The organism is Paenibacillus sp. S-12 (assembly GCF_030363895.1).
Taxonomy (GTDB): domain Bacteria; phylum Bacillota; class Bacilli; order Paenibacillales; family Paenibacillaceae; genus Paenibacillus_B; species Paenibacillus_B alvei.
Window position 1 is genome coordinate 57,672 of sequence record NZ_JASIUF010000022.1, and the last position, 57,671, is coordinate 115,342.

Annotated in this window: 46 protein-coding genes, 1 riboswitch and 1 other annotated feature (2 of these 48 cut by a window edge); of the genes, 14 read left to right on the forward strand and 32 right to left on the reverse strand. The window is 47.8% G+C overall.

The window, feature by feature from the left end; all coding sequences use genetic code 11:
- Positions 1-398: the beginning of a cardiolipin synthase gene (gene cls, locus NO352_RS20300; protein ID WP_268599077.1), read on the reverse strand. The gene continues 1,114 nt to the left of window position 1, outside the view; 398 of the gene's 1,512 nt are visible here — the first part of the coding sequence; its start codon is at positions 396-398; its stop codon lies beyond the left edge, outside the window.
- A 259-nt stretch (positions 399-657) separates the two neighbouring features.
- Between cls and NO352_RS20305 the strand changes: the two genes are divergently transcribed.
- The gene (locus NO352_RS20305) at positions 658-1,242 is read left to right on the forward strand and encodes a TetR/AcrR family transcriptional regulator (protein ID WP_005544905.1); all 585 of its coding nucleotides are present in this window, start codon (positions 658-660) and stop codon (positions 1,240-1,242) included.
- A 99-nt stretch (positions 1,243-1,341) separates the two neighbouring features.
- Here the strand turns inward: NO352_RS20305 and NO352_RS20310 are convergent, their stop codons facing one another.
- Positions 1,342-2,022: a TorD/DmsD family molecular chaperone gene (locus tag NO352_RS20310; RefSeq protein WP_163979950.1), complete on the reverse strand. Its 681-nt coding sequence runs from the start codon at positions 2,020-2,022 to the stop codon at positions 1,342-1,344.
- A 538-nt stretch (positions 2,023-2,560) separates the two neighbouring features.
- Between NO352_RS20310 and NO352_RS20315 the strand changes: the two genes are divergently transcribed.
- Both NO352_RS20315 and NO352_RS20320 read left to right on the forward strand, forming a co-directional pair.
- Positions 2,561-3,517, forward strand: a complete 957-nt coding sequence (locus NO352_RS20315) for an AraC family transcriptional regulator (protein WP_289356644.1) — start codon at positions 2,561-2,563, stop codon at positions 3,515-3,517.
- Between the two features lie 211 nt (positions 3,518-3,728).
- Positions 3,729-6,296, forward strand: a complete 2,568-nt coding sequence (locus NO352_RS20320; protein WP_289356645.1) for a glycoside hydrolase family 38 N-terminal domain-containing protein — start codon at positions 3,729-3,731, stop codon at positions 6,294-6,296.
- A gap of 274 nt (positions 6,297-6,570) precedes the next feature.
- Here NO352_RS20320 and budA read toward each other — a convergent pair whose 3' ends face one another.
- A complete protein-coding gene (budA, locus tag NO352_RS20325) occupies positions 6,571-7,371 on the reverse strand; it encodes an acetolactate decarboxylase (RefSeq protein WP_005544913.1) in 801 nt (266 codons plus the stop codon).
- A gap of 55 nt (positions 7,372-7,426) precedes the next feature.
- Positions 7,427-9,076: an acetolactate synthase AlsS gene (alsS, locus tag NO352_RS20330; protein ID WP_051135101.1), complete on the reverse strand. Its 1,650-nt coding sequence runs from the start codon at positions 9,074-9,076 to the stop codon at positions 7,427-7,429.
- A 318-nt stretch (positions 9,077-9,394) separates the two neighbouring features.
- Between alsS and NO352_RS20335 the strand changes: the two genes are divergently transcribed.
- Positions 9,395-10,486: a M24 family metallopeptidase gene (locus tag NO352_RS20335; RefSeq protein WP_289356646.1), complete on the forward strand. Its 1,092-nt coding sequence runs from the start codon at positions 9,395-9,397 to the stop codon at positions 10,484-10,486.
- 182 nt (positions 10,487-10,668) lie between these two features.
- Here the strand turns inward: NO352_RS20335 and NO352_RS20340 are convergent, their stop codons facing one another.
- From NO352_RS20340 to NO352_RS20385, 10 genes are all read right to left on the reverse strand, one after another.
- The gene (locus NO352_RS20340) at positions 10,669-11,304 is read right to left on the reverse strand and encodes an ArsR/SmtB family transcription factor (RefSeq protein ID WP_005544918.1); all 636 of its coding nucleotides are present in this window, start codon (positions 11,302-11,304) and stop codon (positions 10,669-10,671) included.
- 13 nt (positions 11,305-11,317) lie between these two features.
- Positions 11,318-12,625 carry an MFS transporter gene (locus NO352_RS20345; protein ID WP_289356647.1) on the reverse strand — a complete coding sequence of 436 codons (1,308 nt, stop codon included), beginning with the start codon at positions 12,623-12,625 and terminating at the stop codon, positions 11,318-11,320.
- A gap of 176 nt (positions 12,626-12,801) precedes the next feature.
- On the reverse strand, positions 12,802-15,519 hold the full coding sequence (locus tag NO352_RS20350) for an alpha-mannosidase (protein ID WP_289356648.1): 2,718 nt from the start codon (positions 15,517-15,519) through the stop codon (positions 12,802-12,804).
- 51 nt (positions 15,520-15,570) lie between these two features.
- Positions 15,571-16,851, reverse strand: coding sequence for a glycoside hydrolase family 125 protein (locus NO352_RS20355; protein WP_289356649.1), 1,281 nt, complete (start codon positions 16,849-16,851; stop codon positions 15,571-15,573).
- A 464-nt stretch (positions 16,852-17,315) separates the two neighbouring features.
- Positions 17,316-18,800, reverse strand: a complete 1,485-nt coding sequence (locus NO352_RS20360; RefSeq protein WP_268620965.1) for an ABC transporter substrate-binding protein — start codon at positions 18,798-18,800, stop codon at positions 17,316-17,318.
- 103 nt (positions 18,801-18,903) lie between these two features.
- Positions 18,904-19,827, reverse strand: coding sequence for a carbohydrate ABC transporter permease (locus NO352_RS20365; RefSeq protein WP_040735609.1), 924 nt, complete (start codon positions 19,825-19,827; stop codon positions 18,904-18,906).
- Between the two features lie 11 nt (positions 19,828-19,838).
- Positions 19,839-20,777 carry an ABC transporter permease gene (locus tag NO352_RS20370; protein ID WP_163979942.1) on the reverse strand — a complete coding sequence of 313 codons (939 nt, stop codon included), beginning with the start codon at positions 20,775-20,777 and terminating at the stop codon, positions 19,839-19,841.
- Positions 20,778-20,926: 149 nt separating this feature from the next.
- Positions 20,927-22,498 carry a response regulator transcription factor gene (locus tag NO352_RS20375; protein WP_171416101.1) on the reverse strand — a complete coding sequence of 524 codons (1,572 nt, stop codon included), beginning with the start codon at positions 22,496-22,498 and terminating at the stop codon, positions 20,927-20,929.
- Between the two features lie 79 nt (positions 22,499-22,577).
- Entirely contained in the window at positions 22,578-24,548 is a 1,971-nt protein-coding gene (locus NO352_RS20380; RefSeq protein WP_268620964.1) for a sensor histidine kinase, read from the reverse strand.
- A 328-nt stretch (positions 24,549-24,876) separates the two neighbouring features.
- Entirely contained in the window at positions 24,877-25,305 is a 429-nt protein-coding gene (locus NO352_RS20385; RefSeq protein ID WP_289356650.1) for an OsmC family protein, read from the reverse strand.
- A gap of 305 nt (positions 25,306-25,610) precedes the next feature.
- Here NO352_RS20385 and NO352_RS20390 point away from each other — a divergent pair, with 305 nt between their 5' ends.
- The 3 genes from NO352_RS20390 (at position 25,611) to NO352_RS20400 (ending at position 28,979) form a co-directional block, all read left to right on the forward strand.
- Positions 25,611-26,486: a C40 family peptidase gene (locus tag NO352_RS20390; protein ID WP_171416096.1), complete on the forward strand. Its 876-nt coding sequence runs from the start codon at positions 25,611-25,613 to the stop codon at positions 26,484-26,486.
- Positions 26,487-26,900: 414 nt separating this feature from the next.
- Entirely contained in the window at positions 26,901-27,746 is an 846-nt protein-coding gene (locus NO352_RS20395) for a sugar phosphate isomerase/epimerase family protein (protein WP_289356651.1), read from the forward strand.
- A gap of 108 nt (positions 27,747-27,854) precedes the next feature.
- On the forward strand, positions 27,855-28,979 hold the full coding sequence (locus tag NO352_RS20400; RefSeq protein ID WP_289356652.1) for a Gfo/Idh/MocA family protein: 1,125 nt from the start codon (positions 27,855-27,857) through the stop codon (positions 28,977-28,979).
- A gap of 200 nt (positions 28,980-29,179) precedes the next feature.
- Here NO352_RS20400 and NO352_RS20405 read toward each other — a convergent pair whose 3' ends face one another.
- The 4 genes from NO352_RS20405 to NO352_RS20420 all read right to left on the reverse strand — a co-directional run bounded on the left by NO352_RS20405 (position 29,180) and on the right by NO352_RS20420 (position 34,632).
- Positions 29,180-29,518: a DsrE family protein gene (locus NO352_RS20405; protein WP_005544944.1), complete on the reverse strand. Its 339-nt coding sequence runs from the start codon at positions 29,516-29,518 to the stop codon at positions 29,180-29,182.
- Positions 29,519-29,640: 122 nt separating this feature from the next.
- Positions 29,641-31,308, reverse strand: a complete 1,668-nt coding sequence (locus tag NO352_RS20410; protein ID WP_289356653.1) for a glutamine--tRNA ligase/YqeY domain fusion protein — start codon at positions 31,306-31,308, stop codon at positions 29,641-29,643.
- A 143-nt stretch (positions 31,309-31,451) separates the two neighbouring features.
- The gene (ilvA, locus tag NO352_RS20415) at positions 31,452-32,717 is read right to left on the reverse strand and encodes a threonine ammonia-lyase IlvA (RefSeq protein WP_005544949.1); all 1,266 of its coding nucleotides are present in this window, start codon (positions 32,715-32,717) and stop codon (positions 31,452-31,454) included.
- 142 nt (positions 32,718-32,859) lie between these two features.
- Positions 32,860-33,175: a binding site (T-box leader), on the reverse strand.
- Positions 33,176-33,348: 173 nt separating this feature from the next.
- Entirely contained in the window at positions 33,349-34,632 is a 1,284-nt protein-coding gene (locus tag NO352_RS20420) for an MFS transporter (RefSeq protein ID WP_289356654.1), read from the reverse strand.
- Positions 34,633-34,891: 259 nt separating this feature from the next.
- Here NO352_RS20420 and NO352_RS20425 point away from each other — a divergent pair, with 259 nt between their 5' ends.
- On the forward strand, positions 34,892-36,250 hold the full coding sequence (locus NO352_RS20425; protein WP_005544953.1) for a Na+/H+ antiporter family protein: 1,359 nt from the start codon (positions 34,892-34,894) through the stop codon (positions 36,248-36,250).
- A 134-nt stretch (positions 36,251-36,384) separates the two neighbouring features.
- Here NO352_RS20425 and NO352_RS20430 read toward each other — a convergent pair whose 3' ends face one another.
- The 8 genes from NO352_RS20430 to NO352_RS20465 form a co-directional block, all read right to left on the reverse strand.
- Positions 36,385-37,185 (reverse strand): TatD family hydrolase, encoded by an 801-nt coding sequence (locus NO352_RS20430; protein ID WP_005544955.1) that lies wholly within the window; start codon positions 37,183-37,185, stop codon positions 36,385-36,387.
- Positions 37,186-37,274: 89 nt separating this feature from the next.
- Complete coding sequence (locus NO352_RS20435) at positions 37,275-38,816, reverse strand: MDR family MFS transporter (protein ID WP_289356655.1); 1,542 nt, start codon at positions 38,814-38,816, stop codon at positions 37,275-37,277.
- A 269-nt stretch (positions 38,817-39,085) separates the two neighbouring features.
- A complete protein-coding gene (locus NO352_RS20440; protein WP_005544959.1) occupies positions 39,086-39,940 on the reverse strand; it encodes an ABC transporter ATP-binding protein in 855 nt (284 codons plus the stop codon).
- A gap of 15 nt (positions 39,941-39,955) precedes the next feature.
- Positions 39,956-40,723, reverse strand: coding sequence for an ABC transporter permease (locus NO352_RS20445; protein WP_005544962.1), 768 nt, complete (start codon positions 40,721-40,723; stop codon positions 39,956-39,958).
- Positions 40,720-41,013, reverse strand: coding sequence for a thiamine-binding protein (locus NO352_RS20450; RefSeq protein ID WP_005544963.1), 294 nt, complete (start codon positions 41,011-41,013; stop codon positions 40,720-40,722). The genes NO352_RS20445 and NO352_RS20450 overlap by 4 nt, the downstream gene beginning before the upstream one ends.
- A 105-nt stretch (positions 41,014-41,118) precedes the next feature.
- Positions 41,119-42,183, reverse strand: coding sequence for an ABC transporter substrate-binding protein (locus NO352_RS20455; RefSeq protein ID WP_289356656.1), 1,065 nt, complete (start codon positions 42,181-42,183; stop codon positions 41,119-41,121).
- A 29-nt stretch (positions 42,184-42,212) separates the two neighbouring features.
- A complete protein-coding gene (locus tag NO352_RS20460) occupies positions 42,213-42,470 on the reverse strand; it encodes a hypothetical protein (protein WP_262866491.1) in 258 nt (85 codons plus the stop codon).
- A gap of 72 nt (positions 42,471-42,542) precedes the next feature.
- Positions 42,543-42,656: riboswitch (TPP riboswitch) on the reverse strand.
- A gap of 365 nt (positions 42,657-43,021) precedes the next feature.
- On the reverse strand, positions 43,022-43,732 hold the full coding sequence (locus tag NO352_RS20465; RefSeq protein WP_005544966.1) for a queuosine precursor transporter: 711 nt from the start codon (positions 43,730-43,732) through the stop codon (positions 43,022-43,024).
- Between the two features lie 440 nt (positions 43,733-44,172).
- On the opposite strand from NO352_RS20465, the gene NO352_RS20470 reads away from it, so the two are divergent.
- From NO352_RS20470 to NO352_RS20495, 6 genes are all read left to right on the forward strand, one after another.
- Positions 44,173-44,682, forward strand: a complete 510-nt coding sequence (locus NO352_RS20470) for an FMN-binding protein (RefSeq protein ID WP_005544970.1) — start codon at positions 44,173-44,175, stop codon at positions 44,680-44,682.
- Positions 44,683-44,840: 158 nt separating this feature from the next.
- Positions 44,841-46,712, forward strand: coding sequence for an FAD-dependent oxidoreductase (locus tag NO352_RS20475; protein ID WP_005544972.1), 1,872 nt, complete (start codon positions 44,841-44,843; stop codon positions 46,710-46,712).
- A gap of 97 nt (positions 46,713-46,809) precedes the next feature.
- Positions 46,810-47,262, forward strand: coding sequence for a hypothetical protein (locus tag NO352_RS20480; protein WP_005544974.1), 453 nt, complete (start codon positions 46,810-46,812; stop codon positions 47,260-47,262).
- Positions 47,249-48,244 carry a polyprenyl synthetase family protein gene (locus NO352_RS20485; protein ID WP_268599066.1) on the forward strand — a complete coding sequence of 332 codons (996 nt, stop codon included), beginning with the start codon at positions 47,249-47,251 and terminating at the stop codon, positions 48,242-48,244. The genes NO352_RS20480 and NO352_RS20485 overlap by 14 nt, the downstream gene beginning before the upstream one ends.
- Before the next feature lie 435 nt (positions 48,245-48,679).
- Positions 48,680-49,207, forward strand: coding sequence for a hypothetical protein (locus tag NO352_RS20490; RefSeq protein ID WP_005544977.1), 528 nt, complete (start codon positions 48,680-48,682; stop codon positions 49,205-49,207).
- 433 nt (positions 49,208-49,640) lie between these two features.
- Positions 49,641-51,131 carry a peptide MFS transporter gene (locus tag NO352_RS20495; protein ID WP_262866492.1) on the forward strand — a complete coding sequence of 497 codons (1,491 nt, stop codon included), beginning with the start codon at positions 49,641-49,643 and terminating at the stop codon, positions 51,129-51,131.
- Between the two features lie 347 nt (positions 51,132-51,478).
- Here NO352_RS20495 and NO352_RS20500 read toward each other — a convergent pair whose 3' ends face one another.
- The 6 genes from NO352_RS20500 to NO352_RS20525 all read right to left on the reverse strand — a co-directional run.
- Positions 51,479-51,757: a hypothetical protein gene (locus tag NO352_RS20500; RefSeq protein WP_005544979.1), complete on the reverse strand. Its 279-nt coding sequence runs from the start codon at positions 51,755-51,757 to the stop codon at positions 51,479-51,481.
- Between the two features lie 114 nt (positions 51,758-51,871).
- Entirely contained in the window at positions 51,872-52,486 is a 615-nt protein-coding gene (locus tag NO352_RS20505; RefSeq protein ID WP_289356657.1) for a hypothetical protein, read from the reverse strand.
- Between the two features lie 229 nt (positions 52,487-52,715).
- Positions 52,716-53,588 carry a UbiA-like polyprenyltransferase gene (locus NO352_RS20510; protein WP_040735612.1) on the reverse strand — a complete coding sequence of 291 codons (873 nt, stop codon included), beginning with the start codon at positions 53,586-53,588 and terminating at the stop codon, positions 52,716-52,718.
- Between the two features lie 136 nt (positions 53,589-53,724).
- Positions 53,725-55,017 (reverse strand): aspartate aminotransferase family protein, encoded by a 1,293-nt coding sequence (locus NO352_RS20515; protein WP_483311855.1) that lies wholly within the window; start codon positions 55,015-55,017, stop codon positions 53,725-53,727.
- 188 nt (positions 55,018-55,205) lie between these two features.
- The gene (locus tag NO352_RS20520) at positions 55,206-57,179 is read right to left on the reverse strand and encodes a peptidase U32 family protein (RefSeq protein ID WP_289356659.1); all 1,974 of its coding nucleotides are present in this window, start codon (positions 57,177-57,179) and stop codon (positions 55,206-55,208) included.
- 228 nt (positions 57,180-57,407) lie between these two features.
- On the reverse strand, positions 57,408-57,671 hold the 3' end of the coding sequence (locus NO352_RS20525) for an energy-coupling factor transporter transmembrane component T family protein (RefSeq protein WP_005544991.1). 528 nt of this gene lie beyond the right edge of the window; only the last 264 of its 792 coding nucleotides appear in the window; its start codon lies off the right edge, out of view; its stop codon occupies positions 57,408-57,410.

Here is a 57,671-nt window from a genome sequence, read left to right on the forward strand (position 1 = left end):
CTCAGACGGCTCGTCAGCCGCAGCAGCTGGCGTTCATCAGGATTAAAGGTGGAAAAGACCTGCTCCCTGCGTGTCAGCGATTCATTATCAATGAAGGCATACGCCTGTCGGTCTTGAACAGCCTTGCGGGCATAGCGGCGGCGTTTGCGATAGTTTTGGCCGAATAGCATATAAAAAATAAATCCGACAACTGGAACGAGTGCCAGCACGAGTATCCAGGCAACCGTACTGGAAGGATGCCGATTCTCCATAAAAATAATGACGGCAAGCGTAATGACCGCGAATGTCGTCATAATGCTTAGCGATGTCGCAATGGTATGACCGAACGTATCGTTCACATACAGCCCAAGCGTCATCAATAAGATAATAAATAACCCAACCTGCAGCGCTCTCCTCATCCGCACTTTCCCCCATTTTCTATATTTCTGTATCTTCACACTTCGTTTCTATATATTCACTACGTACTTGCCGACCGTATGTATCATCTGTAAGCTTTTTTATGCAATTTGTTCGATAGGAAGAACGATCCATATTGAAATACTATACCCGAAATCCCCCTATTCAAATATGTCATTGACAACGATTTCAACCCTGTGACATAATTTGTCGAACGAACGATAGGTAGTTATGGAACAGCGAAGAATGGAGGGTTTCCCTTTGACTGCCAACCGCATTCAACTTATCGCTCTATCCCATTTTGCCAAATATGGCTATGCCGGAACGTCCATGTCCCATATTGCTGAGGAAGTCGGCATTAAGAAACCATCCATCTATGCGCATTATAAGAGCAAGGAGGATCTGTTCCTGCACGTTCTGCAATCTGTATTTGTCGACGAGCTGAACTGGATTACAGACTTCTTCCATAAGCACGAGCAACTGCCGTTGTATGACCAATTGAAGCTGCTGCTCAAATCATACCGTCATCGCTATAACCAGTATGATGTACTCAAGTTCATGCTTCGAGTCGCCTTTTTCCCGCCGCCATCGCTTCGAGAGCCTGTTCTTGAACGCATGCATGCCTTTGTCGAGAAGCTGGAAAAAGGACTCGTCCCCCGTATGGCACAAGCGCTTCGCTCGCAAGAAATTTGCGGCGTACATCCTGAACAGGCGGCCAAGGCGTTCATTTCCATATTGGACGGGCTTTTCGTACAGTTGCTGTATGGCGGAATTGATCGGTTTGAAAGTAATTTGGAGGCCGCGTGGACGATTTATTGGCGGGGCATTACATGTAGGCCCATATAGAGAAGAAAGGGACCTTTGTATAGAAAGGTCCCTTGTCATGTACATTGCATCGCGTTTTCGTTCTATTTTACTGCACCGGTTCGAGTACAGAATGTACAATTATGCAATCTCCATCTGTTCTGCCCATGCGGCTTCTTTGGCGATGAACTCGCTTAGCAGCAGTCCAATTGCCTTATAGATTGGATGTTCGGCATGCTGTGCTAAGTCCTCTGCAAAGCGTGGCGCCCAGTTCTTCAGATGCTCCAGCACAAATGTGCGCTGGCCATTCATATAGCGCTCGTAACGCTCCTTCGAGGCTACATTGTTCATCATCTTCTCGATAAGAACAGCCATGAATTCCAATTCGATCGCAATATGGTCGTCAGGCTCTCCGTTCATCTTTTTGAAATATAAGCTGAATTCAGCATACATTTGCCGCACATCATGAGCGTAAGACCTTGGCAGCATTTGCTCGCTCGCACGATACATCGTCTCGCAAGGCGCTACAGGCAGCTGGCCTGAAGAGCCAAACAAGCGCAAATATTCATCTCGCAGCGATGAGTATACGGCGTACATTTCGTTAATCGACATGTTCTTGAGCAAACTGCACAGCTTTTGGGCTCCTTCGGAAGCGGATGACAGCACCTTGAGCTTCTGTCCGTTCCGCCATGCCATAATGACATCTAGTGTTGGAACCTCGCCCAGGAAATCAGCCAGCAATTGATAAGCCGCCTTGCGTGTCTCCATTCGTTCCACGGTATCACCACTCCACTGTTCCAGCTGTTCTGCCGTTAACAACATCGTCCGTCCCCTCCATATGTTGATTTCCAGCCTTCATCCATATTGTCCCATAACCGGACGATCAATTGCTGTGACGAATTGTGAACAACATAGGGATGAAAGCGCTATATGTGACACTTATGTGAATTCGAACTCAATTGCCCGGCAAATTGATACGATTCAACTGCATACATACCGTATTCGTAACACCATTTATTTAAACACTAAAATACTGGTAAATTTTATTCTAACAAAGGCGCTAGTAAAGAGACAGCTCCAATTGTTGCCTGACTTTACAATCAAATTGTGATGAAAATGACAAAGAACATAAAGAGGATATTCGATAAAAAAGCATTATAGGCATCTAGAAAAGGGCTTCATTATCGCTCGTATTGTCACATCCTTCCTATGTTTTACTCATCTTCCTGCTGGGGTTCGATATCGAAAGAGAAGCACATAGCCTGAATACGCAGCTGGAAAATACAAAGCCCAAAATGAGGATCAATTTAACCATATACAGGTTGGCCTACATACGAATGGTACACAAGGAGTACACATAATGATTAATAATCCTACGGCATACAAAAAAGCAAATCATTCGCTCAATATATACGCCTCACAGATTGACTGCGGTCCAGTGCGCTATCGTGTCCATTACTGGGGCTTCATGCCTCACCATTACCATAACGCGATGCACCGGCATTCTTTCTTTGAGGTGTGTTACGTCATGGAGGGTATTGGCGAATATATCGATGACGGCAAGCATTACTCGCTAGCAGCAGGTTCAGCATTCTGCTCTCGCCCAGGAATCTGGCATCAGATTCGCAGCGACGAAGGTCTTGCCCTCTGCTTCGTTGCCTTCGACATTTTAGAATCCGAATCGACCGATGCATACGTTCACGCCTATCAAGTACTGGCACAGGAGGCAGTCCCGGTTATTTCTGAAGCTGCGGAATCTACAATGGCAGCGCTGTGGAGCGCTATACTGCACATGTTCAACCATGGGAATGGGCAAGGACAAGCTGCATATCCCCCAGCGGTGCTGCAAGCTGCGGCAGGTACACTGCTGTACTCGATGCTGCCGCTGTTCACGCCAAATCCAGACCAGCTCCCGTCAGCGTCCGAAGCAACCAAGAACCCTCCTGTCGGTCACAATGATCTGTTCCGCAGGGCCAGTCTGTACTTGGAGGATAACCTTAGCGAACCGCTGTCGCTTGACATTGTCGCACAGCATTTGCACATCTCCCCCAGGCATCTGACCCGGCTGTTCATGCAGCATTGCGGCCAGACATTCGTTCAATATATACAAGAGCGCCGCATCCAATTAGCAAAGGAACTGCTGCTCGGCAGCGATGCAGCCATTAAACATATTGCCGGGCAGTGTGGTTTTGAGTCTGTGCATTATTTTACAAGAGTGTTCACTCGCCATCTCGGTGTATCGCCAGCGCGCTTCCGTCGTGATGAACTCCATCGTCCGCGTTCAGACGTTGATCCAAGTCATCCTCCTATTTCATAAAGATGTCCTTTTTGTACAAAAACAAAGCCGACTAGTCCAAATACAGCCTTCCCTTCATTTCCTACAATGAGGGCAATACATGGTGAAAGTGAGAGAACACCTCTCTATCCGGCATGTTACTGTCTTTTTTGCAGCGATATGGAGCCGGAAGGTTTTATTCGTTATTCAAAACTCGTTCCTTGAACTGAAATGGAATTGGAGGCTACACCTAATGAGAATGGAACAGCATCTAGCCCGTGCAAAGACCCCTACCCCAAATCGAGCTTGGACCATTTATGCAATACATCACTCCCATACCGACATCGGATATACAGAGCGTCAAGAAAAGATTGAACGTTATCACGCTGAATTTATTCGCCAAGCACTGTACATCTTGCAGCAATCTGAGAATGGCGCTAAGCCTGATTGGCAGGGGTTTCGCTGGAACTGCGAAACGTTCTGGGCGGTGGAGCGCTTTTTGGAACAAGCTTCAGAGAAGGAACGCGAGCAATTTGCAGCAGCGGTGCGCAGCGGCAGCATCGAACTATCGGGTACGTACTTGAATATGACGGAGCTTCCGGACTATTCCTTATTGCAATGCATTCACAGCAAAGCGCAGGCTTACGCCAAATCGATCGGACATCAAATCGATTCCGCGATGACCGCTGACATTAACGGCTATGGATGGGGCTATGCCCAGAGCCTGCTCGACAATGGAATCAAGCATTTATTCAGCTGTATTCATACTCACCACGGGATGTTCGCTCTTGGCCGCAAGCAGACACCGTTTTGGTGGCAGGCGCCGAATGGCGACAGATTGCTCGTCTGGAACGGAGAGCACTACATGTTCGGGAACGAGCTCGGCCTGTGTCCGGGTGCGCTCGGCCAATATATGATTCAGGACGAGTTCGACAATCAGCTTATCGATACCCGTCATAATGATATTGCCCGAATTCGGATGCATCGCTACGTATGCCGACTTGAAGAGGAAGGCTATCCCTATGACTTTGTGCCGGTCATGCTGTCCGGTCTTGGTACAGACAATGCCTCGCCTAATGGTCGGATTATGGAATTCATCCGTGATTGGAACGCACAATACGGAGAAACGATTCGCATCGAGATGACGACGCTTAGTGGATTCTTCGCCAGACTGAAGCAGGAAGATATGGAGCAACTGCCTGTCTATGCAGGTGATTGGCCAGATTGGTGGTCAGATGGCGTCAGCTCGACAGCTATGCATACTCAGCTATACCGTGACGCGCAGCGGACGCTAAGAAAGGTTAAGTATCTCGATCCAAAACAAGAGCTTGTAGATGTGCAGCAAATTAGCGAAGCAGAACAAGCATTGGCCATGTATGCAGAACATACGTGGGGTTATCACTCTTCCATTTATGAGCCGTGGCATCCGAACGTGCAACTCTTAGAGGTTCGCAAGCAGGCCTATGCCGCCGACGCAAGCCGTTTGGCGCACCAAGCTTTGGATCAGGTGCTGTTCGCCCAAGGCGCGGCACCGTTATACCCGGAACGGCCGATCCGCTATCGTATCGTCAACACAGAGAACGCATCCGCGAATAAGCTGGTAACGCTGCCCTTGGATGGCTGGGAGCCTGCTTTATTTGAGGATGGGATGGAGGTCGTACACGAAGGTACTGGAGCCGTGCTTCCGCACCAGTCCCCACACCCGCAATCCATTGTCATCCAAGCCTCGCTTGATGCGGGCGAGGAGTGTTTCCTGAAGTTGCGTAAGACGCAAGCTCTGCCTATTAACCGAACAACATCCAATACCCGCCTCATGGGTAGTGACCGCGTCTATGATATGGACGATCTGCAAATAGAACACGCTGCTCACGGGCCAATCCAGATTGCGCAGCACATGATTGAATCACCCTTTGTCCGCATAGAATGGAAGGAGCATGACGGCATCATTTCTTGGCTAGATAAACAATCCGGCGCAGAACTGCTGGCAGCCAATCGCGAGTATGGGGCATTTACACCGATATATGAGGTTACTCCAGCGGCTGATTCGAGCGATCCAAGCCAAGTATGGGCCGTCCGCAGCCGGATGGGGCGGAATCGCAAGGGTATTAACGTAGAACGAAGCGCTGGATGTCTCATTCGTGTTCGTCCGATAGAAAACGGCCCGCTATATGCTACTGTTGAGCTTACTTACACAATTGAAGGCATGAGCTATTACGCGTTGTTCCTGAAGGTATACGCAACTTCGAATCGAGTAGAGGTATCGGTTCGACTTCATAAAGATAGCGTATGGCTTCCTGAAAACGTATATGTGGCGTTACCGTTTACAACAGGCGAATATAGCAAGGATACGTTATATGTAGAAAAGGCAGGAGCCATCGTCCGGCCATGGATCGATCAACTGCCGGGCACTTGCCTGGACTATACGTGCATTCAGGAGGGCTTGGCATGGAGCAGCCATACTGGGGCAGGGCTAGCCAATTCTACGATCGGATCCGAAGGTTCTCGGACAGTTATGGACGAGCTCGAACAAGCTACGGAGCGTACACTGCTTCTGGCCATGCCCGATACGCCGCTGCTCCAGTTGGGCTCGCTTGACCATGGACGCAGGCTTGTCCATACGCAGCAGGCGCAGGATACTAAGCCTTCTGCCTATGCATGGCTGATGACCAACTATTGGGAAACAAACTTCAAGGCTACACTCGGCGGATTTTACGAGTTCCGTTATGCATTGGAATTGCGTCATGATGTAAGTCCAACAGAACAATTGCCAGATGAAATCCCTGCGCTAGCTGCTGAGTTTATTGTTGCACGCATGAATTAATGAAAGCATGATCGTTTCAGTCTTCGTCCCCGATGCCGCTTGCTCCTCGTCAGGCATCGGGGTTCTGTTATCTTCTACATCTCCACTATAGCCGCCCCATCTTCACGAGTCCATCTTATAAAAAAGACCCAAACGGGCTCCTTGCTCTCCCATTCAGGCCTTCTTGGCATATTTTAGACTTCCTTTATTACCACTGAGATTGATACTTGCACGACGTGTGCATACAACGCATGTGTTACTTGTGCATGCTTCACGAGCACATTTGGAACTTAGATCAGCCTTCAGCCTTCGCAATTTCCGCATCAAGATCGCGGCTCGTCAGATCGGCATTCATGAAGGCTTCTGTTTCGGGGAAGTGCATATGCACTTCTGACGGCTTGCCAATCTGGATGACGCCGGACTTGAACTGAAGATCAAGTACATGCCCGCCGCCTGTACGCGCATCATCGACAAAGTGATGATGGTAGCCGGCCACGGCTATCCCTTGAGCGAAGGCCGGCATACGAAACGCTGCCACCGTACCGCGCTTTTTCTCCAGCGTGAAGATAGGCTGCGATTCGATTGCCTCCAAGAAGGGACGGAATGGCGGCTTCTGCTTCGCAACAGTACGTGTTACAACACGTTCGAATTCTCCGTCAATACGAATCGCGTAGAACAGGTTTAGGCTCGGGAGCAAGCTGTCAATCAGCTGCTCCAGCTCGCTGCGGCTCATCGGCTGATTCACCCGAAATGTCTTCTCCGCTTGAAAGAAGGTAACGGACGCGAACGGCGTTCCCTCCTCCGGCTTTACAGGCGTTACACTGCTGTCGGAGCGCAGGCGGTAGTAGTTCCCATCAAAGGCGATTAATTCCCCATCCAATTCATTGAACGTGCCAATACCGAAGTCGCCATGCTGCTTCAGCTCAGCCATTGTCATGTTTCCCTCGAACACACCGTCGAGCAGGGCGCTCATAGTAGATGTCTGGAAAATGGTGCTTGGCTGCTCTGAGCGGTGTTCCGTTTCTCGTTCCGTTGTTGTATATGAGTCCGATGGACGTAATGTTGTGTTGACCGGATGTTCCAATACGGCATTCATCTTCTCTGTTCCTCCTTGTTGCGTGCTGTACTTTTCCCTTGCTTCCAGTTCGTTCTTAATGGAACTGGTCTGGAAGTAGAGTATCTCCAAGTGCGATATTGTCACTGTAATCGACAGGAATATCAATGACGACAGGCCCTTCTGCTTCAAGCGCCTTCTTCAGTGTTGGCACCAGTTCAGCAGGATCCGTGACACGGTAGCCCGTAGCTCCATAGCTTTCTGCGAACTGCACCATATCCGGCTGACCGAATTCGATGCCTGCGGTACGGCCGTATTTCATTTGCTGCTGGAATGCGACCATATCGTATGTGCCATCATTCCAAACGAGGTGAACAATCGGCAGCTTCAAGCGCACAGCCGTTTCAAGCTCCATCGCAGAGAACAAAAACCCTCCATCTCCTGATACGGAAACGACCTTCTCATTTGGACGAACCAGTGCGGCCGCAATGGCCCAAGGCAAGGCAACGCCAAGTGTCTGCATTCCGTTGCTGAACAGCAGGCGGCGCGGCTCATACGAGCGGAAATAACGCGCCATCCATATATAATGAGAACCTACGTCACAAGTGACGGTCACGTTATCGTTGATGACGCTGCGCAGGCCATGAATAATTTGCAGCGGATGAACAGTGCCCGGCTTGACTTTCTGCGGCGGTTCACAGGCTTCCACCAGCTTTGCCAGCAAGGAGTCGCACAGCACATTCGCTTCTGGCGTCCGCTGCAAGCCGGACAAATGCTTCGTTAATTCCTGCACCGTACGGTCGATGCTGCCGAGCAACTCCATGTCAGGCTGATAATCATGATCAATATCTGCTTGTACGTCATCCAAATGAATAATGCGGCGCTGGCCGTCATGATTCCAGAACTTCGGATCGTACTCTACTGGGTCATACCCTATCGTCAATACCGCATCGGCCTGTGCCAGCAGTTCATCTCCCGGCTGGTTGCGGAACAATCCGATACGGCCGAAGAAGTGAGCCTCCAATTCACGGGAAATGGCACCTGCCGCTTGGAATGTCTCTACAACTGGAATATTCGTATGGGCGACAAGCTGCCGAATCGCATATACCGCTTCCGGCGAGCTTGCCCGCATTCCAAGGAGAATGACCGGGATGCGTGCGCTGCGCAGTGCCTTTGCCGCTTCGGCAATATCTTCAGAAGGAGCTGCTCCAAGCCGTGGCGAAGGCAGCGGGCCAATTGCTGACACCTCTACCGGACTTGTGATTACATCCTGCGGCAGGCTGACAAAAGCTGCGCCTTGACGCGGCGAAGTCGCTGCACGGAAGGCGTTCGTCAGTACCTCCGGCAGGTTGTCAGGATGCTGTACTTCTGCGCTGTACTTCGTAACTGGCTGGAACAGTGCTGCATTGTCCATTGATTGATGCGTCCGCTTCAAGCGATCTGCGCGTGATACAGCCCCACCTAAGGCAACCACCGGATCACCTTCTGCCGTTGCAGTAACAAGACCTGTCGCCAAGTTGGAGGCCCCTGGTCCAGATGTCACCAGGCATACCCCCGGTTTTCCTGTTAATCTGCCAACTGCGGCTGCCATGAACGCGGCGTTCTGCTCATGCCGGCACACAATTAAAGAGGGGCCTCGATCAACAAGTGCGTCAAAAACGCTGTCAACCTTAGCCCCCGGAATTCCAAAAATATGAGTGACGCCTTGACGATTCAGGCAGTCCACGACAATGTCTGCTCCACGCATCGCGGATAGTTGTTGATGGCGATCCTGATCGACACAATGAATCTCAACGCGTTGGCTGGCTTTCTCATTCATGCGAGTCTTCGTAGTGTTCATGATATTCATCCCTTTCCTCGTGGTGATATTACCCAATGTATTAATACAGTATAAGACACATACTATGAAAACATGTGAAAATAATCAGTCTGTATTATATATAATACTCCTTTTTTTTATTTTGTCTATTCGCAATTTTCAATCGGTCATGGTACATTCGAGAATAGAAGCCTGACTAACGATCCTAGATCACCTTACTCTACCGAATGAAAGGATAGATTTTCGATGAATGATAAATGGAACAAGCTCCGTTCCGCCATGGAGGAAAGCAGCATTGATGTCATGCTGATTACAGATCCGAAGCATGTCTATTACTTAACTGGCTTTGCTTGCGATCCGCATGAACGGTTTCTTGGCATCATCGCCCCTCTGCAAGGAGAGCCGACACTGATTGTGCCTGCGCTTGATGGAGATAAGGCAGCCGCTGTGTCTGTCGTAAAGGACATTGTTACTCATACCGATACCGACAATCCCTATGACATCCTGAAGCAGCATCTGCCGCAGCAGCCCGCTCGCTTCGCGATCGAGAAGGGACATATGTCCGTACAGCGTTATGAAGCATTAACAAGTGCCACAGTAGCGAAAAGCTTTGTAGATGCAGGTCCTATCCTGCAGGTGATGCGTGTCATTAAGTCGGAAGAAGAAGTCGTTCGCATGAAGGAAGCGATTCGTCTTGTTGAAGCCGTTCTGCTGGAGGGCGTAAGCCGAGTTAAAGTAGGCATGAGTGAAATCGAAGTGGTGGCGGAGCTTGAGTATTTGATGAAGAAGCTTGGCTCAGACGGCCCATCCTTCAGCACGATGGTGCTGGCAGGCGAAAATGCCGCACTCCCGCACGGCGTACCGGGCTCGCGCACCATTAAGGAGGGCGAGCTGCTCTTGTTCGATATGGGCGTATATGCGAATGGCTACGCCTCTGACATTACGCGCACCTTTGCCGTAGGTGAAGTGAATGATACTTGCAAGGAAATCTACAATACGGTGCTCGCCGCGAACATGGCAGCCATCGAGGCTGTGAAGCCAGGCGTTACATTTGGCAGCCTTGATCGCACGGCACGCAAAGTCATTGCGGACAAAGGCTACGGGGATTATTTCACACATCGTCTCGGTCATGGCCTCGGCATCGATGTCCATGAGTACCCATCCGTACATGAGCGCAACGAGGATGTGCTTCAGCCGGGCATGCTGTTCACGATTGAACCGGGCATCTACGTGCCGAAGGTAGCTGGCGTACGCATCGAGGATGATGTCATCGTAACCGCAGACGGCGTTGAGGTGTTGACTTCTTATCCGAAGGAACTGACGATCATCGGTGTGTAACGCCTCTCCGTTCTAACCGATTCCATACACAACTTGGAGGCGCATTGTATGTTCCGTACAACCCTTCAAAAACAAACACCCACCCTCATGCTCATCTCAAGCATGGAGGGTGGGTGTCTTTGCCTATTCGACTAACCTTAACTTATTCCCAAATTGGAACAAAGGCTTCCGTCAATCGTCCATCATTCATTCTCGTTACTATCGACAGATTCACGATTCGGAACATCTTTCATGCGGTAGCTGAGCATAACGAACACGTATTCATCCTTGGTCGTCTGCTCTCGCAATTGTTTATCATTAGCAATCACGGATTCGTCTGGATTGAAAGGCGGCGGTGCATAGTTGGATGAGATTGCTTGCTGTACATAATACGCCTTCTCCGCCCATCCCATCGGTGTCATTGATGTATAGGCAATCTTCGCTTCCGCAAGCAAGTCCTCTCCATACTGTCCTTTTCGCATTCCGTCCTCGATTACATCCATACCTTGATGGGTAATGCGAAGAAGCTCCTGCACGATCAGACTGGAATGCTCCTGTGATATTTCCTTCCCCAACGTATAGCTGCGCTGCTCTTGATTCGCACGATAATACTTTTCGATCAGATTCCCCTGCTGCTTCGTCTCGACAAGCTCCAGCAGTTGGGCCTCTTCCAGCTTTTTTACATGGTAATACAGTCTGGATGGCTTCTCATCCATGATCTCTGCCATCTGTTTCACCGTAATCGGCTCATCTTGCGCAAGCCGCAATATTTGCATCCGGCGTGGATCTAGCATTATCTTCAACAGCTCGACATCGTTAATTACTCGCTGCTCTTGCAAGCTGTCCCCTCCCTTAGTCTGAAGAAGACATCGCCAGGTCTCCTCCCGTCATTCTCGCTTCATTCGTAGTTCGAAGTGCTTGATTATATTTTAACAGAGGGAAAATGACAACGACAATAATAAGCAGCAATCCGGCAAGCGCGGTGGCAAGCAATACGCCGAACATGGAAGCGAATAACCCGCCTATGCCTATGCCAAGAACTGTGCCGGCTTGCGACACAGAATCGAATACGCCTGATCCACGGCCTCTCATTTCATCTGGCATAATCGTAATAAACAGACTACTAAGCGGCACGTTCGTGCAAGCAAGTGATAAACCAAGACCAATCGACCATACATATACACTGAGAACCCCGCTCGTTTGATATAGCGAGTGCAGCGGAATAATGAGCAAGCAGAACAAGCCGATAACCCCGACTGCCCCGAGCAGCAGAACATTGGAAGCCACACGCTTCATGAGATAAGGTGCAGCGAGCGCCCCTAATATGCTGCCTACGGCCACCATACTGGAAATGAAGCCAAAATGCTCGGCAGGAATACGGAAGGTTTGCAGCAAGGCCGCATTCAAGTTCGTATTAATAACACCTACGACAAGCATGATCGGCACAAGCAGCAGAAGAAGTGCAAATAATCCATCGTGACGGTAAATCGTGCGCAGCCCTGCCTTCAAGGACTTCCAGTACGGTTCCTTCGCAGCAGCCGACTGCCCCGGCACCCCACGTTCATTTTGGATTTCTTCACGAGTCCGATCAGGTACGGGCTTTGCTTTGGTCATCGCGTAAATAAACAAAGCAGAAAGCATAAACGTAAGTCCATTAAAAAGGAATAGACGGTTAAAATGACCCAGTGGAATTAGCAGCCCCGCAATCGATGGCCCCACTAGCCGCATAGCCATAAAAGTAGCCTGCGAGAAGGAAACGGCCTGCGAGATGTTCTCTTTCCCAATAAGACTTGGCACAATGGCAGCACGTGCGGGTTCAAAAAACACGGTGCCGATGTTTTGCAACAATATCAACGCATAAATACCGTATAGATTGTGCTGAAATGCGATAAGCAGCACGACAATGACCGCACGGTAGATATCAGCGGCCATCATGATGTGGCTGCGCTGAAAGCGATCGGCGATTGGGCCTACAAATGTACCGAGCAGCATGCTTGGCAGTACATTTGCCAGTACGACAAGGCTGATAGCCAGCGGATCGCTCGATAAATGGGCGACAAGAAAGATAACGACGAGCCGTGTAATGCCGTCACCAAGCTCAGAAATGGTTTGGGCAAGCCATAAAAAACGGAATGCGCGGTTGTTCATGAGCAGCTTCATAGAGATCCCCCACTAAGATGATTTTTATCGTTAAAATTTATTTTAGCGATAAAAATCATTTTGTAAAGGGGTTATTTTCCTGATCCCAAAACAAATATAAATTGCTATTCATGTTCATTCGCCGAAAAAAAGACGCTTGCGAGTCTTCGCAAGCGTCTTTCCTATGATGATACGTATTATTTTTGGATACCGAGCGAGAAGATCTCCGCACTGCTCAAGGCAACAGTTACTTCACGGTTATTCGTGGAAGCAATGTTCTCTTTAACTTCTTCCATGATGTTGCTGCGGTAGAAGCCCTTCGCTGCTTCTGGAAGCGATACATTCAGAGCAGCTTCTTCATGCTTGAAGTTGAACCAGCGACCGACCATGTCGCCTGTCTCTTCTGCCATCTTCAAGGAGGAGAACGCTACGCCTTCGCCGTTCCATGCCAGGAATGCATGGTTCACTGGGAACTTGCCTTCCTGCACTTCCACTTGGCGTACAACCCAAGGTACTTGGAATGCATGAGCTTCTGCATAAGCACCGGATTCTACAACATCGCCTTCATGCGGGATAATCGCATATTCAGCCGTATGAACGCCGATGCACTGCGCTTCTGGAGTCGGGAAGTAGCCCCAGTCGCCGAGCTCGCCGGAGGAGCGAAGCAGCGTAACTGCAATCGTGTTCTTGTTGTCTTGCGATACCTCGTATTCGAACAAGCCCTTGTTCGCCACCGTCAAGCCCAGCTTGCCGTCACTTACGCTGACGAATGTGTGCTGATGCTGATCGTTGCTTGGGTTCTCCCATTCCTTCGCTGGAATGTTGTTGCGGCGAGCCGCTTCGAAGATCGATTCCGCCAAGTGTGTTTCGGATTCGAAGCCGCTTGGGAACAATGCTCTTACGCGGTGATCCTTGGACTTATTGTCCATCGTTACATGAACATCAACGCGCTTCGCACCACGATCGAGCGTATAGCGAGTGATGATGCGGAATGTAGCCAATTCAGTCGAACGCTGCGCCTTCCGAATATTGAAGTCCACAATGTCGCGGCGCTCTTCTTCCAATTTATCGTCTGCGGATACTGGAATGTTCCAGTTATGCGCCACTTCAATTACCGCGCGGAACGGCGTATTTTCTACAACCTTGCGCTCTGCCTTCAGCCCTGCCGTCGTAAGCGGCTTGGAACCTGCCGGCATGCGGAACATGTACTCGTTCCCGATATCTCCTGCATCTTCGTAGACGTTCAAACCAGCATGCGTATGACCAGTGGACTTGTCTGTCAACGTAAGCGATCCGTCTTCGGCAACGACTGCTTTCAAACGGTCGTTCTCCAGCGTGAACTCGCCTGTCACAAGGCTAGCCCCTTGTTCCTTCGATGCGCCTGTCACCCAAGCAAGCGTCTTATAACCGAATGCAGGGATATCTTGTACTTGCAAGCGCACCTTCACTGCACGCGCCATATATGGCTGACGGAACTTATCCTTCGGCAAGTCATAGCCGAAGACTACGCCCGCATCTTCCCATTGGCAATCAAGCACACTGCCGTCCGCATCGATAACTGCGCCAGCTTCGATTGGCTCCTTCTTCATTTCCGCTGCCAGCTTCATTGGATGAGCTTCACGGAAATAACGGCGGTACAGTTCAAGCGTCACTTCAACAACGCCATCGCGTCCATATCCTGTGGAGTTGAATACCGTAAACGGTACAGCTTCCTTGCCGCCGTATACAGATGTGTCGATTTGCTTAATCAGGCTATCTACTGTTTCGTTAATAATCATTTCTGTCATATGCTTCGACTTCTCAAAGCGTGTAACCATCTCGCGATGTACTTCGTCCACGCTGCAGCCGCAAATGCTATCGTGAGGGTGGTTCTGCATCAATGTCTTCCACGCGTACACGAACAGGTGGTGCGGGTATGGCTTGCCTGCTTGGTGTGCAATTGCCGCAAGCGGCTCTGCTACCTTCTCAAGCAGCGTTTGGTTCTCTGCGTTCATTTGCTTCAAATACACGCGGGAGGATGCTGTATTAACAAGTGTATACCAGCCGTCTGTACGTTGGCTGCGCAATTCACCGTGAACCGTCTGCAGGTTCTCAGGCAGCTCCTTGCGAAGCTCGTCTACATAATCATTGAAGTTGGAATGTACGAAATCCACATCCGGGAACAGCTTCTTCGCCACTTCAATCGCTTTAGACAGATCCGTTTGAATCGGCTGATGGTCACACCCGTTCATAAACAGCAAGTGGCGTGTGGATGCGAATTTTTCCGCATTCGGAATTTGCTTGTCCCAATAAGCTACTGCCTGCGGCTCATCAACAGGTACTTCCATTCCGTTACAGTACCAGTTCGCGAACAAAATGCCGATGACGCGCGAGCCGTCTGGGGATTCCCAGATCATCTCGGAGAACGGCGATTCATATGCTGCATCTTCCGATACTTGGTTGTTGAATCCAGTCGGCTTAACACCGCGGCCGAATACCGCTACATCAATGCCGGATTGCTTTAAGATTTGCGGCGCTTGGCCCATATTACCGAATGAATCCGGGAAATAACCGACCTTGGAAATGTTGCCGCCATACTGCTTCGCATCGCGATGTCCGATTTGCATATTGCGCACGTTCGCTTCGCTGCTTGTCAAGAACTCATCCTGCAGGATGTACCAAGGGCCGATATGAATGCGGCCTTCTTGAATGTACTTCGTCAGCTTCTCCTTCATTTCAGGGCGAACCTGCAAGTAATCCTCCAGCATAATCGTCTGTCCGTCCAGGTGGAAGCTCTTGAAGCCTGGATCATTGTCGAGCGTATCGAGCAGCGTATCCATCAATTCAATCAAAAGTGCATGATGATATTCATAAGGCATATACCATTCGCGATCCCAGTGCGTATGAGAAATAATGTGGGCAGTCTTTTTAGTCATGTTGTTTCCCTCACTTTCATGGTGTGTGTAATAGAGATATAAGAGATATATCTACTTCAACCAATGTTCGCGGTAGATCAACTCAGAGAACAAGCTGTTCGACCAAGCGAACCATTCGCGTGTGAACTGTGCAGGATCGTCCACGTGGAAGCCTTCATGCATGTATCCTGTGCCTGCATCTGTAGTCGTGAGCAGCTCGATAAGGGATGCAATCTCTTCCTGGGAGCTTGCTGTCAAGCCCTGCATTGACAAGGCAATATGCCAAATATATTGATTCGGCGTATGCGGACTGCCGATACCCTTAGCTGCTTTACCGGAGTAGAAGTAAGGATTCTCTTCACTCAGAATGAAGCGGCGTGTATTTTGATAGATTGGATCGTCTGCCGTTGTATAACCAAGGTACGGAATCGCGAGCAAGCTAGGCACGTTCGCATCGTCCATCAGGTTATAGTTGCCGAAGCCGTCTGTTTCATAAGCATAGATTTTGCCGTATTTCGGGTGGTGGAAGATGCCGTATGCTTGAATGCCTTCGTCGATTTCTTCCATCAGTGCGTGAGCCTTCGCTGCAAATGGCGCATCTTCATAGACTGCAGTTGCGATTTCTTCCAAGTAGCGCAGCACTACAACCGCGAACATGTTGGAAGGAACCAAATAGCCGAATGTGCATGCATCGTCACTTGGACGGAATGCAGACCATGTCATGCCTGTATAGTTGACCGGCATACCCATGCCATTATTCTTCAACGTATCTGTCTTGCGGCAATCCATCCGCTCGAAGCGGTATGGCGATTGCGCAAAGTGACGCTGTTCCGTCGTCCACAGATCCATAATGATATGAGCAACCGTTTTGTATTCACCATCAAAGAGGGAAGTGTCCCCCGTCTCTTTCCAATACAAATAGGACAATTGAAGCGGATAGCATAGAGAGTCAATTTCATACTTGCGTTCCCATACCCAGCCATTCAGCTTCGTTTGGTCACGGTGATGAATTTCATCCAATGCTACTTCTTGTTCATTAAATGCATTCGCATAAGGGTCAATTTGAATATATTTCAGTTGCTTGCGCACCAGCCCGGCAATGACGCGTCTTACATCCGCATCGTCCTTCGCAAGCGGCATGTATTGGCGTACCTGTGCGCTGGAATCGCGCAGCCACATTGCAGGGATATCCCCTGTAAAGACGTAGGATGTACCGTCTTCATGCAGCTTTGTTGTCGTTTGCAACGTATTCGGGAAGCAGTTCAAAAACTGCTCCATCAATTTCGGGTTATGGGCCAATTTAGTCTTTGCTTCTTCCATCACGCGAAGCACAGCTTGCGGTAGACGTTCCATGTCGGCTCTCTCCTTTTCACTTTTGATCACGACGCATTTCGGGAAGCGATTCGACATCGAATCTTGCATTCAACCTCGAAGAATTAATGCTTTCGGCGTATGTTTCCTTCAGAAACATTTCAGTTGCTCATATAGTCTCGCCTACATCCGCTATTCCTTACAAGTTTTGCAGAGTAAAATTCCGCTGCGAAAGCATGCACTTTAGGGTCTTGCAACCTTCCCGGTGCTGAAAAGTGAATTATTTGTATTATAGCAAATAAGATGATTAATATATCAATTATATTGTAATGATTAGGATGTGAAAAAACAACCAATTGTTTGTCTAAAATAGAACACAATCAGGTGAAGCGAAGCGCTTCACCTGATTTGGATACAAAGGGCTATTCATTTCGCTTTGCACGTTGTCGTCATGCTCTAGTTGTCAAGTCTGCTGCTGGACGAAACTCATTTACGCCCGATATGGATTACTTCTTGGATGCTTTCCATTCATCCAATTGCTTTTGCATTTCAGCCATTACTTTGTCCAAGCCAGCTTGCTTGAATTTCTCAATCGCTTTTGGAACGTAGACTTTAGGATCCACGGAACCAGTAAACAAAGATGCATAGAATTCTTCTTTTACGTTTGTCAAAGCCGTAACTTCTGATTTCACATTATCAGCATTGAAGTGGAAGCCGAGAAGCGGCGCATTTTTCGCAGCATCGTTGAACTTCGCGAATTGTTCCCATTTATCTTTAGGGTCAGTAGGCAACTTATCCAAGATAAAGAAGTTACCAAGTGTAAATGCTGGCATATCGTAGCCCTCTGTCTTAGCAGGCAAGTATTCTACTGTGCTATCATCGATACGTTTGTAGTGAACGTCTTCGATACCGTTGTTCACCAGGTTGCGCAAGTACTTGTCAGAGTTAAGCAAGTTCAAGAATTGCATTGCTTTCTCTGGGTACTTGGAGTTCGCGGAAATACCGTGCATGGAACCCATTACAGACCAGTTGTATACATATGGCTCAGTGTAAGGTGTAGATACAACTGGGTAGCCCAGCGTTTGAGACCATTGGTTGTCTGCGAACGGTTGAGTGTCCGGCATATCAACGAACCATTTGCCTGTTTTCATTTCATCGCCGTTAGATGCTGTAGCTGCATCTTTCTTCAAATAACCTTTTTTGTAGTAGTCATGCATGGTTTCGAAGCTCTTCATCATATCTGGTTGTTCCAAAATATTAACTAGCTTCAAGTCATTCGTATCTGTCAGCGCCACGCCGATTGGCAAGTTTTCGTTCACCAAGTCGTAAGGAATGCCGAATTTGAATTGCTTATCAGCAGACACTGGATACAATCCAGGCTCTCCTGCTTTCACTTTTGCAAGTACTGGCTCCAAATCTTCCAACGTCTTGATGGATTTGATGTCGATATTGTACTTATCTACATATTGCTTGTTGAAGCGGAATACTTTTTGAGCCGGAAGCTCTTTATTTACAGGAATCGCGTATGTTTTACCTTCAATTTTTGCACCTTCCAAGAAGGATGGGTGAACGTTTTTCTTAATATCTTGGCCATACTTGTCAAGCAGTTCATCCAGTTCGTAGAACGCGCCTTTTTTAGCGTTTGTTACATAATCAAATGCCCAGGAACACGTGAAAGCGATATCAAAAGGTTCCCCAGAAGCGGCGATTACTTGCATCTTTTGGTTGTAATCGCCCCAGTCGAACATTTTCATTTTGATTGTTGCACCGATTTTTTCTTTCGTGTACTCGCTGACTTTTTCCATTACTTTGTCAACGTCTTTTTGCGGAGTACCGATCGTGTACCAGATCAGTTCTACTGGCTTTTCGTCTTTTTTGTCTCCTGATGTGCCAGCCGCTTCTTCTTTTTTACTTCCGCAACCTGCGAGAACCAAAGATGCGACCATGATGAGGCAGAATGTCATCATCAGCATTTTTTTTGCCTTAGCCATTTTGTTACCTCCCCTTTTTGAACCACGCTGGATGTTTATATTATTTCCAGAGGCGGCAAGATCATTTGCCGCCGTCCGGGAATAAACGTTATGGTAGTAAGAATTATTCTTTTACTGCACCAATCGTCAAGCCTTGAACGAAGTAGCGTTGGAAGAATGGGTAAGCACATGCGATTGGCAATGTTGCCAGTACGACGAGTGCCATCCGTGTTGCTTCCTGCGGCAACGTTCTGAGCATTTCGAGCGATTGACCGGATGAGTTCAACTGAGCGTTTGACAGCAAGAACTGCATACTGTTCTCGATGCGCATCAGCATGGACTGCAATGGAACGAGCGACGGATTGTCGATATAGAGCAAAGCGTTGAACCAGTCGTTCCAGAAGCCCAATGTCGCGAACAAACCAATTGTCGCAATCCCCGGCAAGGAGATTGGAAGTACAATCGTAATGAATGCCCGCAATTCGCCAGCACCATCGATCTTCGCGGATTCGATAATCGCATCCGGTACTGTCGTGTTATAGAACGTACGCATGATGAGTACGTAGAACGCGTTCATAATAAGGGGCAAGATAAGCGCCCAAATCGAATCCTTCAAGCCCAATACTTGCGTGATAACCATGTACGTCGGTACGAGACCGCCGTTGAACAGCATCGTAAAGAATGCGATGAAGGAGAAAAATCCACGGTACGAGAAATTCTTGCGTGATATCGCATAAGCATACAAGCTAATAACCACCAAGCTGATCAACGTACCAACTAATGTAATGAAGATCGTAATCCCGTAGGAATTGAGCAACTGATCTCCTGCCTTGAAAATGTACTCATAAGCCGAGAAGCTCCATTTTTCAGGAAACAGTGTGTAGCCCTTGCGTGCCAATGATTCTTCATCCGTTAACGAGATGACGATAACGAAGAGGAATGGGTAGACACACATAAGAGCGAATGCACCGGCGATAATATTGAACAACAGGTTCGTACCTCTGGACAACTCATGAACGTCACGATGTTTAGTCTTACGCAAAGTCATTCCCCCCTAACCTAGAACAACGCATTGTCTTTGTTGAATTTTCGAACGATCCAGTTCGAGGTCATGACAAGAATGAATCCGACTAATGATTGATACAAGCCAGCTGCCGTACTCATTGCAATTTCCCCTGTCGCCTTCAAACCGCGATATACGTAGGTATCGATTACGTTCGTTACCGCATACAACGGACCAGAATCACGCGGGATTTGATAGAACAAACCGAAGTCTGCGTAGAAGATCCGTCCCACAGCGAGCAGCGTCAAGATTGTAATAAGCGGAGTAATGGCCGGTAATGTAATGTGGCGAATTTGCTGCCACTTGTTCGCTCCGTCAATCATCGCTGCTTCATAGTACGTCTTGTCGATGCCGACAATCGCCGCCAAGTATACGACACTGGAATAACCTACGCCCTTCCAAATATTCAGGAATACAAGGATGTAAGGCCAGTACGTCGTATCGGAGTACCAGGACACCGGGTCTTTGCCCATCCAAGTCAGGAATTGGTTCAATACGCCTTTATCTACACTCAAGAAGCTGAATGTAAAGTAACCGACGATAACCCAAGACAAGAAGTGAGGCAGGAACATCCCGGTTTGATACAATTTTGCCAACCGTTTATTCACAATTTCGCTCAAGATGATTGCCATGGCTACGGCACATACGAGACCGAGAACAATGAAGACCAAGTTGTATAGTATCGTGTTTCTTGTAATGACGTAAGCGTCATTCGTTTTGAAAAGGTATTCAAAATTTTTAAACCCTACCCATTCGCTCTGCTGCAAGCTAGCAAGGAAGCCGTCTCGGCTGAAACGATAGTCCTTGAAAGCGATCACAGTTCCGAACATTGGCAGGTAGGAGAAGAACAAAAACCACAAGGCTCCCGGAAGAACCATTAGTAGAAAGATCCGATTGCGGTTTAAGCTCCGAAAGGCGTTCTTGATGAATTGCATCCGATCATCCCCCGTTGCTGTGTTGTACTTATAGGGTAACTCAACTGATGCGCTTCCAATAGTCAATAAACTTTAGATTTGGTGTACAAAATAAAGAAAGGGCTTACACGGCGTCACTTCACCATGGATGCCCTTTCCAATGCTGGTTATTATGACAATTCTTTCGCTGCACTATGAATCTCTCGGTACTCCTTCGGAGAGATGCCAACGTACTTTTTGAACTGCTTGTAGAAGTAGCTCTTATCCCAATATCCAACCTTGGCTGCAATATCCGTCATTCGATAATTGGTTCCCGTCAACATTTCCTTTGCCTTGTTGATCCGTGTCTTATTCAAATAATCAGAGAACGTGGATTGAACCTCCTTCTGGAACAACTGTCCCAAATAGACCGGGTTAATATTGTACACCTGACTGAGCGTCTTAAGCGACAGCTCCTCGGCATAACGCTCTTGAATATCATGCAGCACCTGTCTGACAACAGGGCTCATATCCTCCGGTTCGTTCATCAGCTCAATGACATGGGCAGCAACTTGCAAGACATGATCCTTCAAGGCTTCCAGTGTCTGAATATGATACACATCATCGAACCAGTCCCTCTCATCGTTCAGTTGCAATACCGATGACCCCTTCACAGACTGCTTCCAAGCGATGAGCAGTTCCACGGCAAAGTTCCGCATATCGCGCGGAGTGACGCCATCTGTATCAGACAATCGTTCAAAGTCCGCTTCAAGCTGCGTATTCAACCCGTCCTTATCTCTCGCGTACAGAAGCTTCACATACGGCTCCGTCTCTGGCTGAACCGATGCCGGTCGCGACGAACGATAGCTTTCGATTTCATCGCAATCTATAAGACTGTCATCCACTCTAACAAGATGGTACGGCTGTACCTGCTTTGCATGATCGAAGCTGACAGAAGCCTTGGCGTATCCCTCCTGCACGCTGCCCACGGTCACTTCAAGCACGGATTGCAGCTTTTGCTCTGTCTCTGCCTTCCATCGCAGCAGCACCTCGATTGCTTCCTGCTTGTCCTCTCGCTTATACAATCCAAGGACAATTGCCGTTTCTCCATCCCACTCGCGAACGCAAAATCCGCCAAACTTCTCTTCCAATAGATGCTTCGCCTGAGTAGCAACCTCATCCTGCTTCATATAGTCCATTTCATTGTCCTTCCGCACCTCTGGCCGAACAAGTACAACCATATAATAAGGATGAACGAAATGGAGATCCAACAAATCTGCCCGCTGCTGCAGTTCTTCCATATGAATCCGGTCACGCAGCCAGCGGAATAATACGTTATCCCGCAAGATGTCGCGGTTATGAAGCTCCACCATATGGTGCATGCGCGATTGATCCAGCTTCTGTACCGTGTTCTCTAGTGTAGAGCGGAATTCATCGATGTTGATCGGCTTCAGCAGATAGTTCTCGACTCCGTGCTTAATCCCTTCCTTTACGTACACAAACTCATTATATCCACTCAATATGATGAAGCGCGTATGCGGATGAACCTGCTTCACCTTCTCAATCAACTGCAGTCCTGTCATCTTGGGCATCATAATATCCGTCACAACCAAGTCGACCGGGTGATCCTTCAGAAGATCCCAAGCGGCCTCCCCATTTTCCGCTTGCCCAACAATGCGGAGTCCATAGTCATTCCACTCTAATATAGATTGCAATCCTTCAATAATAAACGGTTCATCATCGACTAAGAATACATCGTACATCTATATCCCCCCAACTCTAGTCACACGAAGTTTGCTTTTCATGATGAAGTAGTGGTACTAGAAGTGTTCATCCACGCTATTATTGCAGCGGCACCCGGACGGTCGCCGTTGTACCTACGTGCAAGGTACTGTCTATCGTCAATCCATATTGTTCACCGTACAGAATGCGGAGACGTTCCTGCACATTCTTTAATCCGAGTGAGCCATGATCCTGAATATTCGGCTGCTCCAAATCCCTCTGAATCTCCTGCAATCGTTCTGGTTCAATCCCTTTTCCATTATCCGCCACCCGAATAATAAGTTCACCCTCATCCTGAGCAACCTCAATGCGGATATGATTATCATTTCGATCCAATACAATGCCATGGACAAGATAATTTTCAATTAGTGGCTGAACCGACAGCTTCATCGTATTATAGCCGCCAAGCCGTTCATCCATTTGAATGGTAAATTGCAGCTTGTCGCGGTAACGAATTCGAGTGAGCTCTAAATACCGGCGGCAGTTTTCAATTTCTTCATTTACCGTGATGATTGTCTTGTCCTTCACCATATGGCGGAACATCGCTGCCAAACTGTAGATCATTTCCCCAACATCATGAGCGCCTTTGGATACGGCCCGCATACGGATTACTTCTAATGTGTTATATAGGAAGTGTGGCTTGATTTGCGCCTGCAAGGCAATCAATTCCGCATGCTTTTGCTTTAGTTCAGACTTATAGACCTTATTAATGTACTGTTTCAAGTCCTCACACATCTGGTTAAAGCTTCCCGCGATAAGTCCCAGTTCATCTTCGCGTGTAACCGGAAGCCGTACATTCAGATTGCCTTCCTGTACCTTCTTCATCGCCATTACAATCGTCTGTGTACGGCGGGATAAATGGAGCACGGAAAGGTACGTCACCATCAGAACAGCAAAGATACAGAGAGTCGTGACGATGCCAATCGTGTTCTTTAATCCTGACAAATGATCAGTAATAGCCGCCTCCGGGAGTGCGCCTACGACATACAACCCCAGCTTGTTCGTCTGGGAGACGGTTACATACGAGGACTTCCCATTCAGTTCAATCGACTGCGGCTTATTCCGTTCAAGCTTGGACAGCTCATCCACATTGGCCCATTTCACCGCATCCTGGTCTTGCGAGGAGGGGTATATTACATCCCCCTTCTGATTCAGCACGAGCCATTGCTCGCCTCGAAGTGAGTATCCGATCTGACGTCCAATTCCGTTCGTATTGAAATCAATCGTAATGTGCCCTGCTGTCAGCAGGGATTCCGGGCTGCTCACACGATTCGTGACACTAATGAGCGGCAGCTTCTCGGATTCCGACTGAATCACATTTTCCTTCATGGGAATTGGGCCTTGCCCCTGCTGCCCCTGTTGCCCTAGCCGCTTCGTCTCCTCCTGTTCCATCATATCGACCAAGCGATCAGAGGGGCGAAACACAGGCATATCCTGTATATCGGCCGAATTATCTTCCTTTTTACTTTGCTTCATATAAGAAGTAACTCGCTGTCCGAAACGATCCATTTTCCACTGCATATTCACCTGCGGATCCTGACTCCAGTCATAGAGACCGCCCTTCGCTCCATCGCCAGTATACATATAAGCGAACTGCTTTGTAGGACTGATAAGATTAATATTTTGCAGGTCAGGATCCTTCCAGAATTGGAGCATAAAAAATTCCTGCATTTTGCGCACATAGAACACATTGCTGGAACTGTAAGCATCCAAACGATAGCGGATATACTGCTCATACCCTTCATTCAGCAAGTAGACTGTGTCCTGAATGAGCAGATTATCCTGGTACACCTGCTGTACAATCGCCTGAGCAAGGTCGTTCTTCTGATCTATATAGCGGTTAATGGTATCCACCGTACGCTGCTGCTCCATCAAGGCATTGCTGACATCTTTACGCGCAAAAAATTCATAGGCGAATACGGATACCGTTACTAATGAAGCAACCGCAATCAGTGAGTACATCGCAATTAATTTATTAAACAGCTTCTTTTTAAAGTGCTTCTGATACATTTGGTGAAACGGTTTCAACAAGGCTTATACCCCCATCCCTTGTCGGCACACGAGCTCGATAGCGGTTCGGTACCGCTTTCTTTTTCTTGTTTAGCACATCCACACCTGAAAGATTGCCATTCAAACCAGATGCGTCTTACTCAAGCTTTATAATATCATAATCAATATATTGAACATAACTCTAAGTGTAAATCTATTGTTGCTGGTAGTTCTGTATCTTGATCCTACTTCTATGATTACATATATACAACACAAACGATATCTTTTAGAATTATCAATATATTCCAATTGGGGATACATAACGAAACCCAGCCTCCCTAAGGAAAGCTGGGTTTTATTGCGGCATCATTCAGCCATTCGCAAGCTGATCGGAGAAGTAGATTTCAATTTCCTTATTTATAAGGCGGAGCAATGTACAGCGATTCCGTACCGCGCCGAATAACTCGTCGCGCTCTCCCTGATGAAGCCCATCTGCGTGAATGAGGAACGTAATATATAGAAGCTTGCCCTCGCCACTCCGTTCATCCACCGCGTCTACGTGAAGAGACTCCAAATTCCAAGCCTTCTCCGTCACATAGGCACGAATCGATTCTGCTACTGCAAATGCTAGGCTCATCATCCATAGGTCAAAAGGCCCAGCTACCACACCTGCTTCCGAAGTCTCTCCTGCCCCTTTCAAGAGGATTTGAGCATCGCCACAGCTTCCTGCCCATTCATTCGGTTTCATTTCCTTTACATGAACTCGCACAACTGTCACCTCTCCTCTACCCAATTCCATTAGCACAGTCATCTCCGCGCCCAGCTTGGGTTTGCTTAAACTGTTTCCAGCAAAACTTCAATCCTATTGCGACACGATTTTTTGTCTACTTACATTTCCATCTCATTTTTTTGCATTCTCCATCCGTCTCTTTATCCTCATTTCCCTTGCTGCAAAAGGGTTAACACTTCGGTTACAGTTTAGTTACAGTTTTGTCATTTTCAATACTTCCAGACTATTGCCAGCTTTTTTAAAATTATGTTAGTCTGGTTTTGTCGATTTTTTAGTAATCAATTTACATTTTTAACAGCTGAGGAGGAGATGTAGTGAAGACCGCCATACGGACTGCCCTTGCTGCAAGTGCAGTCATCGGATGCTTGCTGTTTGCAGACAGCTCACTAGGCACAAAAGCCTTTGCTGCTAGCGAAACGAAGCAAGCCACGATCCACGTCAACGGAAATGCCTTACAATTTACCGATATTATACCCATTATTGATGAAAATCAAAATATGTATGTCCCAGTCCGCAGCTTTGCGGAGCAAATGGGTTACTCCCTGTCGTGGTCCGCTGTCAACTCCAGCGTGAACAATATTGAAATTTCGAATGGCACAACGACTGTCCGTTTTCGTTCAGACAGCGCTTCTGCCGATGTGAATGGCGATACAATTAACATGGGCGGGAATCCTTGGGTATACAAAGATAATACATATATTCCGTTTCGCTTTTTGATGAACTCATTTGATTTGGATTTTGTGTGGACACCTGATTATTTAAATAGCATCCCTCGCATCGATCGCAGCCCGCAAAAAAAGGTTGCTGCTACGTCATCTGCACAAAGTGTGGCTTCCCGCATCATTAATACCGGACGCAGTTACTTAGGCGTTCCTTACGTATGGGGCGGAACATCACCAAGCGGCTTCGACTGCTCTGGATATATTCAATACATCTACCGCAAGCACGGGGTATCTTTGCCGCGAACATCTCGCGAGATGTATAGCGCAGGGTATCGGGTGAGCAATCCAATACCAGGCGATCTCGTATTCTTCGCGAGCAACGGAAGCACAATCTCTCATGTTGGTGTCTATATTGGCAACAACCAATACTTGAATGCTTCTTCAGGTAAAGCTTATCAAGTCGTTGTGACCAGCATGTCGTCCGCATGGTCCAAGCGCACTTATGTAGGTGCCAAACGCGTTCTGTAATAATCATACGACTTTTTTAGCCCGCATTAAATGCGGGCTTTTTATTGTCTCCCTACCTTTATAAATACAAGAGATACAAACAAATATGATCAAGACTACACAACCGTTGTGTTTCATCATGTATCCCTTATGCAGTCTTCCAATACTCTCCTATGCTCATGATAGTAACAATCGCCCTGAACTAAAATTTACAAACGTCCGTATTCTGAAGGTACAGAGCGCTCAAGTATAAATTTGGCATGAAAACGGTGTCATTATGACGGAATTGGCACATTGTCCGCTTTAACATTATCTGCTACTCTCGAATCAAACTCACTTCCTGTACCTTCCACAGATGAATTGCCGAGTTTCAAGTTCAGCATTCCATTGATACGAAAGAAAGCTTATCACCTTTCGCGCTTAAGGAGGAACAGCATGAAACTATCTATTGGCGGATTTTCATTCAATAATTTGCGAGTCGAGGGCAAGATGGACATCTTCGCCTATATCGAAACCGTCTATAAACGATATCAATTACAGGGTATCGATTTCTGGAACGCATTTTTCGCTGATACGACACGCCCGCTATGGCAGATTGCGGATGACGATATGCTGCACCGAATTCGACAAGCTCTTGTTGAGCGTGAAATGAATCTCGTCAACATTGCGGTCGATCGGGCCCATATTTGGGATCCAGATCCTGAGATACGAGAGGCGCTTCATCAAAATGCCCTCGCCCATCTTCGTGCAGCCGAAATTATGGGCGCACAATCCGTGCGAATCGATGCTGTTCTGCATGGGGACGACGTGCTCAGTGATGAGGCGCTTGAATATATCACGATGCGATATCGTGAATACGCACAGCGTGGCGCTGAGGGGGGATACTGGGTTGGACCAGAGAATCATACCGGCTGTTCGCTGCAGCCTGATACACTGGTTCGTATCTCTGAAGAAGTCAATCATCCGAATTACGGCATTCTGCTCCATATTGGCCGCTGGAAGCCGCCTGGTGATTCCTTCTCGATTCGCAACGCCACGCTGGGAACATGGGATAGCTATGCAATCGAGGGCGACCTACAGGCAGCGCCATGGGTACGACATACCCATGTAGATTACCGATTGATTGAATCGCCAGATGCCAAGGATCGGTTAGCATCGCTCAAGAACGCCGGCTACAACGGATATTGGGCAATTGAATACAATGCGCCGTATGATCAGTTGGCTGCCATGGATGAGGCTATTGGGAAGCTGAAAGGGCATCTGGCTTCACTGTCTGCGTAACAAGTAGGCATAGTGCATTACCTGTTCTGGCGCCGCATTCCTTCATAGGGTGCTCTCACATGCAGCCAATCAACTTAGAACGGAGAGTAAAGGGGATAACGAATAACGATGGAATCAAAGCGTATTGCCGTCATTGGAGTAGGTCAGATTGGCAAGCATCATCTGGATGAATATGCCCGCGTCGGCGGTGCAGAAATTGTTGCGCTGTGCGATGTCAATGAAGCTGAGGCACGCCGTGTAGCCGAGCAATATCAAGTCCCTCACGTATATACGGACTTCCGCGAGCTGCTGAAGCGTGACGATATCGAGGCCGTCGATGTATGCCTGCACAACAACTTCCATGCACCAATCACCATTGCTGCATTGGAAGCAGGCAAGCATGTCTATTGCGAAAAGCCGATAGCAGGCTCTTATTTCGACGGAGCAGCTATGATCGAGGCCGCAAAGGCAACTGGACGCATGCTGCATATTCAACTAGCTACCCTGTATAATGCGGAAACAAAAGCCGCAAAAACATTAATTGATGATGGGCAGCTCGGCAAGCTGTACCACGCCCGTTCAACCGGCTTCCGTCGCCGCGGACGCCCTTATGTCGACGGGTACGGCACACCGGCCTTCACCCAGAAGGCAATCGCTTCTGGCGGTGCCTTATACGATATGGGCGTCTATCATATCACCCAGCTTCTGTACTTGTTAGGCATGCCGCAGGTTACCCGCATCAGCGGCCAAACCTATCAAGAAATGGATATGCTACAGGAGCGCCGAGAAATTAGCAAGTTTGACGTAGAAGAGCTTGGTGTCGGCCTTGTGAAGTTCGAGGGTGGGCTAACCCTTGATATTATCGAAGCATGGGCGATCTATCTGGACGGCTTTGAAGGCAGCAGCATTGTAGGCTCGAAGGGCGGGCTGCGCATGCCATACCATACGAGTCAGGCCCAGCATCCATTCACCTTCCATAATACCGTGTCGGATATGGACTTCAATACGGCGGTGGATGTGCATGCGATGAACCACCGCAGACACCTTCTTAACCCAAATGAATGGGCGTATGACTCTTCCCAAGGACACTGGATCGCGGCATTGAAAGGCATTGTACCTTTGCTTCCTACTGCGGAGTTGGCGTTGAATACGATGCTGATAAGTCAGGGCATCTACATGTCTAGTTCACTCGGGCGTGAAGTAACCGCAGATGAAATCATTACCGGGTCGGTATCTACTGCAGTCCATATTTAAGGATTTCCATACCTTTGCCCGGTGTTACGGCATAACGAAAAGGCAGGATCATGGTGGTGCATGATTCTGCCTTTTTCCTTGATTCTGATGAACCGCTGCATCTGACTTACTAATTCTCATCTCCGATGACAAAAAACCGGACTCTCCGAAGAGAATCCGGTCGATGCAGCTAAGATAAGCTGTCGGTATCCATCTATAGATTATCCGATAGTCAAGACCTCGTGCTTGGCAGCAAGCTCAACGAACGTACCCATACCGGAAATCTCCCCTGTTGTTAGAGTATCAGCAATCCCATAATGATCGACACAAGTTTTGCAGGCAAGCACCGGCACGCCAAGCTTCTCAATCTCAGCCAGTTGTAAGGACGCCAATGACTGTGAAGTCAAGGCGAGAACGCCGCGATTCATGCAGAAAACTGCTACTGGAAGCTCTTCCTGTTGTTTAACGAGCGTCAGGAAGGTTTCCAAAATTGTGGCGCCGAGACCATTCTCAGCAGCACCAATTGTATCTGATGTCAGTAAAATGACTTTGCCTTTCATAGAAAGACCTCCTTCATCTTCGCGCCTGCACGATGTGCCGTCTGTCCAATCGGCACAGCATCAGGTGTCCTTCTCGCGTCAAGATGCGGCGCTTACAGGAACATTAACATTCCTGATTCTTCTTATTGCTTCGGCAATGCGAACGAGCTCTTCAACGAAACAGTTAAGTTGAATACCGGCTTACCAGGAACGGAATACTTCGGATCAACATTGAAGTAGCCATGACGGAAGAATTGGAACTTGTCATGCGGCTCCACATCCTTCATATTCGGTTCGATGAAGCCTTGTTCTACAACAAGCGAGTTCGGATTAATGCGCTCCAGGAAGGTAGCGGATTCGTCCTCATCCTCTTGCTCGTCAAGAATAAGCGGCTCGTACAAGCGGAACTCAGCAGGAACAGCATGTGTAGCATCTACCCAATGGAGCGTTCCCTTTACTTTGCGGCCTGTAAACCCGCTTCCGCTCTTCGTTTCAGGATCGTACGTGCAATGGATTTCCACTACATTTCCGTTTTCGTCCTTCACGAAGTCATTGCACTTGATGAAGTAAGCATGCTTCAAGCGTACCTCATTGCCTGGGAACAGGCGGAAGTACTTGCTTGGCGGATTCTCCATGAAATCATCTTGCTCAATGTAAATTTCACGCGAGAACGGAATTTGGCGAACGCCCATTTCCGGATTCTCTGGATTTACTTCTGCATCCAGCCATTCTACTTGTCCTTCCGGATAGTTCGTAATAACGACCTTCAGCGGCTTCAATACACCCATAGTCCGTGGCGCCTTCAGCTTCAAATCCTCACGCAGGAAGTGCTCCAAATATTTAAAATCAATCACACCGCTCGATTTCGTTACACCAATCTCTCGGCAGAACGTACGGATAGACTCTGGTGTAAACCCGCGACGGCGAAGACCGGATACTGTAGGCATGCGCGGATCGTCCCAGCCGTCCACAACATTCTCGTCTACGAGCAGCTTCAGCTTACGCTTGCTCATGACCGTATTCGTCAGATTCAGGCGCCCGAATTCATATTGATGCGGTGTTTTTTCCATCTCGCTTTGCTCAACGACCCAGTCATACAATGGACGCTGATCTTCAAACTCAACTGTGCAGATGGAATGCGTTACACCCTCAATGGCATCCTCAAGCGGATGCGCGAAAGCGTACATCGGATAGATGCACCATGCATCGCCTGTATTGTGATGTGATGCATGAGCGATACGATAAATGACCGGATCACGCAAGTTAATGTTCGGTGATGCCATATCGATTTTGGCGCGAAGTACTTTTTCCCCGTTGCTGAATTCGCCATTGCGCATACGAGCAAACAAGTCCAGATTTTCCTCAATTGAGCGATCACGATAAGGACTGTTTTGTCCAGGCTCAGTAAGCGTTCCGCGCGTCTCACGGATTTGATCCGCGGACAGGTCGTCAACGTAAGCCAGACCTTTTTTAATCAGTAATACGGCACGATTGTACATTTCTTCGAAGTAGTCGGATGCAAAATAGAGTCCGTCCCACTTAAAGCCGAGCCACTCTACATCCTCTTTAATCGACTCGACGTATTCCGTATCTTCCTTTAGCGGGTTCGTATCATCGAATCGCAGATGCGCACGACCCTTGAACTCACGCGCAAGCTCAAAGTTCAAGCATATCGACTTCGCATGTCCGATATGCAAATAGCCGTTCGGCTCAGGCGGAAAGCGTGTAACGATATTGTCTACGCGGCCTTCCTGTAAATCATCCACAATAATATTGCGGATAAAGTTGGAACTATGATTCGGATTGTCCACCAGTCATCAACCTTTCTTTGCCCTAACACACTTTGTTTATAAATATACCCGTATCGTCAAGCGAGTTCAACACCGATTGTCCACTTACAACGTACTGCACGTGCGCAATGAACCGCCGACATTCCCTGATCCAGACGCTTCTTCTATACCAGAAGATCGAACAGCGTCTTATCCTTGTTCACTTCAATGTATTGGATGCCCCTTTTGTTCATCCTTTCCACAAGCGGCTCGTAATCTTCCTTATACTTCAGCTCAATACCGACAAGCGCAGATCCATTATCTTTGTTATGCTTTTTATTATATTCGAATCGGGTAATATCATCGTTCGGTCCCAGCACGTCTTGCAGGAACTCCCGAAGGGCGCCTGCCCGCTGCGGGAAGTTGACTGTGAAGTAATATTTCAAGCCTTCATAAATGAGCGAACGCTCTTTAATTTCCTGCATCCGATCAATATCATTATTGCCGCCGCTGATGACACATACGATCGTTTTGCCGCGAATCTGATCCCGATACAAATCAAGTGCCGCGATCGGGAGAGAACCAGCAGGCTCGACTACAATTGCATTTTCATTATACAATTGAAGAATCGTTGTACATGCCTTGCCCTCTGGCACCTGAATGACATCATCCAGTAAATTGGAGCAAATGTCATAAGGAAGCTGACCGACGCGCTTCACTGCCGCACCATCGACAAACTTGTCGATCGACTCCAGCGTGAGCACTTCCTTACGTTCAAGCGCTGCCGTCATCGACGCGGCTCCTTCTGGCTCTACGCCTACAATGCGAGTCGATGGGCTGACGGTCTTCACATAAGTGCTTACGCCTGCCGCCAATCCACCGCCGCCAATTGTGACGAATACATAGTCTGCCGCGCCTTTCAATGACTCCATAATCTCCATGCCTACTGTCCCGTTGCCCGCAACGATATAAGGATCATCAAATGGATGGATGAAGGTGCTTCCCTTCTCCTCACAAATGTTCATGGCTGCTTCATATGCATCATCATACGTATCCCCAGTCAGTACAACATTGACGTACGATCCGCCGAATCGCTTCACCTGGGATACCTTCTGACTTGGCGTTGTGCTCGGCATCACGATCGTACCCTGAATTTGTAGCGTTTGGCAGGAATAGGCCACGCCTTGTGCGTGGTTGCCTGCACTTGCGCAGACGATGCCGCGCTCAAGCTCCTCATCTGTCAGATGGCGAATCATGTTGTAGGCACCGCGAATCTTGAATGAGCGGACAATCTGCAAATCCTCACGCTTCAAATAGACGTTGCAGTCATACTTAGCGGACAATATCGGGTCACGCTGAAGCGGTGTCCGAACGATGACTTCTTTGAGCACGTGATGTGCACGAACGATATGTTCCATAGTAACTGCATGTGCTGCTTGGGTCGTTTCCATTGTCGGTTCCTCGCTTTCGATCGAATATACGTCATTTGTATACCATGATAATGGAAGTTCAAAAAGATCGGTTCCTGTTTCACTTTGTAATCAAAAGTGATCGGTTTTAAATAACCTATAAAAACAAAAAAACTCATCCCTGGAAAGGGACGAGTTCGATCTCGTGGTACCACCCTTGTTCTGCAACTGGGCATCACCGAACCATCATTCGAAGGTATCGATTGCACGCTGCTGCAGCGCTTGGCCGCGCATTCATTTATCGCGAATCCGAATAACGGTGGATGGCCGTCCTTGCTTATTTCGCACTTGCGCCATACGTTAAGTTTATACACTGCGCAGATTGGGTTCAGCATGGAATCTCGGAGAGGATATTCGGCCACGCCAGCCATCGACTCGCACCACCCGTCGACTCTCTTAAGACTGCTTCATAGCGTACTCGTTCTCGTCATCAATTGTTAACCTGTCTGGTAACTATTATCCCTTATTATGAACATGCGGCGCACCCGATGTCAATGGGCCGCAGCAGTTGTTCCTAAGTTGTTCCTACTATATCTGTACAAGCAGGACGCTTGTATACCGATCAAGGACGAAAAAGAGATCCAGTATAAATGCTCTCGCCCCTGGGGGAACATTAACCTTCTGTCCCCGTACCCTGTTGAAGATCAGCATTCGAAGAAGACTTGCGCTTCATCAGGATTGGAAGCATAACGAGAATACCTAGAATGAACAGCGCTGCCGCCGAATTATACATAAAGGTAAGGGACGTCATATTCTTAATTAGACCAGACAAACACATGGTCAATACCATAGCCCCCATGAACATCGGACTGAGTATGCCGTTGACACGACCAATAAACTCACCCTCTGTATTTTGCAAAATCAAGGTATTAATCCCAATTTGAATAGATGGCAGGAACAATCCACTAATAATCTGAGCTACAAAAGTTAGCCACAACTGAGTAGAAAAACCAGTTATTACCATACTGATAGTACTCATTAGCATACCTATTGCCAACATATGCTGGGGCAGAAGTTTTTTAGACAACACCATGGCAAGTGCTCCACCGACAAGCATCGCTCCACCATTCGCCATTAGTAAATATCCCATATAAGTTTCTGGCAGCCCTAATCGTTCTGTCACTAGGAATACCACCATCGGCTGGATAAGCCCGATTGCCAATCCTGCAAAAGCAAAACAGCCTCCAAGACATTTCAACATTCGACTTTTTATCACATAACGGAAACCTTCGGCTAACTCCGTCATCACATTAGTTTCCGTTAGTTGTCTATTCTCCTGATGATCTGCAGGCAGAAACATCAGAGACACCGCTGATAAAATAAAGGCTATCGTTGTAATTACAAGAGAAGTTTTTATTCCATACTCTTGATAGACCAACGTTCCTACGATAGGCCCAATAACCATAAACAGAGCAACCATCGTCTGGAAAATCGACATCCCTGCCTGTATCATACTCTCCGGAACATGCTGTTTGAACAGCTTCATGGTAGAAGGCTGGGAAAATTGAGACAAAATAGCTGAAATGAAAGTCGTGAAAAATACAGCGTGCCAATCTCCTAATACAATCGTCCACATAACTACGAAAACAGATAGGGCACTTAAGAAGTCACACCATATCATGGTTCGCTTCGGACGCCAACGATCTGCAAAAGTTCCTCCGATAAAGGAGAAAATAAAGATAGGGGCAAATTCGGCAACATAGACCATTGAAATCGAAAACGAATCCCGATTCGTCATTTCGGTCACAAATAAAATAACGGCAAAGTTCCGTACCCATACACCAATTTGCATAAATAAACCTGCAACCATTATGGCTTGTACAAAGCGGTTGCGGAATAGACCAAATACCGACTTACTCTCTTCTGACTGTGCATGTTCAGATTGCACGGCAGTCATATTACATCTCTCCCTCCAAAATAAATAAATCAGGGCTCTTTCTCTCTAATCTAACCATGAACTCCATTAGTGTACGTGAATTAAAAAAAGATCTCAATCGGTTCCTAGACGGATATTTATGGACTTTTCGTAAAACAATTTGTTCAAAAAAAATGCACATTCACGCATAGGAAATGATTGTACGTTGCCATGGTAAAGTGGTAATGTTTTAATTAGTTATCATAATAACGCAAAGTTGAATTGAAGGTGGGCATAGATCATGAATGCAGTATTACTATCATTAGCAATATTATTCGGTTTGAGTATGCTCCGCGTACATGTTGTGCTTGCTATGCTGACAGCTGCTGTGGTAGGCGGATTGACTGGCGGTCTAAGCATTGCACATATGCTCGATGTATTCGGGGAAGGCTTGAAGGACAATGCCGGCATCGCCTTAAGCTACGCCTTGCTAGGTGCATTCGCCGCTGGTTTGACAGAGACAGGACTGCCTGACAAGCTTGTTCGCGGTGCCGTCATCTTAGTACGAGGCAAGGACAGCTCCGTAAATCCGCGTGCCGCTGTACGCTATTTGGTATTGGCCGCCATTGCTATTATCGCCTGTATGTCGCAAAACGCCGTACCTGTTCACATCGCCTTCATTCCGGTGCTGATTCCTCCGCTTCTCGTTCTGTTCGATTCGCTGCGAATCGATCGGCGGGCTGTTGCATGCGCGCTTACCTTCGGTCTCATCACGCCATATATGCTGCTTCCCGTCGGTTTTGGAGCAATCTTTCATGATGTCGTTGCAGGAAATATAACGAAAAACGGTCTTCCCATTGATGCATCCATGCTGCCGCATGCCATGTTCATCCCCGCGATCGGGATGGTGGCAGGACTCATCATTGCCATTGCATTCAGCTATCGTAAGCCGCGTGAATATACAACTGCTGGCAGCGACGATACATTCGCGACGGATTCGCCGGATTCACCAAATATAGAAAATGAATCACCTAATAACGGAACAAGCTTCACAACATGGGCTGGACTTGGTGCCATTGCAGCTATGCTGGCTGTCCAGTTAAGCACTGGCTCCATGATTTATGGGGCTGCATCGGGATTGGTGATTCTCCTCATATCCCGTGTCGTGCCGTGGAGCCGAGCAGATCGAGTACTAACTGACGGCATGCGGTCGATGGCCTATATCGGCTTCGTCATGATGTCAGCTTCTGGCTTCGGCGCCGTTCTGCGCGAGACAGGGCATATCGAGACACTTGTGAAGGCTTCCGTGGAAGCTGTTGGCGACAATCGGGCAATTGCTGCCCTTCTGATGCTGGCAATCGGTCTGCTTGTAACCTTGGGCATCGGCTCATCGTTCTCTACCATTCCGATTATCGCCACCGTATTTGTACCGTTGTGCATTGGATTAGGGTTCAGCCCGCTGGCCACGGTAGCACTTATCGGAACAGCCGGTGCGCTGGGCGATGCCGGATCACCCGCTTCGGACAGCACGCTCGGCCCGACTGCTGGATTGAATGCAGACGGTAAGCACGATCATATCTGGGATACGTGTGTACCCACCTTCCTGCACTATAATGTGCCGCTTCTCATTGCAGGCTTCATCGCCGCGATGGTGTTGTAAGGAGAGCAGTTGCCCATAATACACAGCAAATGCAGTTTTCAAGCTTTCTGTTTCAAGTTAGGGATTGCTTTAAGCCGAATCGACAGATGACTGGCTGGAGCAATCCCTGTTTTGCATGTATAGGGATACTAACCTCACACCCCATAACAACGCTTCGCATTCTCTCGCAGCAACTTCGCTGCTTCCCTCACATCCATGCCCCGCAGCGCTGCCCACTCTAAAGCAACATCGCGAGCCATTGTCGGCAACGTCCGCCGCCCGTCATAAGGCCCCTCGAACGGCCACGGCCCGTCGGTTTCGGTCATCGCCTGTTCAGGCGGATATTGTCTAGCCAATGCGCGAATCTCATCCTCGTAGCAAATATCTGGCGTGAAAGAAATAAAATAACCGTTGCCCGCCATGCGGTCAATCGTCTTGTTATCTCCCTTGAACCAATGGAAGTGCGCCCGCCGCACACTATAGCGTTCAAGCAGATCAACTACAATCGGCGCATCGTCATACACCGCATGGAGTACAATCGGCATGTCCCACGCAGCAGCCCGCTTTACAAATGGTTCAAGCAGCTCTATGTAGGGAGAACGGTCAAATGAACCTCCCCGCTTTAACGCCTCTTCCCGCATATAGTAAGGCAGACCAACCTCGCCAATTGCAGCCATGCTCTCCTTATGACCATCAAGCCAAGCCAGCAGCACTTCCTGCTCCTCATCGCTCGGAAGTGCTTGCTCGGGATGGAATCCGTATGCCGGCAGTACCTTGTTCGGATAACGCTTCGCCCATTGCTCAGTGTGATGGCACGAGGCAAGATTCATAGATACCGCAATGACGTACTCCAAGGATGGATCAGCCAATGCCTCCTCCAACTCAGCAGCAGCGTCGAGCTTGTATCCGTCAACATGGATATGTGCATCTACAACATGAATATCATCATGTCTCATATCACTCATCTCCTTATCTGCCAAAAATGCCGCAGGCGCAACGTCGTAGACGAACCTCCTGCGGCAAATCCCGTTTCATCACTATCGAATTACATTTCCCCGACCTTTAGTTGACTCGCTGCATCATCCGAATGTTCGCCTTGACCTTGGCCTCCCCGGATCATTCGGGCATTGCCCATCAGCGCAATACATACCAGCGCACACACAACTGGAATGAGCGCCCATTGGAACGTCCCGGCGATCGAGTCTGCGAGTGCGGTTGTCAGCCCTTTCGCTACTTCAGGCGGAAGATTGCCCATCTGGCCGCTCATCAGAGTCTCCGGCTTCACATCCATCGCCGCGCCGCCTGGGGGCATAACCTCCTGTAATCGGCTTTGGAACAGATGCGATTGGATCGTGCCGAACAGCGTAATGCCAATTGTCATTCCCAGTGAGCGCGAGAAGGACGCGGTTGAGTTCGCTGCTCCACGCTGATGGAATTCCATGCCGTGCATGGATGACATACTAAGCAAAGAGAAGGAGAAACCTACACCGAGCCCCGTCAGGATCATGTATAGCGTAAGGAGCGTCCGCGGGGTATCTGTTGAAATTGTGCTTAATGCAAACATCCCTCCGATAAAGAAAATACCGGACACGATCATTAAGCTGCGGTAGCTGCGTTTTGCAACCAAAATACCAGCAGCGGAGCTGGTGACAACAGAACCAACCATCATTGGCGTCAAGACGAGACCGCTATCCGAGGCAGAACCTCCATATACCCATTGAACGAACAGTGGGATATATACCGTAGCGATTACGAACGATACCCCATAGAAAAACCCGACACCCTGACTTGCCGCAAATAAGCGGCGCTTGAATAAACTGAACGAAATAATCGGTTCCTGCGCCCGCGTTTCAATGAACAGGAAGGCAATTAAGAACACAAGGAATGTAGCAAATAGACCTAAAATAACTGCCGAATCCCAAGCGTACTCCTTGCCGCCAAGCTCCAGCGCGAACATAAAGCTGACTACTGCCACTACGAGCGTAATGGCTCCGCCCCAGTCAATGCGCTGCTTCTTCGTGGAAGCCTTTTCCTTATAGAATTGCATAATGAACCACAAGGAGATAAGACCAAGCGGCAGGTTGATGTAGAATACCCATTCCCAGCCGATGTAGTCAGTAATGTATGCGCCAAGCAGCGGCCCTGCCACGCTTGATATGCCGAAGACCGCACCAAATAATCCTGTCATCTTGCCCCGTTTCTCAGGCGGGAAAACATCAAAAATAATCGTAAATGCGATCGGCATGACAGCACCGCCGCCAATCCCTTGAATCGCTCGATAAATTGCAAGCTGAATCATACTGTCTGCAGTACCGCACAGCGCACTGCCGAGCAAAAAGACAAGCAGACCGAACACATAGAACCGCTTGCGGCCGTACATGTCAGACAGCTTTCCGAAAATTGGCATACCCGCCATCGTAGCAACCATGTACGCAGAGGTTACCCACACGTAAAAATTGAAGCCGCCCATCTCGCGTACAATCGTCGGCATCGCCGTTGCCACAATCGTATTGTCCATCGCTGCCATCAAAATGCCGAGCAGCAGGCCGGCGACGACCATCCGCAGATTGCTTTCCTTCGTAATCATTCGATTTCATTCCTCCTCAGGACAAACCATCATCTCTATACAAATAGGTACAGACATGCAGTCATCCATGTCTAACGAGATTTAATTATAAGCCTTGCATATAACTTTTTCCACCAGAAAATGAACAACGGGTCATTCCAGACAATGTGTGTGACTTGCACTATCTGTGCAATAATCAGCCCACTCCAGCTATATCTAATAACTGAGCTTATGAAAACATCCTGACTGAACCAAAAAAGCTGCCCCCCATGAAGGGACAGCTCTATACATTACTTCGTAATTGGCACCGACTGTACACGGCGCAGCAGTTCCGACAACTCCCGCTTCATGTGCACGAATTCGGCTTCAGAAGCAAGTGCCTCCGTCCGCGGCCGGGCGAACGGTACTCTGACCCGCTCCAGTACTCGTGCCGGGCGATTGGATAATACATATATCGTATCCGACAGCAGCAAGGCCTCCTCAATGCTGTGTGTAATGAACAGCACTGAACGGCGGTTCCTCTCCCAGAGTTCAAGCAGCCAGCGCTGCATATCACTGCGCGTTAAGGCATCCAATGCACTGAAAGGTTCATCGAGCAGCATCAGCTCATGCGGGCTCATCATCGCACGCAGGAAGGCTACACGCTGCTGCATGCCGCCTGACAGCTCGTGAGGATATGAGCGTTCATAACCAGCCAAGCCCACATTGCTCAGCCAGCGGCGCGCTTCCGCACGAGACTCCTTCTTCGACCTGCCCGCAATTTCCGGAGCGAGAATGACATTATCCTCTACCGTACGCCAAGGAAACAATGCAGGTTGCTGCGGCATATAGCTAATATGTCCTGTCTGCCCGACAACGTTCTGCCCATGTACAAGAATATCCCCTCCTGATGGGCGAAGCAGTCCGCCAATGAGATGAAATAATGTGCTCTTCCCTGAACCAGACGGGCCGATAATCGAGACGAATTCACCTGGCTGCACATCGATGAAGATATGATCGAGCACGTGAAGCTTCCCGGCACGACCGTCGAAAGACATACTAACATCCCGCAATTCAAGCGCTGCTTGCTCCCGCTCTGGAAGAGGCTCACCCAGTCGCTCCCCTTGAATGCGATCAGACGACTGCTGTTCATTCCTTGTAATCATCATTATGCTCCCCCTTCACCGCTGCTTATCGTCGCGGCGCCAATGAATGAGCAGCCGTTCCATTGCCCACACGAGGCCAAACATGGCTAAGCTCAACAGAATCACAACCGCTATCGCCACGAACATCCGATCTGTACGGTATGCCGCTTTCTGCAGAACCATGTAATAGCCGATCCCCTTGTCTGTCCCCAACCACTCCGAGATAATCGCACTCATGACACTATACGTGCCTGCGATCTTTAAACCAGAGAAGACCGACGGCAGCGCATGTGGGAGCTCCAGCTTCAAGAACAGCTGGGCCCGGCTTGCGCCCGCCATGCGCATGTAATTCACCATCATACGATCCGTCTGCGCAAGACCATCCAGTGTTGCCACACATACCGGGAAAAAGCAAACAAGCGTGATCGTTACAATCTTCGGCATGAGACCGAAACCGAACCAGATCATAAGCAATGGCAATAGCGCAATTGTCGGGATGTTCTGACTGACAATCACCAGCGGATAAATGGCCCGCTTCAGCCATGGCAGCGGATGAAGCGCGCATGCGAGCAGCAGCCCGACTGCTGTTCCGACGCAGAATCCAATTAGGGTCAACTGAACGGTCGCCCACGTATGCATAAGCAGCCCGCCCCCATTGCTGATTGCCTCCTGAAAAATATCAAGCGGGCTGGGCAGCATCCACTTCTCAATGCCCGATACCATGACTCCGACCTGCCATATCGCAAGAAAGAGAACAAAGGCTATAAGCGGAGGCCCTATCTTCGTAAGTCGACTCCTACTCATGGCCGGTATTTCACCGTCAATTCGTCCATCGTAATGCCGGAAGGCTTATACACAATTTTGATTTGGGACAATACATTGTTGCTTCCCATCTCTATCATCGCCTTGTTCATATCCTCAATAATGCGGAATAGCTCGCTAAGCTCGCCTTCCATCGTAGTTTCTAGTGGATTTACTTGATACTTCACGCCTGATGCTTGAATCACTTCGATTGCGCGATCCACATAAGGAATTACGTCTTCCCCATTTTTCGTCTTTGGAACGATCTGAATGCTCACTAAGCTATTCGCCATCTCGATTCTCCTCCTCGATTGCATATCACCATCGGATACATAGAAATTCATATACAGCAAAAGGGCGCCTGCGCGCCCCTTGCCGATTTCTTCGTAACGTTGTGCTTATGAAGCAGGCAAGAAGTCATTCGTAAATGCCTTGTCGACATCGATGCTCTTATCCATTAATTTGTTCTCTACGAGCCAATTCATGTAATTCGCCCATACTTCGCGCTTCTGCTCACCCCATCGAGGCGCATCGTCCTTATACTTCGGACTCAGCCATTTCTGGCTGGCAATAACCAGATCTTTGTTCAAATCCGGCACAGCCTTAAGCAGCAGATTCGCCGCATCCTCTGGATTGTCGATTGCAAATTGGTAGCCTTTGGACGTTGCTCGCATAAATGCCTTAACCAATTCAGGATCTTCCTTACTTAGCTTCTCGCTTGTGGATAGAACAGGCGTGTAATAGTCTAATTCCTTCGCGTATTGATTCACATACAGCATATCGATTGGCTCACCGCGGAGCTCTGCTTCAATACCTGTCCATGCATAGAAAATCCATGCGAAGTCGATATCCTTCTTCACAGCTGTAAAGTAATCGGCGTTACCCATATTGACACTCTTCAGCTTGCTGTAGTCGCCGCCATCCTTCTCCATAATTGTGTGAATAATCATTTCTTCGACTGGAGAGCCCCAACCGCCATAAGTCTTCCCTTCAAAGCCTTTCGGCGACTTGATGTTCTTGCTCTTCGGCGCAGCAAATCCGGATGTATTATGTTGAATGATCGCTCCAATCGACACGATCGGAACATTTTGTTGTCGAGCCATCGTAATGCCTTCCTGAACACTAACTCCAAATTGCGCTTCTCCCGATGCAATCATCGCATCAGATGCGCCTGTGCTTGGCTGCAAAATCTCGACATTCAGCCCTTCTTCCTCATAGAAGCCTTTCTCCTTAGCTACATATAACCCTGTATGATTCGTATTCGGCGTCCAGTCGAGCACGATCTTCACATCGCGTTTTTCCTTCGCCTTATTCTGATTCGTTCCTTGCTCTTGTGCTGGATTTCCCGATGTCTGGTCTCCTTGTCCCGCTTCTTGTCCTTTGCCGCCGCAAGCAGTAAGCGCAAACGTCATCATAATGATGAGCGCCAGCATCAATCCTCGTTCCAAGCGTGTGCGTTGCATATGATGAATCCCCCTTCTCTTGCCCCGCTCTAGTAGAGAGTCGGTATGAAATCATAAGATGCTTCGATAACGCCTGCCGCATTCACCAGTTGGACGATCCGCTCGATCGTATATGTATGGATGAGCAAGTTCCCGTCCCGCCGTCCTGCAACACGATTCAGATCCACAAAAAAAAGCGCCCCATCTGGGACGCTATGTGTGCCGTTCTGCGCGTATATGCGAAAATGTGCATCATACGATGTCCGCGTCACAGGTATGGCGATATTCATCCATATGTGCAGCATCATGACAATGCTGTCCGAAGCAACGCACATTCATGCGAAGCTGGCGAATAAGCAATAACCTTTATATAACAATAATGACGCGGTTCAACGTCTTTCCTACGCTGGCATTACCCAGATCAGGTGTAAGGGTCGGTATCTTAATGGGATACAATCTCAGCCGGCCGTATTCCAGCACCCCTAGCGTGCATATGCAGTTATCGAAGCTATCATTTACATGGGTAATTATAGACCTCATCTACCAGAAAGTCCAGTAACAATGATCAGAGAAAGAGCAAAATTCCAATGTGAGTATACCCACAAAATGATGCATAACATAACAACCAAAGAACCTACATTAGCATTAAATTCGTACACCCACATGAAACTTGTCGAAAAAAGTTCCATGTGAAACAAGGTACAATATTCCAATTTTAGAACCTCTTTCATTTGTTCCTGTGTCGTTATAGGCAAGTAACCCAGCGCCGTCTTTGGTGCTGGGCTTAGGTTTAGGGAAGCTTCTGCCTTTCCTTTTCTTCTATACGGATAGAAAATTAAAACCAGTTGTCTCGTTTCGCTTATTGCACTTGCTCCCGCGGTAGATCATCACGAACCGGGAAGCTTCTTGCCCAATATAGAATTGGTGTCGACAACACCGAGATAATAAGTTTAATTACATAAGTGGTAATAAAAATTTGGAACCAGACATCCCAAGGAACAATGCCGGCAAATGCAATCGTACAAAATACGAGCGAATCCGCCATTTGGCTGATGCCGGTGCTCCCGTTGCTTCGAATCCACAGCTGACCTGCCTTCGGATAGCGCTCCTTCACCATGCTGAACAGTTTCACATCAAGGAACTGACTAACGAAATAGGCCGTTAAACTTGCCACAACAAGACGCGGCATGAAATCAAATATAGTTGACAGCGACGCTTGTGCCGTATTTGCCATATCAGACGCCTCTGGCGTAAAGCGAAGAGCCATCTGCATAATGATTGTCGTCATAATTAAGGTGAAAAATCCAAACCATACTGCACGCTTCGCTTCCTTGCGACCGAACTTCTCGTTTAGCAAATCCGACGTCATAAACAGTGTTGCATTCGCTGTATTGCCCAGTGTCATCACAACACCGAACATCTCTATTGTTTTGCCGACTTGAATATTGGCGATAACTGTCATTACACCAATCCAAGCATAGAGCCCCGACTTGCCGAATGCACGATAACAAATTAGGAAAAAGGCAAAGTTCGCGAGGATGAACAAAATGCCCCAAGTAAAGTTGAACATAAATTATGAAATTCCTCCTAGTTTTGATTACGCGGGATGGTTACGAACCGCGGCGCATACGCGCAAGCCATAACTTTATCATACAGAGGCGGTTCATGCCAATAGGAAACACACAGTGGATGCATGGTGAGTTTTGACTTTATTTGTCCCCTATATTAAGTGGAAGCAATTCCTTCACATCCAGTATGAAAAGGTTTTCAACCTTCCCTTCGTATATTGTGGACAATACGGAGGGAATATATTGTCATACCTCACTGCTTTATCGATGAGCAGGATGTAAAATGATCATGGCAAGGATTCCCTTAGTTAAAGATTTATCCATTGAGTGTGACATTTATCACATTCACATAGAGGGAGTTAATGTTAAAATGACATTGTAAATCCGTTAGTTATAATTTTCACAAAGTAATTTTGAACTAAAGAAAAGGTGGGGACTCTTTATGAAAAAGAAACTTGTACTGTTACTGTCCGCAGTATTGGTTGTAGGTATGTTGGCCGGTTGTGGAGATAAGAAAGAAGAAGCTGCAAAGCAGCCTGAAACAAACACATCAACAGAAGCTAATAAAGACGCAGCTCAAGTAACATTGAAAGACGGCGACTATCATGCAGAATCTCCTGAATTCGATGAGAAATCCGGTTGGAAAGAAACAATGGACATCACAGTTAAAGACGGCAAAATCACTGCTGTAAACTGGGATGGCGTTCATAAAGACGGCGGAGATACAAAGAAAAAGCAATCTAAAGACGGCAAATACGGTATGAAAGCTGGCGGTGCTTCTTCCGAATGGCACGAGCAAGCTGAAAAAATGGAGCAAGAACTTATCGCTAAGCAAGATCCAGCTGCAATCGCTGTGAACAACGAAGGCAAAACAGACGCTGTATCCGGCGTATCTATCCACGTTGGAAGCTTCGTGCAACTGGCTCAAGAAGCTTTGGCTAAAGCAAAGTAAGATAAGTTTACTCCTTCCTTGATTAATATAGATATAACTCGGAAGCTCCGCAGTAGGAAAGCAAGATACTCGCTTTTTTATTCGCGGAGCTCCCTTGTTCGCATTGGATAGTTCAATTTTTAAATATTGACAAATAAGCATTACAACGGGGTGAAACCATGAAAGAGATCGTTGTATTGGGCGGCGGTTATGGCGGCGTACTGACAGCGAAAAAGCTGGCGAAGCGTCTGAAGAAGGACAAAGACATTCGCATTACGCTCATCGACCGTAAACCTTTCCATACGATGATGACGGAGCTGCATGAGGTTGCAGCATGCCGTGTCGAAGAAGAAGCAATCAAAATGGACCTGAAGCAAATCTTTGCGGGTCTGAAAGTGGACGTTGTACTGGATGAGATCGAGAACATCGATTTCAATGGCCAGAAGCTGCAAGGCAGAAAGAAATCCTACAATTACGACCACCTTGTTATCGGTACAGGTTGTAAGCCATCCTTCTTCGGTATCGAAGGTGCAGAAGAGAATTCCTTCTCCCTCTGGTCGTTCGAGGATGCAGTTAAGTTGAAGCAGCAAATTCGCCAAATGTTCATGGACGGGACGAAGGTCACAGATCCTGAGCTGCGTAAGCAAATGCTCACATTCGTCGTCGTTGGCGCCGGCTTCACTGGTGTCGAAATGGTCGGCGAATTGGCTGAATATCGCGAAGAGTTGTGCCATGAGTTCCATGTGGACGAATCTGAGGTTCGCCTCGTCGTAGCGGATATGGCTCCGAAGATCCTGCCAATCCTGCCGCAAAAGCTCATTGATAAAGCGGACAAGTACCTCCGCAAAATGAAAGTGGAAATTATAACAGGCGCGAAGATTTCCGGCGTTACTCCAAATTCCGTTATCCTTGGCGATAATGAAATTAAATCAAACACTGTTATCTGGACTGCCGGTGTCGAAGGTTCCGATCTCGTAGGCAACCTCGATGTACAGCAGCAAGGACGCAAGCGCATTTTGACAAATGACAAGTTGCAGTCCGTTGACCACAAAAATGTGTATGTTGTCGGCGACAACATCTTCTATATTCCAGAAGGCGAAGAGCGTCCTGTTCCACAAATGGTTGAGAACGCCGAGCACTCGGCTGGTCTTATCGCACATAATATCGTTGCTGACTTGAAGAATGGCACACATAAGTCGTACAAGCCTACATTCCACGGTACGATGGTATGTATCGGTGGACGTTACGGGGTAGCCGCAATCGGTACACCGAAGAAAATGTTCCACTTCACTGGCTTCATGGCCATGTTCTTTAAGCATATGATTAATATTGTGTACTTCTTGCAAGTACTAGGCTTCCATAAAATCTGGTCTTACATGATGCACGAGTTCTTCCATGTGAAGAATCGCCGCAGCTTCGTCGGTGGACATTTTGCCAAGCGTTCCCCGAATTTCTGGCTCGTACCACTGCGGATCTATATCGGTGTCATGTGGTTAACCCAAGGCTGGGAAAAGGCCTCGAAATTACTGAAGGATCCTTCGCAGATGTTCCTCATCCCGCCTAAGGCAATGGATGGTGTAACAGCAGCTTCTCAAGCCGTTGATGCAGTTCATACAACGGTTGATGCACAAACAGCAGCTTCTGCTGTTGAAGGTGCAAGCACGGCAATCAAGGCTATTCCAGTGCCTGATTTCATCAAAGGCATTGTAGACTGGTCGATGGATTTGATGTTCTATACGCATGACGGCGGATATACGGCTATGGCGTACATTTTCCAAGGCTGTATGGTTGCTGCCGAGGTTATCTTCGGTATTATGTTGATCCTGGGCTTGTTCACAGCGATTGCTTCGATCGCAACTGTTGCGATGGGCGTTATGATTTACACGTCCGGTATGGCTCCTTATGAAATGTTCTGGTACTTCTTCGGCGGCATCGCGCTTATCGGCGGTTCCGGCAGCACGTTCGGTCTGGACTACTACCTGTATCCACGCCTGAAGCGCATCTGGAAGAAGGTTCCGTTCGTGAAACGTTGGTACCTGTATACGGATTAATAGCTCAACGAGAATAGATGGTATGTTGTACTGGAAAAGTAATGTGTACTTCGTGTCACATTACTTTCCTTATTTCTGAGGGAAACGGGGGGTTCCCATGAATCGGCAACTCTTGAATCAAACAAGTAACCTTCTGACTCAGCATCTACCGCCGATCACCGGCATTCAATTGACGGCTGAAACGGATGAATATTGGCTGCTCGACATGGCTCGCATGCTGAATGCCTACGAGATGGAGCAGCATGAACGCCAGGTTCTGCTCGGCTGCTACTGGCTCCTGCGTCAAGCATTGCGCACCCATCAGCATGTGCCAGAGGAAGAACAGCTTGCAGGCAAGGCTGTGCTAGACGGTGATTTCCTGCTCAGCCTGTACTATCAATTCGCCGTTCGCCATGGAATGACTCAGCTCATTATTGAGCTGGCAACAACGAATAAGCGCATCCAGATTCGCCGTGTTGAGGGTGCTGCTTCAGATATGATGCTGCATCAGCGAATGGGCCGCTTCGTGGCAGCCCATTATAAGCAGGTGGCTTCTTATGGCATCATTTAACGGTACGCTGAGCGATCAGCTTAACATCTCCCTTCGGCGAATTAATCGGGATTTGGAACGTATTATTCTGCACGATCCGGATGTCCCCTCCCGATCCATTGTCGCCAAGAGCGTCTTGGATCTCATCCGTGCAGGAGGCAAGCGCCTGAGGCCAATGATGACGATTGTCGGTAGCCGCTTCGGCACCGATGCTGAATCAGAGGATGTGTATCGTCTAGCCTCTGCCGCTGAGCTCATTCACATGGCATCGCTTATTCATGACGACATCCTGGATCAGTCTGACACCCGCCGCGGTGAACCGGCGCTGCATTGCAAGACAGGCATCTATAACGCGGTTCATATTGGAAATTACATTATGTGTCGCGTTATCGAGCTGATGACGTCAAGCGGCAAGGATCATGAGCCGTACGCGCATGATCTAGCGTCCATCACAACAACGCAGCTATGTCTCGGTGAATATCAGCAGATGGAATTGAAATTCAACTTCGACCTCTCGCTTGATGCATACTGGGAGAAGACGCGCAACAAAACTGCGCTCTTGATGGCTACCTGCCTGCAGCTTGGTGCGAAAGCAGCCGGTGCAGATGAGGAGGTAGTCGATCAGTTGTACGCCTTCGGCGATCAGCTTGGGATGGCGTTTCAAGTAAGGGATGATATTCTTGACTTCACGCAATCCTCTGAATCACTCGGCAAGCCTTCTGGTGTTGATCTGCGGAACGGACACGCAACGCTTCCAGTCATTCTGGCAATGCGTGACGCGTCGTTCGCAGCCAAGCTGCACAAACTGAAGGCAGATTCGCCTGATGAAGCGTTCAATGAAGCGATAGAGCTTATTCATCGCAGCGGCTCGCTGGAGGAAGCTCTTCAGATGAGCCATGCGTTCATGAAGCAGGCTTGGGAAATAACAGAGCAGTTGTCCGCTTATCCTGCCCACCGGGATTTGAAGGCGCTGTGGCATTATTTCGAAGCCCGCACCTATTAGTAAGTTCAATTCTGATCACGAAGAATCTGCAGAGGAGTGACTCGACATCGAATCTTGCATTCACTCTCAACAGCGTATGCTTTCGATGTATGTTTCCTGACGGAAGCATTGTAGTGCTCATGTAGTTAGCCTGCACTCCGCTCCTTGCAAGTTTTGCTCTGCAAAACTCGCTTCGAATGCATACGCTTCGAGTTCTTGCAACCTTCTCGGTGCTGAAAATTGAACAGATCCAGCATGTACAATTAGGTAATGTCCTGGTGAAGAAAATATGGCCGAATCCTTGATATTTCAAGGGTTTGGCTTCTTTTATATAATCAAATGTTTACAAATTGTACCGTTTACTCTTTTGTGTGTTCGGGCAAGGTGGTATTATGGATATGTACAGGCTGCATGTCTGTCACTTACACCATAGATGAAGGAGGTTGGGGTACGACGATGAAGCCTCGCCAATTTGTAATTGAAGCAGTCATGCTGGCGGTCTATGGTCAACTGTCCGTGCCAAAGCGTCCAGTCGAATATATTATCCCTTACACAACGATTCTAGAGCTTTACGAAATGCGACTAGAAGGCGATCAGGTTATGCCTGATCCAGAGGAAGACATATATGCCAAGCAGCAAATCGAGGAGCTTATTGCCTACTTCGAGAACGAGCTCAATAAGAAAAAGATTGAGCGAGCTCTGACGGCCCCATGGCGCCATAGCCCGCCGCTTATTTTACAGGACAACGTCTCCTGCATTATTGTCAATGCGATGGACAATGCCCGCTATGGCGAAACGTTCGACCCTGTTGAAACAGAGCTCATCCTTACGGCGATGCGCGAACAGGCTCCGCTGCTCACTGACCAGTTCGAATATGTGGATCGTCTCATTACGAATGAAATTCCGATTCCAATATACGATATTGATGATTTCGAGTACGCTTTGGAGCATGAGGAAGTCCCCGGTGACTCCAATACGAAATAATGACAACCCGCCCTTATCGATTTAAGAGGCGGGCTTGTTGTATTCAGAGAACCTCACCTCATAATAAAACACGTCCCGCCCACCACCTTCTAGCAATGAAAACTAGATTAGTAGCTGCTTTCTCTAATTCCTGCCTACCGAGATAACACCAAATCACCCTGCTTGAAAACGATAAGCATCCCCATCACCAACTTATCTGGATCCAGTGTTAGCTTACAGCTAAAACTTCGGGAAATACTACCATGTAAAAGTATTGAAAATGATGAATATACCTGAACATGGAATATTAATATTGGTATAAATATTATTAACTTTACTTATATTGTTAGTCATGGAACGTTGAAGTCAAACTGCAAAAAGCATTATAATAAGATGAAATTAATTTTTATACGTTGAACTTGATACAGGGTATCATCATCAAAGGAGCGATGTTATGCCGAATTATGATAAGAAGAAGATTGCAGAAAGTGTCCCGCAACAAGGTTTCTTTGGTCACCCCAAAGGCCTTTTCACCCTCTTTTTCACCGAATTTTGGGAGCGATTCTCCTATTATGGAATGAAGGCCATCCTTGTATTCTTCATGTACTATGAAGTAACGAAGGGCGGACTGGGTTTCCCGGAGAACATCGCGCTTGCCATCGTGTCCATCTATGGCTCACTCGTGTATATGTCCGGCATTATTGGAGGTTGGTTGGCTGACCGAGTACTCGGTACGTCGAAGGCCGTTTTTTATGGCGGCATCTTGATTATGTGCGGTCATATCGTGCTGGCCATACCTGGTAATGCTGCACTTTTCTTTGTATCCATGATCTTGATTGTGTTAGGTACAGGATTGCTGAAACCTAATGTATCCAGTCTAGTAGGAGATATTTATAAGGAAGAGGATAATCGGCGAGATGCGGGCTTCAGTATTTTTTATATGGGGATTAACCTCGGAGGCTTCATCTCTCCCTTGATCGTAGGAACCGTTGGGATGAATAATTTCCATCTTGGTTTCGGTCTTGCTGCTGTCGGGATGTTGCTGGGTTTGGTTGTTTACGTGACAACTCGCCCCAAAAATTTGGGTCTTGCCGGTACGGTTATAGTTAACCCATTGTCACCTGCCGAGAAGAAAAAAGTATTTACCGTTCTAGGTGCGAGCGTCGTTGTTCTCGCTGTCTTGATCACGTTCGGCATTATGTTCGGCGTTCTTACGTTCGATACTTTTATCAAACTCGTTGGGGTGTTGGGAATACTGATTCCAACCGCTTATTTCGTCGTTATGTACCGCAGTCCGAAAACAACGCCTGTCGAGCGATCCCGACTCATTGCGTACATTCCTTTGTTTATTGCTTCGATTATGTTCTGGGCAATTCAGGAACAAGGATCCACAATTCTTGCTAACTTTGCGGACAAACGTACCGAATTGGACTTTGCGGGCATTCATATTTCGCCTGCTTGGTTTCAATCATTGAACCCGCTCTTTATTATTATATTTGCGCCTGTATTCGCCTGGCTGTGGGTGAAGCTCGGCAATCGCCAGCCAACCGTGCCCCAAAAGTTTTCACTTGGCTTGTTGTTCGCCGGTCTGTCCTTTTTGATTATTTTGCTGCCGGCATACTTCGGCGGAGCCGCTTCGCTCGTTAACCCATTGTGGCTCGTTCTCAGCTACTTCGTCGTTGTAATCGGAGAGTTATGTTTATCGCCGGTTGGCCTCTCGGCTACCACTAAGCTCGCGCCTGCAGCCTTTTCGGCTCAAACCATGAGCTTATGGTTCTTGTCCAACGCTGCCGCACAGGCCATCAACGCACAAATCGTAAAGTTTTATACCCCCGAAACCGAGATGCTGTACTTCGGAGTTATTGGCGGGGTAGCATTATTGCTGAGTCTTCTGCTTTATGTGCTGTCCCCAAAGATACAAACTTTTATGAAGGGCGTAAAATAAGCAGAGCTTCTCAGCTGGCATGGTCGGATAACGTTTCGCCAGCAACGCCGAACAAAATACGTACCATCAGCTCACAGACCGTCAGGAAACACCCCATCCTGACGGTCTTGTCTTGAGCTTGATTGCACTCAAGCAACCTTAGTAATCAGTTCATGACATAGTAACGCTTCCATCGCTCTCCATGTCGATAAAAGACATTACAATAACATTTATCTCAATGCGGCGCTTCAAATGCGGCTATCCGGTGAAATGTATAAACGATGAATAACTTCCCATTTCTTTGATATTCATTATATTCCTTACAGGATGATGGTACGGATGGAATATTGCACTTCTCTCCCCTATTTCTATGCAGCGTTATAAACAAGGACTTGTATCAATACGATTGTCATAAAAGAGATAGCACCAACCATTTTAGCAGGATGAGTAAGCTTGTAATTATGGAAAGGAGCGATTCGATTGGCAATGAACCCGAACAAAAGTGTGCCTACAAACAAAAATAAACCGCTTAGTATCATATGGTTCATTGAATTCGCGATGCTAAGTGTATGATTGATAAACAGAACCCACAGGTAACCAAGAAAAGCATGGATAACGATCGAAAGCATTCCTTCTTTGATATTCATACACACCTCTCCTTTTTAAATATATCAATTTGTTTACCTAGAACAAGTAAAAGCAGATGATCTACATCTGCTTTTACTTGTTCTAATACTACTTACAAAATTATCCATGAAGAGTCATTCCTCAACAGGACATCTGGTATTCCATCGTCCCTCTGCACAAATTTTGTATGGTGGAACATAACAACCTATCACAGTAGCTCCAGCACAAATAATTCTCCCAAAAGGAATTTTATCAGCAAACACACAAGCTCCACCAACCATTGCTGCACATGTACCTTCATAAGTATCTCCGTATTCCTCGTATCTTGTACAAGTCCAACAATATCGATCTACCAAAGTCACATCACTGTCATATGATTTTTTTAGTTTTTCAGCTTTATCTGTTAATGACGTAAGGTAGCTTCTCAAATTTTCATTTTCATTAACTTGGTAAGAAGCTTGAATATCACCTGCATGATCTCTTACATATATTTTTCCGTCTGAATACGATTTGCTGTAATCGATAATCAGAGTATCAACTTGCTTTTTCTTTACATCATAAGTGAAAGTCAAAAGAGAAGCTAATTGCTTGATTGTCATACATGGTTTTGGAAAATTCAGATTTTTTGTAGTAATAGCGATAATTTGGAGGGTGTTTATTTTCAAGTAAAAATTCATGGGGAAAAAATTATGGATTATTTCTGAAGAGTTGTTACTGGCACAGAACTTTAAGTTTTTGAATTCAATCATAAGTTCATTCAGTCATCCCCCTTTCTATGACACTAGTAATGAGATGCAAAAATATAAATTATGTTAATTTATTAAGCCCATTAGAAACCTACCATATTTTTACTTACGCGTCAATTTCAATAAACAAATTTTTAATAGAAGTGATAAACGCTTCACAAACCATAAAATCGGAAATATCAATAAATAAAAAAGGACCCGCTTCAAGACAGGCCCCCTATTTTCACCCTCTTTAATTCATAAAAAAGTCTGCCATTGTACAGCACAGGATAGTCATACTGATGACTTGATTCAAGTTGTACGAGGCCACGTTCATCCGCTTGCGGCTGGATGGCTTGATGATGTTGTGCTCCAGCATAAGCAAAATGATCGCGATGCCGATACCGATTAAGTAGATGGTGCCTAGACCGCGAATGACGTACAGCGTCAGCAGCAGCACAACCATGATTGTATGGAGCGAGCGTGCAATAAAGAGCGAGTCCTCGTAGCCAAAAATGCTTGGCACTGACCATAGTCCCGTCTTGCGGTCGAATTCGATATCCTGCGTGGCATAGATGATATCAAAGCCTGCAATCCACAGCATGACGATTGTGCCCAGAATAAACGGCGTCACGGCAAATTTGCCCGTCACCGCGAACCAAGCGCCAATTGGGGCAGATGCGATCGTAAAGCCCAAATACAGGTGGCACAGCCATGTGAACCGCTTCGTATACGAGTACGAACAGATAAGCACAATTGCAACAGGCGACAGCCAAAGGCAGAGCGAATTCAGCATGCCTGCTGCCGCGATGAAGATGGCAAAGTTGATGATGACGAACAGAGTTACCTCTCGTCCATGCAGCAGCTTTTGCGGCATATGCCGGTGCGCCGTGCGCGGATTGGCAGTATCGAACGGCAAATCGGCCAAACGGTTGAATGCATTCGCTCCGTTTCGGGCTGCCACCAGCGCGATGAGCGACCAAAGCATCACGTGGAAGGAAGGTATCCCGCCTGCCGCCCATACCATCGAGATAATTGCGAACGGCAGCGAGAATAATGTATGGGAGAACATAACGAGTTCTCCGAACATGCGCGTTTTATGAATAACCTTTTGAATAGTAACCATAGCTTACATACACCCCATGAGTGTTCAAATATCTGTTGCCCTGCAAGAACTACATATAATATGTGCAATTATGCTTCCCTGCAAGCATTCTCTATCTACCGTGTTATCGACATTCCTGGATTGCGGCGTGGAAATTCTATTGGACCGCCTCCGCTAATACTTCATCCAGTTCCTTCAGCATGCTGTCGATATCCTGTTCTGTCATGACGAGCGGAGGCTGGAAGGCTATCACATTGCGTCCAAGACCATTTTTCCCGATAATATAGCCGCGATCCTTCATCGATTCCAGGACTTGATCCGTTAGTGCCGCACTATCCAAGTTATCTGTACCGTGCAGCTCCGCACCAAGCATCATCCCCTTGCCGCGCACATCCACGAGCACCTTATGCTTCGCCTGCAGCGCCTGCAATCCTGTCTTCAACTGATTACCGAGTCGCTCTGCACGTCCTACCAAGCCTTCCTGCTCAATATAATCAAGCACAGCCAGTGCAGTAACGGAGGATACCGGGTTGCCGCCAAATGTAGAAGCTGACGCGCGGTTGAAGCTTGCTGCAATTTCATCCGTTGTCGCAAATGCACCAATTGGCACACCGTTGCCAAGCGCCTTCGCCATCGAAATAATATCAGGCACAACGCCGTAATGCTCCATCGCGAACATGCGGCCTGTACGGCCAAAGCCGGTTTGAATTTCATCGGCAATCATCAGGACACCATGCTGTTCCAGCAGCGCCTTCACCTCGCGAAAATACCAATCTGGCGGCGCAATCATGCCTCCATTGCCTTGAATCGGCTCTACAAGCATCGCCGCGAAAGTCTCGCCCTTCTCCTCCAGCACCTTCTTTAACGCCTCAATAGAACGGCGTGCAGCCGTCTCATCATCTGTCTCTGGATCATATGGGCGCGGGATGAAGGTAACGCCGCTGTCCAGATAATCATCAGCACGCCACATTGGAATGCCTGTTACCCCCATCGTCAGAAACGTGCGTCCGTGCAAACCATACTCCAGTGCAATGAAGTTACGACGCTTCGTGTGCAGTCTGGCGAGCAGCATCGCACCCTCATTCGCTTCCGAGCCGCTGTTGCAGAAGAAGGTACGCTTCAGAGCGCCCGGCAGAATGCCGTTTGCAAGCCGCTCCGCTAAATCTACCATCGGCTGTGTCAAATAAATTGTTGTCGTATGCTGAAGCGTCTGTAACTGCTTAATTGTTGCACCCGTAATTGCTGGATTGCAGTGACCGCTCGCTACGACCGACACCCCTGCGAAGAAGTCAGTATATTGTGTACCCTTCTCGTCGTACAAATACTGCATCGAGCCGCGTACAATTTGCGGCGGATTGCGATAGAAGTGTTGTGTGCATGGGAAAAAGTATTGCTTCCGTTTCTCAATGACACCCTCTGCTCCGATATACGATGTTTGCTCCTTGTTCACGTCGTAAGCACCCTTTCTCATCCTAAACTGCGGAAACGGCCTGACTGCTTCCTATCAAGCCATGTCGTTTCTCATCTCAATACTTGAATTGCATTCATTACTTTATCTATATGTCATGTGCGCATCCTACTCATTCGGAATCAGTTAAGCGCAAGGAAGTACACATTCGATTTCACAAGAAAAAGAAGTTAGGCATGCACCGGTTCCAAGTCCATTGACAGCGCCTGACCGAATTGCAGCGAACCAAGCGTATAACCTGCGTATACCGGCTTCATGCCTGCATACAATTCGCCGCACCGTGACAGATCTTGAAGTGCTGTACGATATGTGCCCACGATGCTGCGCAGCTGCTCTGTTGTGTAAGACTTGCCTTCGATGCGGAAATGGTTAACACCCGCTTCATGCAGCTCTTTCAAGAATGGCAGGTAGCACAGCTCCTTGGCCGTCGCCAAATGGTTGCGTCCGCTCCAGTCGCGGTACACCGGATTCTCGCCCTTGTCAGTCATCAGCACGAGATACTGATTGTCGACATGCTTGTTATCCTCCTGCATAATCGGGTCCATCGCAACCGTATTCTCATACAGATCCAGCTCCAAATACATGACGATAGGAGAGCCGTGCACGATGACTTCTACTGGCACCTGCTTCGTCTCTTGCAGCAGGTTCGCTAAATCGTTAAGCGGAAGCTCAAGCGATGCATGTACGCGCTCCAGGCCGAAATAATCATGGTAGAGCTTCGCCGACATATGGTTAAACACATTCAGGTTAAAATCGCCTATCATCGGCAGCCCGCAATCACGGAACTTATGCATGGCCCCGATGTTCGTAACGAGCAGCCCGTCAAGACCGTATTTCCCACCTTGCAAGAAATGATTGTACTGCTCCATATGCAGCTCATTCATCATCCGCGGCATGCCGAGAACGATTTGGGAGGAATCTTTCATCTCGGTCAGCATTTCAATATCTTTGCGCGTAAATGGCACATCTGGCTGGAACACGTCGCCGGTCAAATAAACAATGTCTGCGCCTGCTTCGATAACAGCCTTCGCCTGCTCCACATTGTTAACGTGAACAGACAATTGAGGCTGTTCCATCTTCTCTGGCTGGCGGACATCAGCTAACGTCTCGCGCACCTGCTCCAGACGCTCTGGCTTTATCTCACGCTCAGCCGTAGGTGTACTGAATACCTTGCCCGTACTGTAAAATTTACCCGTGCCCTCATAGCGAGTGTTAATATAATCAAGTCCTGGCTTGCCGAACGCATAGGCCGTGGAGAAGTCGCGCTTGCGGTTTTCATATAGTGTATCACTGTCTTTCTTCCGATTATAGCCAAGCGGATCCGCAATATAGCGATCGATTGCGTCGCCATAGCTGTTGACGATCATAAGCAGGAACTCTAGATCCCGCATTCGCCCCTCAAGCTTGAATGATGTAATTCCTGCTTTAATAAGTTCAGGAATATGCTCATACATGTACATATCCTTTGCCGCCAGCGGATATTCGGTCGGATACACATTGCCGTCCTTCTTCACTCGGTAGTCCCAGCGGCAAGGCTTCATACAGCGTCCGCGGTTTGCACTATTGCCATACAGCATCGAGCTGTAGAAGCAGTTTGCGCCATGTACTGTACACATGTCACCATGGACGAAATATTCGAACTCCATGCCTGTCTTCGCCTGCAGCAGCTCTGCCGTATGCAAATCCATTTCACGGGAAGCAACAACACGAGTTACGCCCATTTCCTTCAGCGCTTCAATCATATCTAAGTTGTGTACATTCATCATAACAGAAGAATGAATCGGTACATTCGTTAATTGCATATCTTGGATGAGTGGGAATACGGCCAGATCTTGTGCAATAATGGCGTCTGGACCTACTTCGTTCAAGAACGATAAATAACGCTTTGCCTCGTCCAAATCAACTTCATTAAGCAGGTTGTTGACGGTAATATAAGCGCGCTTGCCGCGGTCATGAGCCATGTTCACGGCTTCACGTACTTCCTCATAGCTAAGATTATAGCCCTTGCGCATCATCCGCATGTTCAGGGACGGTCCCCCGAAGTAGACAGCGTCGCAATTCGCGTCAATGATCGTTTTAAAGATGTCAAACGTTCCGGCAGGTGCCAACAATTCAATTTCTTTTCCATTAAAATATCTAGCCACAGTCGCTCTCCCCCAAGTCAGTTCTTCTCAGTAGTCTTGTCCAACGTATCGAAATATGTCCTTATAAGAATAAGCAAATAACCAAAAAACCAAATATTTATATCTTAAATATACCATATTAAAATTGTTTATGTGACTAATTTCACAATATATACAATAAATAACGCGCAATTCGCTGCACCTCCTTTTCGTTAGAAAAGAAACAACGAACTGCGCACCATTACCATTCTACCATAGTAGAACTAGTACTAACATCGCAACAAACAATGCCATGAACAACGTATCCGTCAGCTTCCATACCAATTGACGCAGCGACGTGCGCGGCGCATTCAGTACGTATCCTCGCGCTTCCATCGCCTGCACCAACTCTTCTGCACGGCGAAAGGCGCTCACGATAACAGGCACCATCAGTGTCATGACGAGCTTGCCCTTCTGGGCAAAGGACAAATCCGCATAATCCGCTCCGCGGGATGCCTGTGCCTTCATTACCTT

What these genes read in the sequence shown, in the direction of transcription:
- NO352_RS20310 (WP_163979950.1), bottom strand. Translation starts at nt 2,022, where the DNA reads ATGTTGTTAACGGCAGAACAGCTGGAACAGTGGAGTGGTGATACCGTG.
- NO352_RS20315 (WP_289356644.1), top strand. Translation starts at nt 2,561, where the DNA reads ATGATTAATAATCCTACGGCATACAAAAAAGCAAATCATTCGCTCAAT.
- NO352_RS20320 (WP_289356645.1), top strand. Translation starts at nt 3,729, where the DNA reads ATGAGAATGGAACAGCATCTAGCCCGTGCAAAGACCCCTACCCCAAAT.
- budA (WP_005544913.1), bottom strand. Translation starts at nt 7,371, where the DNA reads ATGAATGCCGTATTGGAACATCCGGTCAACACAACATTACGTCCATCG.
- alsS (WP_051135101.1), bottom strand. Translation starts at nt 9,076, where the DNA reads ATGCGTGGAGCAGACATTGTCGTGGACTGCCTGAATCGTCAAGGCGTC.
- NO352_RS20335 (WP_289356646.1), top strand. Translation starts at nt 9,395, where the DNA reads ATGAATGATAAATGGAACAAGCTCCGTTCCGCCATGGAGGAAAGCAGC.
- NO352_RS20345 (WP_289356647.1), bottom strand. Translation starts at nt 12,625, where the DNA reads ATGAAGCTGCTCATGAACAACCGCGCATTCCGTTTTTTATGGCTTGCC.
- NO352_RS20350 (WP_289356648.1), bottom strand. Translation starts at nt 15,519, where the DNA reads ATGACTAAAAAGACTGCCCACATTATTTCTCATACGCACTGGGATCGC.
- NO352_RS20355 (WP_289356649.1), bottom strand. Translation starts at nt 16,851, where the DNA reads ATGGAACGTCTACCGCAAGCTGTGCTTCGCGTGATGGAAGAAGCAAAG.
- NO352_RS20360 (WP_268620965.1), bottom strand. Translation starts at nt 18,800, where the DNA reads ATGGCTAAGGCAAAAAAAATGCTGATGATGACATTCTGCCTCATCATG.
- NO352_RS20365 (WP_040735609.1), bottom strand. Translation starts at nt 19,827, where the DNA reads ATGACTTTGCGTAAGACTAAACATCGTGACGTTCATGAGTTGTCCAGA.
- NO352_RS20370 (WP_163979942.1), bottom strand. Translation starts at nt 20,777, where the DNA reads ATGCAATTCATCAAGAACGCCTTTCGGAGCTTAAACCGCAATCGGATC.
- NO352_RS20375 (WP_171416101.1), bottom strand. Translation starts at nt 22,498, where the DNA reads ATGTACGATGTATTCTTAGTCGATGATGAACCGTTTATTATTGAAGGA.
- NO352_RS20385 (WP_289356650.1), bottom strand. Translation starts at nt 25,305, where the DNA reads ATGGAATTGGGTAGAGGAGAGGTGACAGTTGTGCGAGTTCATGTAAAG.
- NO352_RS20395 (WP_289356651.1), top strand. Translation starts at nt 26,901, where the DNA reads ATGAAACTATCTATTGGCGGATTTTCATTCAATAATTTGCGAGTCGAG.
- NO352_RS20400 (WP_289356652.1), top strand. Translation starts at nt 27,855, where the DNA reads ATGGAATCAAAGCGTATTGCCGTCATTGGAGTAGGTCAGATTGGCAAG.
- NO352_RS20405 (WP_005544944.1), bottom strand. Translation starts at nt 29,518, where the DNA reads ATGAAAGGCAAAGTCATTTTACTGACATCAGATACAATTGGTGCTGCT.
- ilvA (WP_005544949.1), bottom strand. Translation starts at nt 32,717, where the DNA reads ATGGAAACGACCCAAGCAGCACATGCAGTTACTATGGAACATATCGTT.
- NO352_RS20420 (WP_289356654.1), bottom strand. Translation starts at nt 34,632, where the DNA reads ATGACTGCCGTGCAATCTGAACATGCACAGTCAGAAGAGAGTAAGTCG.
- NO352_RS20425 (WP_005544953.1), top strand. Translation starts at nt 34,892, where the DNA reads ATGAATGCAGTATTACTATCATTAGCAATATTATTCGGTTTGAGTATG.
- NO352_RS20430 (WP_005544955.1), bottom strand. Translation starts at nt 37,185, where the DNA reads ATGAGACATGATGATATTCATGTTGTAGATGCACATATCCATGTTGAC.
- NO352_RS20435 (WP_289356655.1), bottom strand. Translation starts at nt 38,816, where the DNA reads ATGATTACGAAGGAAAGCAATCTGCGGATGGTCGTCGCCGGCCTGCTG.
- NO352_RS20440 (WP_005544959.1), bottom strand. Translation starts at nt 39,940, where the DNA reads ATGATTACAAGGAATGAACAGCAGTCGTCTGATCGCATTCAAGGGGAG.
- NO352_RS20445 (WP_005544962.1), bottom strand. Translation starts at nt 40,723, where the DNA reads ATGAGTAGGAGTCGACTTACGAAGATAGGGCCTCCGCTTATAGCCTTT.
- NO352_RS20450 (WP_005544963.1), bottom strand. Translation starts at nt 41,013, where the DNA reads ATGGCGAATAGCTTAGTGAGCATTCAGATCGTTCCAAAGACGAAAAAT.
- NO352_RS20455 (WP_289356656.1), bottom strand. Translation starts at nt 42,183, where the DNA reads ATGCAACGCACACGCTTGGAACGAGGATTGATGCTGGCGCTCATCATT.
- NO352_RS20460 (WP_262866491.1), bottom strand. Translation starts at nt 42,470, where the DNA reads ATGATGCTGCACATATGGATGAATATCGCCATACCTGTGACGCGGACA.
- NO352_RS20465 (WP_005544966.1), bottom strand. Translation starts at nt 43,732, where the DNA reads ATGTTCAACTTTACTTGGGGCATTTTGTTCATCCTCGCGAACTTTGCC.
- NO352_RS20470 (WP_005544970.1), top strand. Translation starts at nt 44,173, where the DNA reads ATGAAAAAGAAACTTGTACTGTTACTGTCCGCAGTATTGGTTGTAGGT.
- NO352_RS20475 (WP_005544972.1), top strand. Translation starts at nt 44,841, where the DNA reads ATGAAAGAGATCGTTGTATTGGGCGGCGGTTATGGCGGCGTACTGACA.
- NO352_RS20480 (WP_005544974.1), top strand. Translation starts at nt 46,810, where the DNA reads ATGAATCGGCAACTCTTGAATCAAACAAGTAACCTTCTGACTCAGCAT.
- NO352_RS20485 (WP_268599066.1), top strand. Translation starts at nt 47,249, where the DNA reads ATGGCATCATTTAACGGTACGCTGAGCGATCAGCTTAACATCTCCCTT.
- NO352_RS20490 (WP_005544977.1), top strand. Translation starts at nt 48,680, where the DNA reads ATGAAGCCTCGCCAATTTGTAATTGAAGCAGTCATGCTGGCGGTCTAT.
- NO352_RS20495 (WP_262866492.1), top strand. Translation starts at nt 49,641, where the DNA reads ATGCCGAATTATGATAAGAAGAAGATTGCAGAAAGTGTCCCGCAACAA.
- NO352_RS20500 (WP_005544979.1), bottom strand. Translation starts at nt 51,757, where the DNA reads ATGAATATCAAAGAAGGAATGCTTTCGATCGTTATCCATGCTTTTCTT.
- NO352_RS20505 (WP_289356657.1), bottom strand. Translation starts at nt 52,486, where the DNA reads ATGATTGAATTCAAAAACTTAAAGTTCTGTGCCAGTAACAACTCTTCA.
- NO352_RS20510 (WP_040735612.1), bottom strand. Translation starts at nt 53,588, where the DNA reads ATGGTTACTATTCAAAAGGTTATTCATAAAACGCGCATGTTCGGAGAA.